This is a genomic window from Acidovorax sp. LjRoot38, assembly GCF_964252975.1.
GTDB classification, from domain to species: domain Bacteria; phylum Pseudomonadota; class Gammaproteobacteria; order Burkholderiales; family Burkholderiaceae_C; genus Acidovorax; species Acidovorax facilis.
In genome coordinates this window covers 394,751-449,759 of the sequence record NZ_CAXUPT020000005.1, presented here as the reverse complement: position 1 = coordinate 449,759, position 55,009 = coordinate 394,751, and the positions used below count along the sequence as shown (strand labels likewise).

General features: G+C 66.3%; 53 protein-coding genes (2 of these 53 cut by a window edge). 31 read left to right on the top strand and 22 right to left on the bottom strand.

The features are described 5' to 3' along the window. The 7 genes from ACSQ22_RS12145 to ACSQ22_RS12115 form a co-directional block, all read left to right on the top strand. Positions 1-279: the 3' portion of a ribonucleotide reductase subunit alpha gene (locus ACSQ22_RS12145; RefSeq protein ID WP_436130436.1), read on the top strand. It extends 135 nt beyond the left edge of the window; the window shows 279 of its 414 coding nt (coding positions 136-414); its start codon lies off the left edge, out of view; its stop codon occupies positions 277-279. Positions 280-364: 85 nt separating this feature from the next. Continuing rightward, positions 365-850: a hemerythrin domain-containing protein gene (locus ACSQ22_RS12140; protein WP_436130435.1), complete on the top strand. Its 486-nt coding sequence runs from the start codon at positions 365-367 to the stop codon at positions 848-850. Positions 851-909: 59 nt separating this feature from the next. Continuing rightward, on the top strand, positions 910-3,258 hold the full coding sequence (locus ACSQ22_RS12135; RefSeq protein ID WP_436130434.1) for an O-linked N-acetylglucosamine transferase family protein: 2,349 nt from the start codon (positions 910-912) through the stop codon (positions 3,256-3,258). Between the two features lie 70 nt (positions 3,259-3,328). Continuing rightward, positions 3,329-4,729 carry a UDP-glucose dehydrogenase family protein gene (locus tag ACSQ22_RS12130; RefSeq protein ID WP_436130433.1) on the top strand — a complete coding sequence of 467 codons (1,401 nt, stop codon included), beginning with the start codon at positions 3,329-3,331 and terminating at the stop codon, positions 4,727-4,729. Then, entirely contained in the window at positions 4,726-5,676 is a 951-nt protein-coding gene (locus ACSQ22_RS12125; RefSeq protein ID WP_436130432.1) for a UDP-glucuronic acid decarboxylase family protein, read from the top strand. Before ACSQ22_RS12130 ends, ACSQ22_RS12125 begins: the two co-directional genes overlap by 4 nt. A 132-nt stretch (positions 5,677-5,808) precedes the next feature. After that, positions 5,809-6,876 carry an AbrB family transcriptional regulator gene (locus ACSQ22_RS12120; RefSeq protein ID WP_431151644.1) on the top strand — a complete coding sequence of 356 codons (1,068 nt, stop codon included), beginning with the start codon at positions 5,809-5,811 and terminating at the stop codon, positions 6,874-6,876. Positions 6,877-7,053: 177 nt separating this feature from the next. Next, positions 7,054-9,405: a tetratricopeptide repeat protein gene (locus ACSQ22_RS12115; RefSeq protein ID WP_436130431.1), complete on the top strand. Its 2,352-nt coding sequence runs from the start codon at positions 7,054-7,056 to the stop codon at positions 9,403-9,405. 92 nt (positions 9,406-9,497) lie between these two features. Here the strand turns inward: ACSQ22_RS12115 and ACSQ22_RS12110 are convergent, their stop codons facing one another. The 3 genes from ACSQ22_RS12110 to ACSQ22_RS12100 form a co-directional block, all read right to left on the bottom strand. Next, entirely contained in the window at positions 9,498-9,797 is a 300-nt protein-coding gene (locus ACSQ22_RS12110; protein ID WP_055392879.1) for a BTH_I0359 family protein, read from the bottom strand. Between the two features lie 194 nt (positions 9,798-9,991). Further along, positions 9,992-11,158 (bottom strand): DUF3108 domain-containing protein, encoded by a 1,167-nt coding sequence (locus ACSQ22_RS12105; protein ID WP_436130430.1) that lies wholly within the window; start codon positions 11,156-11,158, stop codon positions 9,992-9,994. A 20-nt stretch (positions 11,159-11,178) separates the two neighbouring features. Continuing rightward, positions 11,179-11,961 carry an IclR family transcriptional regulator gene (locus tag ACSQ22_RS12100; protein WP_436130429.1) on the bottom strand — a complete coding sequence of 261 codons (783 nt, stop codon included), beginning with the start codon at positions 11,959-11,961 and terminating at the stop codon, positions 11,179-11,181. A 102-nt stretch (positions 11,962-12,063) separates the two neighbouring features. Here ACSQ22_RS12100 and ACSQ22_RS12095 point away from each other — a divergent pair, with 102 nt between their 5' ends. Beyond that, on the top strand, positions 12,064-13,074 hold the full coding sequence (locus ACSQ22_RS12095) for a fumarylacetoacetate hydrolase family protein (protein ID WP_436130428.1): 1,011 nt from the start codon (positions 12,064-12,066) through the stop codon (positions 13,072-13,074). Between the two features lie 96 nt (positions 13,075-13,170). Continuing rightward, the gene (locus tag ACSQ22_RS12090; protein WP_056745756.1) at positions 13,171-14,148 is read left to right on the top strand and encodes a Bug family tripartite tricarboxylate transporter substrate binding protein; all 978 of its coding nucleotides are present in this window, start codon (positions 13,171-13,173) and stop codon (positions 14,146-14,148) included. Between the two features lie 120 nt (positions 14,149-14,268). On the opposite strand, the gene ACSQ22_RS12085 is transcribed toward ACSQ22_RS12090, so the two are convergent. The 3 genes from ACSQ22_RS12085 to ACSQ22_RS12075 form a co-directional block, all read right to left on the bottom strand. Then, positions 14,269-14,682: a VOC family protein gene (locus ACSQ22_RS12085; RefSeq protein ID WP_436130427.1), complete on the bottom strand. Its 414-nt coding sequence runs from the start codon at positions 14,680-14,682 to the stop codon at positions 14,269-14,271. Between the two features lie 130 nt (positions 14,683-14,812). Beyond that, the gene (locus tag ACSQ22_RS12080; protein WP_436130426.1) at positions 14,813-15,835 is read right to left on the bottom strand and encodes a zinc-binding alcohol dehydrogenase family protein; all 1,023 of its coding nucleotides are present in this window, start codon (positions 15,833-15,835) and stop codon (positions 14,813-14,815) included. Between the two features lie 58 nt (positions 15,836-15,893). Further along, on the bottom strand, positions 15,894-17,033 hold the full coding sequence (locus tag ACSQ22_RS12075) for an alkene reductase (protein ID WP_436130425.1): 1,140 nt from the start codon (positions 17,031-17,033) through the stop codon (positions 15,894-15,896). Positions 17,034-17,165: 132 nt separating this feature from the next. Here ACSQ22_RS12075 and ACSQ22_RS12070 point away from each other — a divergent pair, with 132 nt between their 5' ends. From ACSQ22_RS12070 to ACSQ22_RS12050, 5 genes are all read left to right on the top strand, one after another. Beyond that, positions 17,166-18,089 (top strand): LysR family transcriptional regulator, encoded by a 924-nt coding sequence (locus tag ACSQ22_RS12070; protein ID WP_436130424.1) that lies wholly within the window; start codon positions 17,166-17,168, stop codon positions 18,087-18,089. A 194-nt stretch (positions 18,090-18,283) separates the two neighbouring features. After that, on the top strand, positions 18,284-19,009 hold the full coding sequence (locus ACSQ22_RS12065) for an alpha/beta fold hydrolase (RefSeq protein ID WP_436130423.1): 726 nt from the start codon (positions 18,284-18,286) through the stop codon (positions 19,007-19,009). 122 nt (positions 19,010-19,131) lie between these two features. Next, positions 19,132-20,295 carry an iron-containing alcohol dehydrogenase gene (locus ACSQ22_RS12060; protein ID WP_436130422.1) on the top strand — a complete coding sequence of 388 codons (1,164 nt, stop codon included), beginning with the start codon at positions 19,132-19,134 and terminating at the stop codon, positions 20,293-20,295. Positions 20,296-20,469: 174 nt separating this feature from the next. Further along, a complete protein-coding gene (locus ACSQ22_RS12055; protein ID WP_436130421.1) occupies positions 20,470-21,561 on the top strand; it encodes an alpha/beta hydrolase family protein in 1,092 nt (363 codons plus the stop codon). A 143-nt stretch (positions 21,562-21,704) separates the two neighbouring features. Next, on the top strand, positions 21,705-22,385 hold the full coding sequence (locus ACSQ22_RS12050) for a type 1 glutamine amidotransferase domain-containing protein (RefSeq protein WP_436130420.1): 681 nt from the start codon (positions 21,705-21,707) through the stop codon (positions 22,383-22,385). Positions 22,386-22,563: 178 nt separating this feature from the next. Here ACSQ22_RS12050 and ACSQ22_RS12045 read toward each other — a convergent pair whose 3' ends face one another. Further along, the gene (locus tag ACSQ22_RS12045; RefSeq protein ID WP_121422074.1) at positions 22,564-23,466 is read right to left on the bottom strand and encodes a LysR family transcriptional regulator; all 903 of its coding nucleotides are present in this window, start codon (positions 23,464-23,466) and stop codon (positions 22,564-22,566) included. A 180-nt stretch (positions 23,467-23,646) separates the two neighbouring features. Between ACSQ22_RS12045 and ACSQ22_RS12040 the strand changes: the two genes are divergently transcribed. The 5 genes from ACSQ22_RS12040 to ACSQ22_RS12020 all read left to right on the top strand — a co-directional run bounded on the left by ACSQ22_RS12040 (position 23,647) and on the right by ACSQ22_RS12020 (position 29,327). Then, positions 23,647-24,375 carry a pirin family protein gene (locus ACSQ22_RS12040; protein ID WP_436130419.1) on the top strand — a complete coding sequence of 243 codons (729 nt, stop codon included), beginning with the start codon at positions 23,647-23,649 and terminating at the stop codon, positions 24,373-24,375. Between the two features lie 132 nt (positions 24,376-24,507). Then, positions 24,508-25,200: a hydrolase gene (locus ACSQ22_RS12035; protein WP_436130418.1), complete on the top strand. Its 693-nt coding sequence runs from the start codon at positions 24,508-24,510 to the stop codon at positions 25,198-25,200. 161 nt (positions 25,201-25,361) lie between these two features. Next, positions 25,362-27,263 (top strand): amidohydrolase, encoded by a 1,902-nt coding sequence (locus ACSQ22_RS12030; protein WP_436130417.1) that lies wholly within the window; start codon positions 25,362-25,364, stop codon positions 27,261-27,263. Positions 27,264-27,277: 14 nt separating this feature from the next. Continuing rightward, on the top strand, positions 27,278-27,673 hold the full coding sequence (locus tag ACSQ22_RS12025) for a DoxX family protein (RefSeq protein ID WP_436130416.1): 396 nt from the start codon (positions 27,278-27,280) through the stop codon (positions 27,671-27,673). Then, on the top strand, positions 27,666-29,327 hold the full coding sequence (locus tag ACSQ22_RS12020; RefSeq protein WP_436130415.1) for an MFS transporter: 1,662 nt from the start codon (positions 27,666-27,668) through the stop codon (positions 29,325-29,327). Before ACSQ22_RS12025 ends, ACSQ22_RS12020 begins: the two co-directional genes overlap by 8 nt. 97 nt (positions 29,328-29,424) lie before the next feature. On the opposite strand, the gene ACSQ22_RS12015 is transcribed toward ACSQ22_RS12020, so the two are convergent. After that, on the bottom strand, positions 29,425-31,521 hold the full coding sequence (locus ACSQ22_RS12015) for a molybdopterin-containing oxidoreductase family protein (RefSeq protein WP_436130414.1): 2,097 nt from the start codon (positions 31,519-31,521) through the stop codon (positions 29,425-29,427). Between the two features lie 130 nt (positions 31,522-31,651). Here ACSQ22_RS12015 and ACSQ22_RS12010 point away from each other — a divergent pair, with 130 nt between their 5' ends. Beyond that, complete coding sequence (locus ACSQ22_RS12010) at positions 31,652-32,800, top strand: ABC transporter substrate-binding protein (RefSeq protein WP_218299015.1); 1,149 nt, start codon at positions 31,652-31,654, stop codon at positions 32,798-32,800. Positions 32,801-32,850: 50 nt separating this feature from the next. Here ACSQ22_RS12010 and argE read toward each other — a convergent pair whose 3' ends face one another. Then, positions 32,851-34,011: an acetylornithine deacetylase gene (gene argE / locus ACSQ22_RS12005; protein WP_436130413.1), complete on the bottom strand. Its 1,161-nt coding sequence runs from the start codon at positions 34,009-34,011 to the stop codon at positions 32,851-32,853. A 77-nt stretch (positions 34,012-34,088) separates the two neighbouring features. Here argE and ACSQ22_RS12000 point away from each other — a divergent pair, with 77 nt between their 5' ends. The 4 genes from ACSQ22_RS12000 to ACSQ22_RS11985 all read left to right on the top strand — a co-directional run bounded on the left by ACSQ22_RS12000 (position 34,089) and on the right by ACSQ22_RS11985 (position 39,548). Continuing rightward, positions 34,089-35,300, top strand: a complete 1,212-nt coding sequence (locus tag ACSQ22_RS12000) for a M20 aminoacylase family protein (RefSeq protein WP_218299013.1) — start codon at positions 34,089-34,091, stop codon at positions 35,298-35,300. An 86-nt stretch (positions 35,301-35,386) separates the two neighbouring features. Then, on the top strand, positions 35,387-36,484 hold the full coding sequence (locus ACSQ22_RS11995; protein WP_228897554.1) for a M14 family metallopeptidase: 1,098 nt from the start codon (positions 35,387-35,389) through the stop codon (positions 36,482-36,484). Positions 36,485-36,688: 204 nt separating this feature from the next. Further along, complete coding sequence (locus tag ACSQ22_RS11990) at positions 36,689-37,729, top strand: response regulator transcription factor (protein ID WP_436130412.1); 1,041 nt, start codon at positions 36,689-36,691, stop codon at positions 37,727-37,729. 172 nt (positions 37,730-37,901) lie between these two features. Beyond that, complete coding sequence (locus ACSQ22_RS11985; protein ID WP_436130411.1) at positions 37,902-39,548, top strand: tannase/feruloyl esterase family alpha/beta hydrolase; 1,647 nt, start codon at positions 37,902-37,904, stop codon at positions 39,546-39,548. Positions 39,549-39,620: 72 nt separating this feature from the next. Here ACSQ22_RS11985 and ACSQ22_RS11980 read toward each other — a convergent pair whose 3' ends face one another. After that, positions 39,621-40,088: a DUF1348 family protein gene (locus tag ACSQ22_RS11980; protein ID WP_436130410.1), complete on the bottom strand. Its 468-nt coding sequence runs from the start codon at positions 40,086-40,088 to the stop codon at positions 39,621-39,623. A gap of 100 nt (positions 40,089-40,188) precedes the next feature. On the opposite strand from ACSQ22_RS11980, the gene ACSQ22_RS11975 reads away from it, so the two are divergent. After that, positions 40,189-40,773 (top strand): TetR/AcrR family transcriptional regulator, encoded by a 585-nt coding sequence (locus ACSQ22_RS11975; protein ID WP_436130409.1) that lies wholly within the window; start codon positions 40,189-40,191, stop codon positions 40,771-40,773. Between the two features lie 27 nt (positions 40,774-40,800). Here ACSQ22_RS11975 and ACSQ22_RS11970 read toward each other — a convergent pair whose 3' ends face one another. Next, positions 40,801-41,181: a tautomerase family protein gene (locus ACSQ22_RS11970; protein WP_436130408.1), complete on the bottom strand. Its 381-nt coding sequence runs from the start codon at positions 41,179-41,181 to the stop codon at positions 40,801-40,803. A gap of 87 nt (positions 41,182-41,268) precedes the next feature. On the opposite strand from ACSQ22_RS11970, the gene ACSQ22_RS11965 reads away from it, so the two are divergent. Beyond that, positions 41,269-42,126 (top strand): LysR family transcriptional regulator, encoded by an 858-nt coding sequence (locus tag ACSQ22_RS11965; protein ID WP_436130407.1) that lies wholly within the window; start codon positions 41,269-41,271, stop codon positions 42,124-42,126. A 37-nt stretch (positions 42,127-42,163) separates the two neighbouring features. Here ACSQ22_RS11965 and ACSQ22_RS11960 read toward each other — a convergent pair whose 3' ends face one another. Continuing rightward, a complete protein-coding gene (locus ACSQ22_RS11960; protein WP_436130406.1) occupies positions 42,164-42,760 on the bottom strand; it encodes a DUF922 domain-containing Zn-dependent protease in 597 nt (198 codons plus the stop codon). Continuing rightward, positions 42,757-44,391, bottom strand: coding sequence for a wax ester/triacylglycerol synthase family O-acyltransferase (locus ACSQ22_RS11955; protein ID WP_436130405.1), 1,635 nt, complete (start codon positions 44,389-44,391; stop codon positions 42,757-42,759). Before ACSQ22_RS11955 ends, ACSQ22_RS11960 begins: the two co-directional genes overlap by 4 nt. 149 nt (positions 44,392-44,540) lie before the next feature. Here ACSQ22_RS11955 and ACSQ22_RS11950 point away from each other — a divergent pair, with 149 nt between their 5' ends. Continuing rightward, positions 44,541-44,795, top strand: coding sequence for an acyl-CoA-binding protein (locus ACSQ22_RS11950; RefSeq protein ID WP_055397012.1), 255 nt, complete (start codon positions 44,541-44,543; stop codon positions 44,793-44,795). 61 nt (positions 44,796-44,856) lie between these two features. Here ACSQ22_RS11950 and ACSQ22_RS11945 read toward each other — a convergent pair whose 3' ends face one another. Continuing rightward, positions 44,857-45,777: a hydroxymethylglutaryl-CoA lyase gene (locus tag ACSQ22_RS11945; RefSeq protein WP_218299004.1), complete on the bottom strand. Its 921-nt coding sequence runs from the start codon at positions 45,775-45,777 to the stop codon at positions 44,857-44,859. Between the two features lie 226 nt (positions 45,778-46,003). Here ACSQ22_RS11945 and ACSQ22_RS11940 point away from each other — a divergent pair, with 226 nt between their 5' ends. Beyond that, positions 46,004-47,065 carry an ornithine cyclodeaminase gene (locus tag ACSQ22_RS11940; RefSeq protein ID WP_436130404.1) on the top strand — a complete coding sequence of 354 codons (1,062 nt, stop codon included), beginning with the start codon at positions 46,004-46,006 and terminating at the stop codon, positions 47,063-47,065. Between the two features lie 21 nt (positions 47,066-47,086). Here ACSQ22_RS11940 and ACSQ22_RS11935 read toward each other — a convergent pair whose 3' ends face one another. From ACSQ22_RS11935 to ACSQ22_RS11925, 3 genes are read right to left on the bottom strand one after another with little or no spacing between them, the layout of a single operon-like run. Next, positions 47,087-47,791 (bottom strand): nitroreductase, encoded by a 705-nt coding sequence (locus ACSQ22_RS11935; RefSeq protein ID WP_436130403.1) that lies wholly within the window; start codon positions 47,789-47,791, stop codon positions 47,087-47,089. 17 nt (positions 47,792-47,808) lie between these two features. Beyond that, positions 47,809-48,216, bottom strand: coding sequence for a polyhydroxyalkanoic acid system family protein (locus ACSQ22_RS11930; RefSeq protein ID WP_431151679.1), 408 nt, complete (start codon positions 48,214-48,216; stop codon positions 47,809-47,811). Beyond that, positions 48,209-49,381, bottom strand: a complete 1,173-nt coding sequence (locus ACSQ22_RS11925) for an aminopeptidase (protein WP_436130402.1) — start codon at positions 49,379-49,381, stop codon at positions 48,209-48,211. The genes ACSQ22_RS11930 and ACSQ22_RS11925 overlap by 8 nt, the downstream gene beginning before the upstream one ends. Before the next feature lie 73 nt (positions 49,382-49,454). On the opposite strand from ACSQ22_RS11925, the gene ACSQ22_RS11920 reads away from it, so the two are divergent. Further along, on the top strand, positions 49,455-50,120 hold the full coding sequence (locus ACSQ22_RS11920; RefSeq protein WP_436130401.1) for a DNA-3-methyladenine glycosylase I: 666 nt from the start codon (positions 49,455-49,457) through the stop codon (positions 50,118-50,120). Between the two features lie 20 nt (positions 50,121-50,140). Here the strand turns inward: ACSQ22_RS11920 and ACSQ22_RS11915 are convergent, their stop codons facing one another. Genes ACSQ22_RS11915 through phnF form a run of 5 tightly spaced genes read right to left on the bottom strand, consistent with a single transcriptional unit; the run spans position 50,141 to position 53,907 of the window. Continuing rightward, positions 50,141-51,340, bottom strand: a complete 1,200-nt coding sequence (locus ACSQ22_RS11915; RefSeq protein ID WP_436130400.1) for an MFS transporter — start codon at positions 51,338-51,340, stop codon at positions 50,141-50,143. Between the two features lie 39 nt (positions 51,341-51,379). Continuing rightward, complete coding sequence (gene arsC, locus ACSQ22_RS11910) at positions 51,380-51,802, bottom strand: arsenate reductase (glutaredoxin) (RefSeq protein ID WP_056745693.1); 423 nt, start codon at positions 51,800-51,802, stop codon at positions 51,380-51,382. After that, positions 51,799-52,413 carry a phosphonate metabolism protein/1,5-bisphosphokinase (PRPP-forming) PhnN gene (gene phnN / locus ACSQ22_RS11905; protein WP_436130399.1) on the bottom strand — a complete coding sequence of 205 codons (615 nt, stop codon included), beginning with the start codon at positions 52,411-52,413 and terminating at the stop codon, positions 51,799-51,801. Before phnN ends, arsC begins: the two co-directional genes overlap by 4 nt. Further along, complete coding sequence (locus ACSQ22_RS11900) at positions 52,410-53,138, bottom strand: DUF1045 domain-containing protein (RefSeq protein WP_436130398.1); 729 nt, start codon at positions 53,136-53,138, stop codon at positions 52,410-52,412. Before ACSQ22_RS11900 ends, phnN begins: the two co-directional genes overlap by 4 nt. After that, positions 53,125-53,907: a phosphonate metabolism transcriptional regulator PhnF gene (phnF, locus tag ACSQ22_RS11895; protein ID WP_008903098.1), complete on the bottom strand. Its 783-nt coding sequence runs from the start codon at positions 53,905-53,907 to the stop codon at positions 53,125-53,127. Before phnF ends, ACSQ22_RS11900 begins: the two co-directional genes overlap by 14 nt. A gap of 75 nt (positions 53,908-53,982) precedes the next feature. Here phnF and phnG point away from each other — a divergent pair, with 75 nt between their 5' ends. Further along, positions 53,983-54,495 (top strand): phosphonate C-P lyase system protein PhnG, encoded by a 513-nt coding sequence (gene phnG, locus ACSQ22_RS11890; RefSeq protein WP_121422099.1) that lies wholly within the window; start codon positions 53,983-53,985, stop codon positions 54,493-54,495. After that, a protein-coding gene (gene phnH, locus ACSQ22_RS11885) for a phosphonate C-P lyase system protein PhnH (RefSeq protein WP_436130397.1) crosses the window boundary here: on the top strand, positions 54,492-55,009 show its 5' portion. Its footprint extends 124 nt past the window's final position; only the first 518 of its 642 coding nucleotides appear in the window; the start codon lies at positions 54,492-54,494; its stop codon lies beyond the right edge, outside the window. Before phnG ends, phnH begins: the two co-directional genes overlap by 4 nt.

Below are 55,009 nucleotides of genomic sequence, written 5' to 3'. Positions count from 1 at the left end.
GGGCAGGGCGGCGCGCTGGTGCCACTGATGTGCGTGGACAAGGCGCCACAGGAGCTGCCGTCGTTCGACGCGCTGGTCGGTGAGGCCAGCCAGTTCACGGCCCCTGGCCACGACTGGGCCATGGTGTTCGCAGCCGCCATGTCGGGCACCCTGAACAAGGCGCCCACGAGCGCCGATGCCGAGGCGCCTTTGCAGCGCATGGTGGATGCGATCAAGGGCGGTGCGCATGGTGCCTACATCCCCTTCGACCGCCAGGGCCAGCCCGTGCGCTTTGGGTGAGGCGAGGATGGCGTCCATTTCTGCACCTGCTCGCCACGTTCCTGGCTTCAGCGCACCTGCAGTCGGGTTCGAAGAGCCCTTCGCCATGCTGGAGGCCTGCCACGAGCGCGTGCAGCGCACGCTGACACTGCTGGACCGCCTGCGTGAACATGTCCGCCAGCAAGGTGCCGATGAGAGCGCGCGCCAGGCCGCGCGCGATGTGTTGCGCTACTTTGATGTCGCTGCGCCATTGCACCATGAGGATGAGGAGCTCCATGTCTTCCCGCTGTTGCTGGCCCAGGCTGCACCGGAGATGAGGACTCTGGTGCAGCGGCTGCAACAGGACCATGTCGACATGGTGGCTGACTGGGCGGCGGCGCGAGTTCCGCTACAAGCGTTGGCGCAGGCGGAAATCGAAGGCTTCTCGGAATCAGCAGAGGCGCTTTTTGATCGATTTGCGGCGCGCTATGCGAGCCATATCCACCACGAGGAGTGCCAGGCCTACCCCGCGGCGCTGCATCTTTTGGAGCCCGCTGTGCTGGGCAGGATGGGACAAGAAATGGCACACCGGCGGGGCGCGCCTGAGCGCTGAAAAGCTCCGCCAGTGCGCTCTGCGCGCCCAGAAAGAGGAGGCCACAGTACCCGCTTCCCATGGCGGGTTGCTTTGCGGTGGACTTGGCTGTTGTCCCTGGAGCCGCCCGGCTGGCGCTGGACGGCGGTTCGGTGCCGCGCAGGTGTTTACCATGGCGGGATGTCAATCTCTCATCTGTATCGGGAAGCATCTTGACCGACACAAAGAAACCCCATTTCGGCCAGTCCTTCAAACCTGGTGCCATACCAGCCAGCCAGCCCAGTTTTAAATTCGGAATCAACTATGGAACGGGCTTGGTTGCGGGCGTTAGATCTGTGGAGTCGCCCCTCCCCGATGATGCGACGGCGTGCAACACCCGGGGCAATGAATGGCTGATGGCCAACCGGCCCGCAGACGCTATTCGCGCCTACGACCGAGCCATCGCTCTCAAGCCCGACTACGTTGACCCCTACTTCAATCGTGGCAACGCGCTGCTACGCCTGCAGCGCAATCAGGACGCGCTGGCTTCGTTCGATCAGGCCATTGCACTCTCGCCTGGGTTGGGGCTCGCACATTACAACCGGGGAACGGTCCTGCAAACCTTGGATCGGTTGCCGGAGGCCATGGAAAGCTACCGCAAGGTGCTGGTGATAGATCCTGCGAATGTGCAGGCGCGTTTCAATCTGGGCTGCATTCACCTGCAGATGAAGCAGTTTGATGAAACCCTGGAGTGCATGGACCAGGTGATCGAACGCGCACCCGAGATACCGGAGCCGCACAACAACCGGGGCACGGCTTTGCTGAGGCTGGGCCGGTATGCAGAAGCGGTTGCTGCCTTCAGCCGGGCGCTGGAGATCAACCCGCAGTCCGCCGAGGCGTACAGCAACCGTGGCGAGGCGCAACTGCAACTGAGAAATCTGGAAAGCGCACTGGCGGACGTCAGCCGCGCGATCGAGCTTCGGCCCCAGCAGGGGGAGTCCAGATTCCTCATGGGTCGGCTTTTGCGGGAGATGAAGCGGTACGACGAGGCTTTGCAGCAGTTCTATCTGGCCCAGCGGCTGCCCGCTCCTTTGGCGATGCTGCAAAGCGAGATCGTTACCGCCAAGGTCCATGGCTGTATTTGGCAAAACCTGGAGGAAGAACTGCTTCAGCTCCAACAGGACATCCGGGCTAGGCAGCCTGTCCTTGAGCCATTCTCTGCCCTGTCCGTGTTCGACCAGCCTGCCCTCCACAAAGAGATTGCAAGCCGTCTTGTAGAACGCGATATGCCTGGCTCTGCAGCGTTGGGCGCGATTCCTGTTCGTGCGAGGGGCGAGAAGATTCGCATCGGTTACTACTCTGCAGATTTTCGCAATCACCCCTCGGCGTACTTGATTGCAGAGCTGATTGAAGTGCATGACCGCGAGCGATTTGAATTGTTCGCGTTTTCGGTCAGTCCCCAGGTGCACGACAGCATGCGCGAGCGACTGGTGGTGGCCTTTGACCATTTTCTGGATGTGCGTGAGCGTACCGATCTTGATATTGCACAGCTTTCACGAGAGCTTGGTATCGACATCGCTGTGGATCTGATGGGCTTTACGCAAGCGACGCGTTTGAGATGTTTTTCCTACCGGTGTGCACCCGTTCAGGTCAGCTACCTGGCGTACCCTGGCACCATCGGCGCCAGTTACATGGACTATGTGATCGCCGACAAGGTGGTGATTCCTCCCCATGCCCAGGCCGACTTCACTGAAAAAGTGGTCTATCTGCCGCACAGCTACCAGGTCAACGATTCCCAGCGGAAAGTAGCTGACCGGACATTTTCCCGCGACGAACTGGGTTTGCCCGCCACTGGCTTTGTGTTTTGCTGCTTCAACAACAACTTCAAGATCCTCCCACCCACGTTTGACGGCTGGATGCGCATCCTCCATGCCGTTGAAGGCAGCGTCTTGTGGCTGCTGGAAGACAACCCGATTGCGGCTCGGAATCTGCGCCGAGAGGCGCAGGCCCGGGGGATTTCTGCAGACCGCCTCGTGTTTGCCAGCCGCGTGCCCATGGACCAGCATCTCGCTCGCCAGCGGATGGCCGACCTCTTCCTTGATACGCTGCCCTACAACGCGCACACCACCGCGAGCGATGCCTTGTGGGTAGGGCTGCCGGTTCTGACGTGTTCAGGACAATCGTTTGCGAGCCGAGTGGCGGCGAGCCTGTTGCATGCCGTGGGGTTGCCCGAGCTTGTCACCCAGACGCAGTCTGCATTTGAGGCCCGAGCCATAGAGCTTGCCCGCGATGTGGTGCAACTCAGGAGCATTCGGGACAAGCTGGAGGAACAGGGGCCCCAGTCGCCCTTGTTCAATGCCCGGCTCTTTGCGCGGCATATCGAGTCGGCATACACCACAATGGTCGAACGCGCGCACCAGGGGCTGCCTCCCGATGTGATTGAGGTGTGAAACTTCACGGCGCCCTTCGCGTGGGCGCGAGCCCCATGCCTTGGATTTTTCAGTTTTTTTGCCCCCTTCCATGAATCTCACCTTGTTCGGAACCGGTTATGTGGGGCTCGTTACCGGCGTATGCCTTGCGGAGCTGGGCAATGATGTCCTGTGCATCGACACGGATGCCGAAAAAATTGCCACACTGCAGCGCGCAGAGATTCCAATCTACGAGCCAGGGCTGCAGGAGTTGATCGTCGGCAATGTCCGCGCCGGCAGGCTGGCGTTTTCCACCGACATGGCGCGCGGTGTTGCCCACGGTGACGTGCAGTTCATCGCGGTGGGCACGCCCTCTGCGGACGATGGCAGTGCGGACCTGAGTCATGTGTTCGAGGTGGCGGGTGCCATCGCGACCCACATGACCAGCTTCAAGGTGATCGTCAACAAATCTACCGTGCCTGTGGGCGCGGGCGAAGCGGTGCACAAGGCCGTCGCTACTGTGCTTGCCCAGCGCTGGCCCGGTGCCCATCCAGCACCTGGCTTTGCGGTGGTCTCGAACCCGGAGTTCCTCAAAGAGGGCAGTGCGATCAACGACTTCATGCGGCCTGACCGGATCATCGTTGGATTGGGTGAGTCGCCTGAAGAGCAGCGCGCTGGTGATCTCATGCGTGCGTTGTACCGCCCGTTCGGGCATGGCCATGATCGCGTTATCTGCATGGACCGCCGCAGCGCAGAGTTCACAAAGTACGCCGCCAACGCCATGCTCGCCACGCGCATCAGTTTCATGAATGAAATGGCCAATCTGGCAGATCGTCTGGGGGTGGATATCGAACCTGTGCGGGTGGGTATTGGCGCTGATCCGCGCATTGGTGACAGCTTTCTTTATCCTGGCGTTGGTTACGGTGGCAGTTGTTTTCCCAAGGACGTGACAGCGTTGCAGCGCATGGGCGATGACGTCGGGCTCCCGCTGCGGTTGTTGGCGGCGGTGGCGCAGGTCAATGAAGGACAGAAGCGGCAGCTGGTGGATAGGCTGGTGCAGCGGCTCGGCCCGGATTTTTCGGGCCAACGGTTTGCGTTGTGGGGGCTGGCCTTCAAACCCAATACCGACGACATGCGCGAGGCTCCCAGCAGGGTGCTGGTGCGTGAACTGCTGGAGCGCGGTGCGGTGCTGCAGGTGTTCGACCCGGTGGCCATGCAGGAAGCTCGCCGATGCCTGCAAGACGATTTGCAGGATCGGCCCGACCTGCTGGAGCGTATCCGTTATGCCCAAAGTCCTATGGATGCGGCGCGCGATGCCGACGCATTGTTGATCGTGACCGAATGGCAGGTGTTTCGCAGTCCCGACTTCGATGCCCTGCGGGCAGTCCTGCGGCAGCCGCTGGTCGTGGATGGGCGCAACCTCTACGAGCCTCGGTCCATGCGTGCTTTGGGGTTTGACTATCTGACGGTGGGGCGGAACGCGGCGGATGCACCTGGGGCCACCACACCATGAAGAAGGCTAAGTCAATCCTGGTGACCGGGGGCGCGGGCTTCCTCGGCTCTCATTTGTGCGAGCGTTTGTTGCAAGATGGTCATGGGGTGCTGTGCGTGGATGACTTTTCCACGGGCTCCGAAAAGAACATTGCCCACCTCCAGACTTCGCCGCGTTTTCGTTGGCTTCGGCACGATGTCACCCAGCCGCTGGCCGCTGAGGTGGACGAAATCTACAACCTCGCCTGCCCCGCATCGCCCGTGCACTACCAGGCCGACCCCGTGCGGACCCTGCGTACCAGCGTGATGGGGGCGCTGAACCTGCTGGAGCTGGCCCGCCAGTGCAGGGCCGTCATTCTTCAGGCTTCCACCAGCGAGGTGTATGGCGACCCCAGCGTGCACCCACAGCCGGAGTCCTACTGGGGCAACGTCAATCCCATTGGCGTGCGGGCCTGCTATGACGAGGGAAAGCGGTGTGCGGAGACCCTGTTTTTCGATTACCGGCGCCAGCATGGCGTGCGCACGAAGGTGGTGCGGCTGTTCAATACCTATGGCCCCCGCATGCGCCCGGACGATGGCAGGGTGGTCTCCAACTTCATCGTGCAGGCATTGTGCGGCGCAGACCTGACCGTATACGGCTCAGGGGACCAGACCCGCAGCTTCTGCTACGTGGACGACATGGTGGAAGCACTGGTGCGCATGATGGCAACGCCGGACGAAGTGGCGGGGCCTGTCAACTTGGGGAATCCTGGGGAATTCACCATCCTGGAACTCGCCCAGAAGGTCCTTGCTCACACGGGGGCCGCCGCCCGGATCACCCACCACCCACTGCCGGGAGATGACCCCCGGCAGCGGCAGCCCGACATCATGCTGGCGCACCAACTGCTGGGCGGCTGGGAGCCCCGTATGGATCTTGATGCTGGATTGCGCCAGACCATTGCTTACTTCAGAGGCGCTGGTGCCCCCTGAACCTGAAAGGCAAATGGGTGCGGCTTTTCACGTTGTCTCCCTTTCCCATTTGGACTGGTCGCCAGGTCGAAAGTGTCGGTATGGTGGCTGTAGGGTGTACTGGCCATCGACTGATGCCGTCTCACTTTCACCATGCCTGTGAATTCTCTCTTTCGCGTTCTTGCAACACTTGTTCTGGCCCTTGCCGCCGCAGTCGGCTGCGTGGCTCTGCACACGCCCTTGCCCTGGATGATCGGCCCGTTGCTGGCGACTTCCGTCGTGTCGATCGCTGGCGGCCCTACGCAGAGCTGGGGGCCACTGCGCAATGCCGGGCAGTGGACCATTGGCGCAGCGCTGGGCCTTTATTTCACACCCCAGGTGGCGGCGCTGATCAGCGGGCTGTGGTGGGCCATCGTGCTGGGCATCGTGTGGGCGCTTTTTCTCGGCTGGCTGTTCGGTGCCTGGCTGTACAGGCTGCATGCACCGCGCATGCACGGTGTGCCTGCACCCATGCTGCGCGCCACCAGTTACTTCGCCGGTGCAATTGGTGCTGCGTCCGAGATGACCTTGCTGTCCGAGCGCGAGAACGCACGCACCGACTTGGTTGCAGCGAGCCACAGCCTGCGCTTGCTGATCGTCACCGTGACGATTCCCTTTGCCTTGCAGTGGAGCGGTCTGCATGGCCTGGACATTCTGCCGCCCACCGTGCGGGCGGTGGACTGGCCCGGCTTGGCGCTGATGGCGCTGCTGACGGGTGCTGGTGCCCTGGTGATGGACCGGCTGGGCCGTGCCAACCCCTGGTTCATGGGCGCCATGCTCGTGTCCATGGCGCTCACGATGGCGGGCATCAGCCTGTCCGCCGTGCCGGCGGCCATGGTGAACGCAGCGCAACTGGTGATCGGTGTGAGTCTCGGAGTGCGCTTTCGGGCTGATTTCCTGCGCACGGCTCCCCGCTGGCTCGTATCCGTAGCCGCCGGTACGCTGGTGTTGATGGGGGCGTGCACGTTGTTCGCGGGCCTGCTGGCCTGGGCCACGGGGTTGCCCTGGGTCACCTTGCTGCTGGGTACTTCGCCGGGCGGTATCACGGAGATGGCGATTACCGCCAAGGTGCTGCAATTGGGCGTGCCCGTGGTCACAGCGTTTCAGGTATGCCGGTTGATGGCGGTGCTGATGCTGGTAGGCCCGCTGTACCGGCGCATCTATCCGGCAGCGGCGATCTGACCGAGGGGGCGCTCGCGTCACAATCTCCCTTTTATTGGCGCTGGAGGGTTGTCCTGGTGACGGCCGTTCCGCGTTTCTATCCGCTGCACACCCTGGATCATGAGCATTCACTACAACTTCGGAATACGCCCTCCCCAAGTGACAAAAGCCCAACTGGCTGCGTGGTTGGACCAGGCCATGCGAGCACACCGGGAGGGCGCTATTGCGCAGGCCAACCAGCTCTACAACACCATTTTGAAGAATGACCCCAAAAACGTTGGCGCCCTGCACATGCAAGGCGTTTTGGCGTACCAGGCGGGTCACTTGCAAATTGCGGTGGACCTGATCGGCCAGGCCATCAAGCTGGCTCCGGACGATGCTGCGCCCCACATCAATCGTGGGCTGGCTTTGAGCGCTTTGAAGCGCCATGACGAAGCACTGGCGCATTTTGAGCGTGCCACCAGCCTGCGCCCAGATTTCGCAGAAGCCTACGTCAACCAGGGGATCACGCTCAAGGAGTTGTCGCGGCCCGAAGACGCCATTGCAAGCTACGACCGGGCCATCGCCCTTCAGCCCAGACTGGCTGCCGCCCATAACAACAAGGGTAATGCCCTGCGCCAGATGGAGCGGCTGGACGAGGCGCTGAAATGTTATGAACAGGCCTTTGCCCTGGACGGCCAGGACGTGGACGCGTGCCAGAACATGGGCATGCTGCACGCCGATGCCGGCCGTTCGGACGAGGCCCTGAAATGTTTCGATCAGGTTATTGCACTGAGGCCTCAGCACGCCGAAGCCCATAACGGCAAGGGGGCGATCCTGGCGCAAAAGGAGCAGTGGACGCAGGCCATTGCGCACTTCGAGGCCGCCATTCAGGGCAATGACAAACTGGTTCAAGCCCACAAGAACCTGGGGATCGCGCAGCGCAGCCTTTTCCAACTGTCCAATGCGGTACAGGCTTTTCAGAAGGCTGCCCAACTGAGCCCACTCGACGTGGAGATCCTGGCGTTTCTAGCCCTTTCGTTGCTGGAGGCGGGGCGGTATGCAGAAGCACTTGCCGTCTACGACCAAGCGATTCGGCTGGCGCCTGAAAGGCCAGACCTGTACTACAACCGCGCCAATTTGCACATCCGGTTCAACCGGCATCAGGACGCCGTGGCCGACTACACGCAGGTGTATCGCCTCAAGCCAGATGCGAAGTATCTGCTCGGGTATCTTGCGAGCTGCAGGCTCAAGACCGGCGATTGGGGGCACTTGGCAGACGACATGGCGCAATGTGAGCGGAGCATCCGGGCCGGTGAGCTGGGTGTGAAACCCTTCATCGCGCTTTCGTTGTTCGACTCGCCCGAGTTGCACAAGCAGGCGGCACAAGCTTCCGTACAGCAGGATTTTCCTGAATCCACCGTCCTGGGGCCCATCCTTGCGCGTGCTGGCGCAGGCAAGATCCGGGTCGGTTACTACTCTGCGGATTTCCACGGCCACGCCACTTCGTATCTGATAGCGCAGCTTTTCGAAGTCCATGACCGTGAACGCTTCGAGTGGTTTGCGTTTTCGTTCGGACCTCCCGCGACGGATGCCATGCGCGCGCGTCTGGTTGCAGGTTTCGACCATTTCATTGACGTGCGCGAGCGCAGCGAGATCGATATCGCCCGCTTGTCGCGGGAGCTGGGCATCGACATCGCCATTGACCTGATGGGTTTCACCACGGGCTGCCGCTTTGGCATTTTTGCCCACCGCTGCGCCCCCATCCAGGCCGGTTATCTGGGCTACCCGGGGACGACCGGGGCAGACTATATGGACTACGTGATTGCCGACAAGGTGGTTGTGCCCCCCGACGCGCGGCGCCATTTCACCGAAAAACTCGTCTACCTGCCGCACAGCTACCAGGTCAACGACTCGCAGCGCGCGATCAGTGACCGGATGTTTACCAGGGAAGATGCGCGGCTGCCTGCCACGGGGAGCGTGTTCTGCTGTTTCAACAACAACCAGAAGATCCTCCCGCAGGTATTCGACAGCTGGATGCGCATTCTGCAAGGGGTGCCTGACAGCGTTCTGTGGCTTCTGGCAGACAACCCTGCTGTGGAGGACAGCCTGCGGCGTGAGGCGCAGGCGCGCGGCGTGGCGGCCGAGAGGCTGGTGTTTGCACAGCGCCTGCCTCTGGGCGAGCATCTGGCGCGCCACCGGTTGGCCGACCTGTTTCTGGATACCTTGCCCTACAACGCTCACACCACGGCCAGCGATGCGTTGTGGGCGGGTCTGCCGGTGCTCACGCGGCTGGGAGAATCGTTTGCGGCGCGAGTGGCGGCCAGCCTGCTACATGCTGTGGGCCTGCCGGAGCTTGTGACCCACAGCGCTGCCGAATACGAAGCCCTGGCGATCTCGCTCGCCCAGGACCCTGCGCGCCTGAAGGCGCTGCGCGACAAACTCCAAGCGGAAAAAGCCCAGTCCCCCTTGTTCAACACCCACCAGTTTGCGCGTGATATCGAGGCTGCCTATCTGGCGATGCATGATCGGCACCTGCAGGGGCTGCCGCCCGAGGTGATTGAGGTGTGACAACTGGGGGCGCTGCCCCAGTCTGCCGAGAATGGAGGAGACCGATCTGGGCCTCCTGGGCCATCCAGGGATGGCTGCTGTGGAGGATGCGGTCAGTGCACCACGACCGGGTTCTGTGCCAGGCCCGCATAGCGGTCCAGCGCGTCTTCCACTTCTTCCTGTGTGGGGGTGTCGCGCTGCCAGGCCAGGATCTGCTCCTGGAACATCTCGGCCCAGGAACCGTCCAGGTACACCTCTTTGCCGGAGCGCTTGTCCACGATTTCAAAGCCGTGGCGCGCGAGCTGGGGAACGGCGGGGGCGGTGTCGTTGAGCACCTGGGCGCTCTTTTTCTCCACGGCGTCGGGCAGCATGTGGACCACCACGAAAGATTCTGAGTCGTAGAGCATGTGCATCGTGTTCCCCTTGTCGATATAGATGTCAGATGACAGCGGGTGCGCAGAGTTCAAGTGGCACAGGCAAAGCCCGTGGCTTTTGTTCCCTTGCCGATGCAGTATTTCATGAAAACCCGGTGCTTCCGGTTTCGCGGGTCTATTTTGGTGGGATGGCGCTCCTGCGCAACACTTTTTAACAAGACCCCTCCAGACCATCAAGGCGGGCCGCTGCGGCTCAGTTGCAGGTCGGCGAAGTCGCCGTTGGCTTGGGTCAGCTTGATGCGTACTGGCAGATAACCCAGTGCGGGGGCCACCCACAGTTCGGCCTTCTGGTCGTAGTCCTTGCGGGGCAGGCGCTGCAACTTGAGGGTGGGCGTGGCGCCTGCGGGCAGGTCCAGTGTTTCTGCACCCTCGATGGTGAAGGTCCAGCGGTCGGCGCTGCGCGCGCTCACCGTGGTGAGCGTGATCTGGGTGCCGGTCACAAACCGGGCGGGATCGGCGGCGAGCAGGGCACCGAGTTGGATGAACACACTCAGCCGGTCCTGCACCCCCGGGCCCACGGTGGCGTCCGGCGTGTTGGCGCTGAAGGTGACCCGGCTCTTGGTGTAGTCGAAGTGCGCTGCCTGCTCGCTGCGCGACCGGTCCGAGAACCGCTCCGGCAGCAGCCCCTGGGCCGTGATCGCACCCACACTGCGCTGCGCCCGGGTGCCAACCAAAAACGCGCTGATCTCCTGCCGCGCCTCGTAGCGGCTGCCATCGTGCTGCCACAGCAGCTCGGCGCGGGCGCTGTAGGCAAATTTCTTGGCCTGCCCACTCACGTCAAACGCCAGCCGTGTAGGCGGGGGCAGGCGCACAGGCGGTGGTGCCGTGTTGGGCGTGTGGTCCGTGCCAGCCCCGGGCGGGGCGATGTCCACGCCTGTTGTGGCTTCAGAGGGGAGAGGCGCTGATGATGCCTGGGCTGGTGCCGATGCAGGGGAGGCTGCCGTTGTGGGGAGCGTTTCCTCCACAACGGTCGAGACAGCTTCGGCGGGGGCGGCCAGCGCGACGTCTGCACCCGCCTCGGTGCTGGGGGCCGTGGCCTCGGTGGAGGGGGATGCAGGGGGTGGCGCCAGGGCGGCCGGGGGCTGGGGTGTTGCCCGTGCCTGTGGTTTGGGGCGCGCGGGCGGCTTGGGCGCGACCGCAGGTTTCGCCGCAATTGGGGCAACGGCTGCCACAGCTGCCACAGCGGCAGCGGGTGGCGGGGGGGCCGCAATGCTGCGCGTGCTGAACACTTTGCCGACAGGCGACCGGGGGCTGTCCCAAGCCAGCGGCACGCCGCTCAGCACCAGCCAGTGCAGGGCCAGCACCAGGACTGTGATGAGAAACAGCGCGCGCCGTGGCATCTACCTGCGTGCCGGGGCCGTCAGGCGCTGCCCGCGCCCAGATCACTGGAGAGCTGGGCCGCAGCCGCGCGCAGCGGCGCGTCGATGGCGCCGCCCCACTCGGGGTCGAAGGTGGCAATCGAGCCCAGCGTGGTGATGCCCAACTCCAGGTGGCCGTCCGCGTCAAACACGGGTGCGCAGAACGCCACGATGCCGGGCAGCAAGGTATCTACCACCCGCGCGGCACCGCGTTCGCGTACCTCGGCGAGCAGGGTATTGACCTCGGTCATGGTCGAGGGCAGGTCGGTGCGGCGCATCTTCACGGCGCGGGCCAGCTCCTCCTTGAGCAGCGGCGCCACCACATCAGGCGCCATGTGCGCCGCAAAGCAGCGGCCGGTGGCCGACGACAACAGCGGCATCACGTCACCCAGGCGCAGGTTGGCAGTGACAGCCTGGGGCGATTCCTCCCAGTGCACGATGGTGGGGCCGTGGTTGCCCCACACCGCCAGCGCCAGCGTGTGACCGATGGTTTCCATCAACGCGGGCATGCGTTCGCGGGCCAGGCGCACGCCATCGAGCCGTGTGAGCGAGGCCAGCCCCAGCTTGAGTGCGGCCGGGCCCAGGTCATAGCGCGCGGTGCGGGGGTCTTGCGTGACCAGGCCCAGGCGCTGAAAGCTCACCAGATAACGGTGCGCCTTGGCCGCGCTCATGCCCGCCGAGGCGGCCACATCCTTGAGCATCAGCGGTCCGCGCGAGCGTGTCAGCCCCTCCAGCAGGGCAAAACCCACCTCGACCGATTGAATTCCTGCACGTTCTTTGTCCATGTGCACTAAAATTTGCGAGTTTTGTTTAGTTAAATCAATTTACCCAAGCGTAATTCGTGTTGGGTGAAACCTTCAACCCCTTGAGACAAAGGTCCTGCCACCATGAAACTCGCTACCTACAAAGACGGCTCGCGCGACGGCCAACTGGTTGTCGTCTCCCGCGACCTTGGAACGGCCCATTATGCGACCGGCATTGCCGGCAAGATGCAGCAGGTGCTGGACGACTGGGGCTTCATCTCGCCCCAGCTGCAGGACCTGTACGACCAGCTCAACAGCGGCCGCGCGCGCCACGCCTTTCCGTTTGACCCCGCCCAGTGCATGGCCCCGTTGCCCCGCGCGTACCAGTGGGCGGACGGCTCGGCCTACATCAACCACGTTGAACTGGTGCGAAAAGCGCGCAACTCCGAAGTGCCCGAAAGCTTCTACACCGACCCCCTGATGTACCAGGGCGGCAGCGACGACTTCATCGGCCCCTGCGACGATGTCGTGGTGCCCAGCGAAGCCATGGGCATCGACTTCGAGGCCGAGATCGCCGTCATCACTGGCGACGTGAAGATGGGCACCAACGCCGACCAGGCGCTGGACGGCATCCGCCTGGTGATGATTGCCAACGACGTGAGCCTGCGCAACCTGATCCCGGCCGAGCTGGCCAAGGGTTTCGGTTTCTTCCAGAGCAAGCCCGCCACCGCTTTCGGCCCCGTCGCCGTCACACTGGACGAGCTGGGCGACGCCTGGGACCACGGCCGCGTCAACCTCACCGTGCAGTCCACCTGGAACGGCCGCAAGGTCGGCATGTGCGACGCGGGTCCTGAAATGACCTTCCACTTCGGCCAGCTCATTGCCCACATCGCCAAGACGCGCAACGTGCGCGCCGGCTCCATCGTGGGCAGCGGCACCGTGAGCAACAAGGGCGTGGAGCAGAACGGCCGCATGGAATGGCCCAAGGGCTACAGCTGCATCGCCGAAAAGCGCTGCATCGAAACCATCCAGGACGGCAAGCCCAGTACCGACTTCATGAAGTTTGGCGACACCATCCGCATCGAGGTGAAAGGCAAGGACGGCGCCAGCATTTTTGGCGCCATCGACCAGACCATTGCCTCACCGGCCGCCTGAGGCCCGGCAGAGCAAAATCTGAATAAAAACGGCTGCATGCGCTAGAGGAACATGCGCTTGCAGCTATCAAATTCATAGTATCAAGGAGACAACCCCATGCAACGCCGTACCCTCTTGTCCGCCCTGGCCGCCGCAGGCGCTACTACCGCCGCGCCCTGGGCCGCCGCCCAGTCCGCCTGGCCCGACCAGCCCCTGCGCTGGGTGGTGCCGTACCCCGCCGGTGGCGGCACCGACGTGCTGGCCCGCACCGTGGCCGAGGCCATGCGCCAGACGCTGGGCCAGCAGATCGTGGTGGACAACCGCCCTGGCGCCTCCACCAACATCGGCGGCCAGATGGTGGCCACGGCCAAGCCCGACGGCAACACCTTCATGTCGGCCGACAACGCCATCCTGGCTTACAACGAACACCTGTTCACCAAGCTGCCGTTCAACCCTGAAAAGGACTTCACCTACGTGGGCGGCATCAGCCGCTTTCCGCTGGCGCTGGTGGTGCACCCGGCGTTTGAAGCCAAGACGGTGAAGGAATTCCTCGCCTACGCGCGCGCCAACCCCGGCAAGCTCAACTACGCATCGCCCGGCAATGGTTCGCCACACCACTTGGCGATGGAGATGTTCAAGAACCGCACCAAGACCTTCCTCACCCACATTCCCTACCGCGGCGCCGCGCCCGCGCTGCAGGACGTGATGGGCGGCCAGGTGCCCTGCATGTTCCTGGACCTGGCCGCTGGCCTGCCCGTCATCACCTCGGGCAAGGTGCGTGCGCTGGCCATTGGCTCGGCCAAGCGCGTGGCCGCGCTGCCCGACGTGCCCACGCTGGCCGAGGCGGGCGTGCCCAACACCGAAGTGTTTGCGTTCCAGGGCATCCTGGCGCCCGCCGGTCTGCCCGCTGCGATCACGGCGCGCCTGAACGGCGACCTGAACAAGGCCCTGCTCAACCCCGCCGTGGTCAAGCGCATGGCCGACTTCGGCATGGAAGCCCTGCCCGGCACGCCGGAGCAGTTCCGCGCCATGGCACGCTCCGAGTCCAAGCGCTGGGGCGAGATCATCAAAGCGGCAGGCGTGAAACTCGACTGACCCCCCTGAGCGGCTGCGCCGCTTCCCCCCAGGGGGACGCACCCGGTGGCCTGGCAAAGCCAGTTCCACGGGTGCACTCGCTTGGCGACGCGCCCTCTGCGGAGGGTGCAGCGGTGTTTCTTACTCCGGCAGGTGGCACACCGCCTCGATGTTGTTGCCCTCGGGGTCGATGACAAATGCGCCGTAATAGTGGGGGTGGTAGTCGGGCCGCAGGCCCGGGGCGCCGTTGTCTTGGCCCCCGGCTTCGATGGCGGCGCGGTAGAAGGCATCGACCTGGGCCCGCGTGGTGGCCCGCCACGCCAGGTGGCAACCCGTGGTGGCGGGCGGGCCGCCGTAGGGCGAGGGGCCATCGATGAACCACACATCCGCCTTCTTGCCGTCGGGCTCGGACGGCGCCGGGTAGGAAAAGCCCAGCATGTTCGAGCCGTAGTTGCCCTCAAAACACAGGCTGTAGCCCAAAGGCGCAAGGGCGGCGGTGTAGAACGCCTTGGTGCGTGCGATGTCGGTGACGCGGAAGGTCATGTGGTCCAGCATGGGAGGTCTCCTCGGGTTGTGGTTGCCCTGATTTATACCTGAAAGACTGTTTATAAATACAGTATTTTTCAGTCCGACACACAATCTGCCGCGCGGGTGGTGCTACGCCCCCTGCATGGCCCGCAGTTCTTCAGGCCCACCCCTCCAGCACCAGCTTGCCCCGCGCCTTGCCGCTCTCGATCAGCGCATGCGCGCGTTTCAAATTCTCGGCATTGATGGTGCCAAAGCGCTGGTCCAGCGTGGTGCGAATCAGCCCCGCATCCACCAACTGAGCCACCTCGGTCAGCAGGCGGTGCTGGCCGATCATGTCGGCGGTGCCGAACAGTGCGCGGGTGAACATCAGCTCCCAGTGCAGCGACACCGACTTGCGTTTGAACTTCGTCACGTCGAGCGACACCGGGTCGTCGATCAGCGCGAACTGGCCTTGGGGCGCAATGGCCTCGACGATCTGATCGAAGTGTGCGTCGGTCTGCGTGAGGCTCACGACGATGTCCACCGTGGGGTGGCCGATGCGGGCCAGCTCTTGAGTGAGCGGCTGGCTGTGGTCGATGACGTGGTGGGCGCCCAGGTCGCGCACCCACTGCTGCGTTTCGGGGCGCGATGCGGTGCCGATGATCGTGAGGCTGGTGAGCCGCGCCGCCAGCTGCGTGAGGATGGAGCCCACGCCGCCGCTCGCGCCAATGACGAGCAGGGTCTTGTGGGTGGGCTGCTTGCCAGGGGCCACACCCAGGCGGTCAAACAGCAGCTCCCACGCGGTGATGGTGGTCAGCGGCAGCGCGGCGGCTTCGGCAAAGTCCAGCGATTGGGGGGCATGGCCCACGATGCGTTCATCCACCAGGTGCAGTTCGCTGTTGGTGCCCTGGCGTGCGATGGAGCCCGCGTACCAGACGCGGTCGCCGGGCTGGAACAGTGTCACCTCCGGGCCCACGGCGCGGACGATGCCGCTGGCGTCCCAGCCCAGCACCTTGTAGTCGGGCCCGTCGCCGCTGCGTGAGCTGCTTTTGCGCACTTTCGTGTCCACGGGGTTGACCGAAACGGCGTGCACTTCCACCAGCAGATCGCGGCCCGTGGCCACCGGGTCGGGCAGGGTGATGTCGAGCAGCGACTCGGGGTGGTCGATGGGGTGGGCGGTTTGGTAGCCGATGGCTTTCATGGCGGGTCCTTGTGTGTCGGTGGATTGGTGATCGGGAAAAAGTGCGATGGCGGAGGGGCTACGCCAGAGCGGCGGTTGCCGCATCCTCAGCGGCTGCGCGGGCAGGGGCGTAGTCGCTGTAGCCCTGCTCGGCGCCGCCGAACAAGGTCGCAGGGTCAAATGCGGCCAGGGGCAGCCCGGCGGCGTAGCGCGCCGGCAGGTCGGGGTTGGCAATGAAGGGGCGGCCAAAGGCCACGAGGTCTGCCATGCCGGATGACAGGATCTGCTGCGCGCGCTCGGGCGTGTATTTGCCCGCCACGATCACGCGGCCGCTGTAGGCATTGCGCAAGGCCTGGCGGAAGTCATCGGGGATGCTGGGGGCATCGTCCCAGTCGGCCTCAGCCAGGTGGATGTAGGCCAGGCCCAGCGTGTCCAGCTGGCGCGCAAGGTGCAGCATGGTCGGAATGATCTCGGGGCAGTTCATGTTGCGCTGGGTGATGAACGGGGCCAGGCGCATGCCGGTGCGCTCGGCGCCCGCCTCACTGGCCACGGCGGCGGCCACTTCGCGGGCGAAGCGGGTGCGGTTGTCCATGGTGCCGCCGTAGGCATCTGTGCGATGGTTGGACGTGGTGCGCAGGAACTGGTCGATGAGGTAACCGTTGGCCCCGTGGATTTCCACCCCGTCAAAGCCTGCCCGCATGGCGTTGGCAGCGGCGCGCCGAAAGTCGTCGATCACACCCGCGATCTCCGCGGTGCCCAGCGCCCGCGGCACCGGGCAATCGACCATACGGCCCACGCCGTCGTCGCCCACCACCCAGACTTTGGCCTCGGGCGACAAGGCGGACGGCGCCACGGGCAGGCCATCGGCGTGAAAGCTGGGGTGCGACATGCGGCCCACGTGCCACAACTGCAGCACCATGCGGCCGCCAGCGGTGTGCACGGCATCCGTCACCCGGCGCCAGCCTTGCACCTGGGCTTCGGTGTAGATGCCTGGCGTAAAGCTGTAGCCCTGGCCCTGGCGCGAAATCTGGGTGGCCTCGCTCACGATGAGCCCGGCGCTGGCCCGCTGGGCATAGTAGGTGGCCATCATCGCGTTGGGCACGTCACCGGGCTGGGTGCTGCGAGCCCGGGTCATGGGCGCCATCACCATGCGGTTGGGCAAGGTGAGGGGGCCAAGCGCCAAAGGGGCAAAAAGGGGAGCTGTGGCAGGGCGGGTCATGGTCAAAGCTTGTGGAGTGGGCTGGACAGGCTTGTATGGTCGCTTTGTCTTGTTTATTTTTTAATAGGCTGCCTATTGAATGAATATTCAAAGAAAATTTGAAGATGGCCAGCTCAACGCCACGACCAAGACATGAAAAGCCTGCAAGACCTTGACATCTTTGTGCGCACTGTGGACAGCGGCAGCCTGTCGGCCACGGCCCGGGCGCTGGACCTGACCCCGGCAGCGGCCAGCGCGGCACTCAAGCGGCTGGAGGCCGAGCTGGGCGTGCTGCTGTTCGTGCGCTCCACGCGCAGCCTGCGGCTCACGCCCGAGGGCTCGCTGTTTCTGGAGCACTGCCGCCCCGCGCTGGCTGCGCTGCAGCAGGTGCAGGGGCAGCTGGCCAGCGGCAGGGCGGGTGCGCTGAGTGGCACGCTGCAGCTGGCGGCGCCGTCGGACCTGGGGCGCAATGTGCTGCTGCCCTGGCTGGATGCGTTCCAGACCCAGCACCCCGGCATCACCGTGCGTTTGCAACTGTCGGACCGCATGGCCAACGTGTACAGCGAGCCGGTGGACGCCGCCTTTCGCTATGGCAAGCCCCAGGATTCGGGCCTGGTGGCGCTGCCGCTGGCGGCCGAGCACCGGCGCGTGCTGTGTGCGGCGCCGGCCTACCTGGCGGCCCACGGCGCGCCCCCCACCCCGCATGCGCTGGTGGACCATGACTGCCTGTGCTTCATGCTGGGCGAGGATGTGCACGACCGCTGGCGGTTCTGGGATGCGGCGGGCCAGGAGGCGCAGGTGCGCGTGCGCAGCCACAACGTGGCCAATGACGGCGATGCCGTGCGCCGCTGGGCCGTGCTGGGCCGGGGCATTGCCTACAAGTCGTACTTTGACGTGGCGCACGACCTGGCCGCCGGCCGTCTGGTGCCACTGTGCACCGACTGGACCACGGAGGCGGTCCCGCTGTTTCTGGTGGCCCCCAGCCGCAGGCAGCTCACGCCGCTGGTGCGCGCGCTGCGTGACTTCATGGCCACGCGGCTGCAGGCGCAGCAGCCGCAGCAAGAGGTCGCCTTCTGATCTTGGTGGGTCGCGGGAGAGGGAGGAGAGGGAGGGGGCGTGCCGCCGGCCGCCAATCGGTGGTCCGGATTCAGCGAGTGCCTGGGGCGGGGCGGTTTTACGCTCCGGTCGGAGTGGGGCGCCAAGCCATCGCTCGCCCGCCTGGCGGCGCAACTGGCGCCCAGCATTTCTCCCCAAGACCCAAAGGCATCTTCATGAATATCGTTCTTTTGCACGGCAGCTGGCATGGCGCCTGGTGCTGGCACAAAGTGGTCCCGCTGCTGCAGGCCCGGGGGCACCAGGTGCATGTGCCTAACCTGCCCGCCCATGGCCGCCACTGGCGGGTGGCGCGGGGGCGCACCACGCTCTCGGCCATGGCGGCGCATGTGTGCCGGGTGCTCGATGCGCTGGATGGCCCGGCGCTCATCGTGGCGCACAGCCGGGGCGGCATTGTGGCGTCCACAGTGGCCGAGTTGCGGCACCACAAGCTGGTGGGTGTGACCTACCTGGCCGCCTACATGCTGCGCCATGGCGAGCGGGTGACGGACTTCTTCCGCCAGGACAAGACCTCGCTGGTGGCGCGCCACATCCATGTCAGCCGCAGCACCTTGACCGACCAGCTGGCGCCCGAGGCCTACCGCCCCGCGCTGTACGCCGATTGCTCGGATGCCGACGTGGCGCTGGCCCAGGCGCTGCTCACGCCCGAGCCCTCGCTGCCCGCACTCACCCGGCTTGCGCTGACGGCGCCGCGCTACGGCAGCGTGCCCCGGCACTACATCGAGCTGACGCAGGACCGGGCCGTGACCATCGAGCTGCAGCGCAAGATGATCGCGGCCTCGCCTTGCGCCACGGTGTCATCCATCGAGGCGAGCCACTCTGCGTATTTCTCGCAACCCCAGCGGCTGGCGGACACCGTGCACCAGATTGCCGGTTTTCGCTGACGGGCCCGGGATGAGCGCGGCGGCCGCAGGGCTATCGCCCACGCGACGCCGCCGGGGCGCGGGTGCGCCGCACAATGCGACCCCCAACGGCGCATGCGCCGGCCTCGCCCAGAAAGACCCCCATGCTGAATTTCGACTTCCACAACCCCACCCACATCGCCTTCGGCCAGGGCCGCATTGCCGACCTGGCCAAGCTCGTGCCCGCTGCCGCCAAGGTGCTGATCCTGGCGGGCGGTGCCAGCGCCGAAAAGACCGGCACCCTGGCCGAGGTGCGCGCCGCGCTGGGCGAGCGCCAGCACGCCACCTTCAGCGGCATCGAACCCAACCCGAGCTACGAGACCTCCATGAAGGCCGTGGCGCAGATCCGCGAAGGCGGGTTTGACTTCTTGCTGGCCGTGGGTGGCGGTTCGGTGATCGACGCCACCAAGTTCATCGCGGCCGCTGTCCGTTTTGAAGGCGATGACCCCTGGGCCATCCTCGAAAAGCACGGCCGCAACATCAAGGGCGCCATGCCGTTTGGTTCCGTGCTCACGCTGCCCGCCACGGGCTCGGAGATGAACAACGGCGGCGTCATCACCCACCGCGCCAAGGGCGCCAAGCTGTCGTTTGGCAGCGTGCACACCTACCCGGTGTTCTCGGTGCTCGACCCCACCAAGACCTACACCCTGCCACCCCAGCAACTGGCCAATGGCGTGGTGGATGCGTTTGTGCACACGGTCGAGCAGTACCTGACCTACCCGGTCAACGCACCCGTGCAGGACCGGTTTGCAGAAAGCATCCTGCAGACGCTGATCGAGATCGGCCCGCGCCTGCTGACCGCCCCCGAGCCTGTGTACGACGACCGCGCCAACCTGATGTGGGCCGCCACCATGGCGCTCAACGGCCTGATCGGTGCGGGCGTGCCGCAGGACTGGGCCACGCACATGATCGGCCACGAGCTGACGGCGCTGCACGGCATCGACCACGCGCGCACCCTGGCCATCGTGCTGCCCGCGCTGCTGAACGAGCGCCGGGTGGCCAAGCGCGCCAAGCTGCTGCAGTACGGCGAGCGCGTGTGGGGCATCACCACCGGCAGCGAGGACGAACGAATCACCGCCGCCATCGAGCGCACGCGCGATTTCTTTGAAAGCATGGGCATCGCCACGCGCCTGTCGGGCTACGGCCTGGGCGCCGACATCGTGGGCGCCGTGGTGGCGCAGCTCGAAGCGCATGGCATGGTGACCCTGGGCGAGCAGCGCGAGATCACCCCGGCTGTGAGCCGCCGCATCCTCGAAGCTGCGCTGTAAATGCTAGTGGGCGGGGAGGGAGGGGGTCTCGGCCCTCTCTCCTGCTCGCCCCGCCTGCGCTGCATTTCGCGCCGCGCAGCAGCGTTTCGTCGCAGGGCGCTGGAGCCCGCCGGTTGTGCCACCTACAGTGCCGTCAAGCCACCTCTCTGGGTGGCATCTGACGAAAGGCGCACCGTGACCCTCATCCTCATCCTGGCCCTCCGCTCCGCGTGGCGCAACGCCCGTGCCCCGCTGCTGGCAGCTTTTGTGGCAATGCTGGCCTGGGCCACACCGGCATCGGCCCAGTACGCCGGTCTGCGCACCCTGGTGGTACCGGGCGCAGAGCCCGTGACCGTGGCGCTGTTCTACCCCACCCCGGTGGTGGCGCGCACCCAGCCCATGGGGCCCTGGCGGCCCGTGGTCACGCCGGGCGCCCCGGTGGCAACCGCGCCCCTCAAGGGCCTGATCCTCATCTCGCACGGCACGGGCGGCCATGAACTGGGCCACCACAACCTGGCCACGCGCCTGGCGGCCGACGGCTATCTGGTGGCAGCGCTGCGCCATCCGGGCGACAACTGGGAAGACCGGTCGATGATCACCTCGGGCCGCTATTTCAGCGAGCGCCCCCGCCAGGTAAGCCGCGTGCTGGACGCACTGCTGGCCAGCCCCGAATGGGGCCCCCGCATTCCGGCCGGGCGCATTGGCGCCGTGGGCCATTCGGCAGGCGGCTACACCGTGCTGGCCCTGGCCGGTGCGCAGGCCGAACCGGCCCGTGCGGCGCAGCACTGCCGCAGCGTGTCGGACGACCCCGGCTTTTGTAGCCTGGGCAAGCTGCCCGCCCGTGGCCAGACCACCCAGACTACCAAGGAGGCCCCTGCGGCCGCCACCGCGGTATCCACACAGGCCGGCGCCCCCGCGCTCGATGGTCCGCTGGTCTCGGTGGCAGACCCCCGCATCCGCGCCGTGGTGGCCATGGCGCCCATGGGGGTGGTGTTCACGCCCCACAGCCTGAAGGCTATCAGCGTACCCGTGCGGCTGATGTTGGCCGAGCGCGATGTCGTGCTTGTGGGCCTCTACCACGGCGGCTATGTGGCGGCGAATTTGCCGTCTGCACAGGCCAACACCGTGCCGGGTGCAGGCCACTTCGCCTTCATGGCCCAGTCTGTCTGGCCGCTGGCGTCCGAGGCGGGAGACGCCGCCGCCAACCCCGAAGGCTTTGACCGCGTGGCGTACCACGCCGCGCTGGAGAACGAGGTGGCGGAGTTCCTGGCCAGGCAGCTGCGCTGAGATGCTGGGGGGCTTACAGCGCGGTAGTACCGTCCTGTAAGCCAATGCCGCAAACCTGCCTGCATCGCGGGACAACGGGCCCTATGGCTGGTACGGTGGTGGTTTGCTTTTTCCGATCAATCCCCACAACGAAAGCGACCTCCATGGCACACATCCTCATGGTTCTGACGTCCCACGACCAACTGGGCGACACCGGCAAAAAGACGGGCTTCTGGCTGGAAGAGTTTGCGGCACCGTACTACGTGTTCAAGGATGCAGGCGTGCAGATCACGCTCGCATCGCCTCACGGTGGCCAGCCGCCCCTGGACCCCAAAAGCGACGACGAAAACGCCCAGACCGATGCCACGCGCCGCTTCAAGGCCGATGCTTCAGCGAAGCAGCAGCTGGCCAGCACCGTGCTCCTGTCCAGCGTGAAGGCCGAGGACTTTGACGCCGTGTTCTACCCCGGCGGCCACGGCCCCCTGTGGGACCTGGCCGAAGACGCGCAGTCCATTGCCCTCATCGAAAAGACCTTTGCGGCCGGCAAGCCGCTGGCGCTGGTGTGCCACGCACCCGGCGTGTTGCGCCACACCAAGGCGCCCGACGGGTCGCCCCTGGTGAAGGGCAAGAAGGTCACGGGTTTCACCAACACCGAAGAAGACGCTGTGCAGCTGACCCAGATCGTGCCCTTCCTGGTGGAAGACATGCTCAAGGCCAACGGTGGTGTGTATTCCAAAGGCCCTGACTGGGCACCCTATGTGCTGACCGATGGCACGCTGATCACAGGGCAGAACCCGGCATCGTCCGAGCAGGGCGCCCATGCCTTGCTCAAGCAATTGGGTTGATGAGGAAAAGGGGCTTCGGCCCCATATTTGCGCCGGGTGGACGCACCGGGTTATCCGTGTTCCACATTGGAAGCAAAAAGGGCAGCCAGCGCTTTATCCATCAGCGCAAGCAGCTATCCAATTGAAAGTGATCGTGTGGTGATGCCTGTCGCCAGCCCACGCAACGCTCTCGCTTCATTCAATACGGCAGGATGCCTGGCAACAGCGGGCGGTCCAGCCGGTGGCGCCACCACTTGAGTGCCTCGCCCATGTGCTCGGGTCGCCAGGCCAGCCAGAAGGTTTCGTCCGGGCGGGGCTCCTCCACCTGCAACTCCACCAGAATGCCGGTCTCCAGCTCCACGCGCACACAGGCGCGGGGCACAAAACCGTGGCCCAGACCTGCGGCCTGGCAAGCGATCTTGGCCTGCATCGATGGCACGGTGATACGGCGCTGGCCTGACAGTAACCCCACCGTGCGGTCGTTCAGCGAGCGCGCCCCGTCGCCCACCACCACGGCCGTGTGTTCCAGCAAGTCGCTGCGCGTGAGCGGCCGCTGCAGCTTGGCCAGCGGGTGTGTGGCCGTCACGCAAAAAGCGAAGGCCAGGCTGCCCACGGCCACCGCCTTGTAGCCACCCCCCGCTGGGCCTTCGCCTGCGGCCACGACGATGTCTGCGCGCCCTTCGCGCAGCGCCTCCCAGGTGCCTGTCAAGGCTTCGCTGCTGATGCGCAGTCGGGTGCCGCAGTGCAGGTCTTCAAACGCGCAGATGTCCTGGTTGAACGCGTGCGTGGGGATGAGCGAGTCGTGCATCAGCCGCAGCTCGGACTCGAAGCCCGTGGCGATCTGCCGCATCCGCGATTCGAGCTGCTGCGCGGCGGCCAGCAGCCAGCGCCCCTCCTTGAGCATCTCTTGGCCGGCAGGGGTGAGCGTGACGCGCGGGCCGTTGCGGGTGAACAGGGCCAGGCCCAGCTGGTCTTCCAGCTTGCTCACGGCGTACGAGATGGTGGACGGCACCTTGTGCAGCCGCTCGGAGGCACCTGCAAACGAGCCGTGGCGGGCAATGGCGTCGATGGTTTCAATGGCTTCCAGCGTGAGTTTCAACATGGCCCAATTCCTTGATCTGCATCATCGAAATTATCGATGATGAGTTGGAAAACCTTTCAGCATACGCCCCGGAACGGCGCGAGATACTTTCTTCACCGCAGCACTGAAGCCTTGATGAATAGGGCGGTGAGGCAAAAACCTCCCAGTGTGAATCACATCGACGAAGAAAGGACCTGCACCATGCTCGACATCCGCAAAGCCCAACACCGCGGCAACGCCAACCACGGCTGGCTCCATTCGCGCCACACCTTCTCGTTCGGCCACTACCACGACGCCAACCAGCAAGGCTTCTCCGACCTGCTGGTCATCAACGACGACCGCGTGGCCCCGGGCAAGGGCTTTGGCACCCACCCGCACCGCGACATGGAAATCTTCTCGTACGTGCTGGAAGGCGCGCTGGAGCACAAGGACTCCATGGGCACGGGCTCGGTCATCCGCCCCGGTGACGTGCAGATGATGAGCGCCGGCACCGGCGTGCGCCACAGCGAGTTCAACCACTCAGGCGTTGAGCCCGTGCATTTCCTGCAGATCTGGATCGTGCCCGGTGCCCGCGGCGCCGCACCCCGCTACCAGCAGGTGCATTTCAGCGAGGCCGACAAGCGCGGCCGCCTGCGCCAGATCATCTCGCCCGAGGGGGCCGACGGATCGCTGGCCGTGCACCAGGACGCCCGGGTGTACGCCGGCTTGTTCGACGGCAGCGAAGAGGCGGCCGATCTGGACGTGGGCCCGGGCCGCAACGTGTATGTCCACGTGGCCCGCGGCAGCCTGGACGTGAACGGCGAGCGTCTGTCCGAAGGCGACGGCGCCCGCATCCGCGACGCTGGGGCCCTGCGCTTTGCCAACGGCGAAGGCGCCGAGGTGCTGGTGTTCGACCTGCGGCCCAACGAGCTGCCCACGATGCCGCACTGAGCGAATGGAGGGCCCTGAGGAGTGGGTGGGTGGGCGATGCCGCCCATCACCTGCGCTCCGGCCCGCCGCATTGCCTTGTCTATTTTTTGTTTTTCTCGACGTCCTTCATCTTCAATTTCCAGGCAGTTCACCATGACCAACGCCAACACGACCGCCGCAGCCAACGCCACCGCCCGCCCCGTCGCCTACGCCAAGCCCGGCGCCACGCTGCTCAACGCCGGCGACCACACCCTGGTCATGATCGACTTCCAGTCGCAGATGGCCTTTGCCACGCACTCCATCGATGCGATCACGCTGCGCTCCAACGCCGGCCTGGTGGCCAGCGCGGCCGCCGGGTTTGGCGTGGACACCATCCTCACCACCGTGGCTGAGAAGAGCTTCAGCGGCCCCATGTTCGAGGAAGTGACCGCACCGTTCCCCGGCCAGGCGCTGCTGGACCGCACCTCCATGAACACCTGGGAAGACGAGGCCGTGATCGCACGGGTCAACGCCATCGGCAAGCCGCGCATCGTGCTGGCCGGCCTGTGGACCAGCGTGTGCATCGTGGGCCCGGCACTGTCGGCGCTGGACCAGGGCTTCGAGGTGTATGTGATCGCCGACGCCAGCGGCGACATCTCGGCCGAAGCCCACAACCGCGCCATGGAGCGCATGGTGCAGGCCGGCGCGCGGCCCATCACGGCCCTGCAGTACCTGCTGGAGCTGCAGCGCGACTGGGCGCGGGGCGAGACGTACGACATGACGACGGGCATCGCCAAGAAGTTCGGCGGCGGCTATGGCCTGGGCATCACCTATGCCAAAAGCATGTTCAACGCCCAAGAAGCCTAAAAAATGGGTGCATTGGCCTACTGCGCGACCCGATCCCGCACCTGCGGTTCTCGCCGTACGCTTGTACGGCTGCTGTCCTCGATGCAGGCTAGGGCCGCTCGCTACGGCCAATGCACCCTTTTTGCGCTCTGCCATTGCTGAATTTTCGAAGCCCGAAGACCATGACACAACCTGCCATCACCCCCGACCTCATCCTGCGCAACGGCCGCTTCACCACGCTGGACCGCGCCCATCCCACGGCCAGTGCGGTCGCCATTGCGCAAGGGCGCTTCACCAAAGTCGGCGACGACCGCGAGGTGATGGCCCTGGCCGGTGCGGGCACGCGGGTCATCGACCTGGGTGGGCGCAGCGTGCTGCCGGGGCTCATCGACAACCACCTGCACATCATCCGCGGCGGCCTCAACTTCAACATGGAACTGCGGTGGGACGGGGTGCGCAGCCTGGCCGACGCCATGGCCATGCTCAAAGCGCAGGTGGCGGTGACGCCCGCGCCGCAGTGGGTGCGCGTGGTGGGCGGTTTCACCGAACACCAGTTTGCGGAAAAGCGCCTGCCCACGCTGGCCGAGCTGAACGCGGTGGCGCCGGACACACCCGTGTTCATCCTGCATTTGTACGATCGCGCGCTGCTCAACGGCGCCGCGCTGCGCGCCGTGGGCTATGGCAAGGACACGCCCGCGCCGCCCGGTGGAGAGATCGTGAGCGACAGCGCGGGCAACCCCACGGGCCTGCTGCTGGCCAAGCCCAATGCGGCCATCCTGTATGCCACGCTGGCCAAGGGCCCCAAGCTGCCGCACGACTACCAGGTCAACTCCACGCGCCACTTCATGCGCGAGCTCAACCGCCTGGGCGTGACCGGCGCCATCGACGCAGGCGGCGGCATGCAGAACTACCCGGATGACTACGACGTGATCCAGGAACTGGCCGATGCCGACCAGCTCACCATTCGCCTGGCCTACAACCTGTTTACACAAAAGCCCCAGCACGAGAAGGAAGACTTCCTGAACTGGACGGCCACCTCGCAGTACAAGCAGGGCACGGACTACTTTCGCCACAACGGCGCGGGCGAGATGCTGGTGTTCTCCGCCGCCGACTTCGAGGACTTCCGCCAGCCCCAGCCCGAGCTCACGCCCGGCATGGAAGGCGAGCTGGAAGAGGTGGTGCGCATCCTGGCGCAGAACCGCTGGCCCTGGCGCATGCACGCCACCTACGACGAGACCATCGAGCGCGCGCTCAATGTGTTCGAAAAGGTCAACCAGGACACGCCGCTGGCCGGCCTGAACTGGTTCTTCGACCACGCCGAGACCATCTCGGAAAAGTCCATCGACCGCATCGCCGCCCTGGGCGGCGGCGTGGCCGTGCAGCACCGCATGGCCTACCAGGGCGAGTACTTCGTGGAGCGCTACGGCGCCGCGGCGGCCGAGGCCACGCCCCCGGTCAAGCGCATGCTGGAGAAGGGCGTCAATGTGTCCGCCGGCACCGACGCCACCCGCGTGGCCAGCTACAACCCCTGGGTGTCGCTGTCCTGGCTCGTCACCGGTAAGACGGTGGGCGGCCTGCAGCTCATGCCGCAGCGCAACTGCCTCACGCGCGACCAGGCCCTGCGCATGTGGACCGAGAACGTCACCTGGTTCAGCAACGAGCAGGGCAAGAAGGGCCGCATCGAGGCGGGCCAGCTGGCCGACCTCGTCGTGCCCGATCGCGACTTCTTTGCCTGCCCCGAGTCCGATATCGCCGACACCACGGCCCTGCTCACCGTGGTGGGCGGCAAGGTGGTCTATTGCGTGGGCGACTTCGCGCGCTTCGACGACGCGGCCCCGCCGCCCGCCATGCCCGACTGGTCGCCCGTGCGCACCTTCGGCGGCTACGGCGCCTGGGGCGCTCAGGGAGGGCCAGACGGCGCGCCGCTGCAGGCCGTGCTGCGCAACGCGGCGGCGAACTGCGGCTGTGCGAGCAACTGCAACCTGCACGGCCACGCCCATGCCACGGCCTGGAGCAGCAAGCTCCCCGTGTCCGACCTGCAGGGCTTTTGGGGTGCGCTCGGCTGCGCCTGCTGGGCGGTGTGACGGTGCAGAACGCATTGCAAACCGCCGCCACCGCGCCCTGGGTGCAGACGCTGGCGCTGCTGTGCCTGTGCGCCGCCTACCTGCAGGGCGGCATCGGCAAGGCCCGCGACTTTGCGGGTGCCGTGGCCGAGGTGCGCTCGCTCGGCCTGGCGCCCGCGGCGCCCATCGCCGCCGCCACGCTGGTGCTGCAGCTCTCGGCCTCGGCGCTCATCCTGTCGGGCTGGTACCGCTGGCTGGGGGCGCTCGCCCTGGCAGGCTTCACGGCGCTGGCCGCCTTGCTGGCAGACCGCTTCTGGGCCGCGCCGCCCGCCGAGCGGCAGCGCAGTGCCAACGCATTTTTTGAACACTGGGGCCTGGTGGGCGGCATGCTGCTCGTCGCCTGGCACGACCTCGGAGGCCGCCATGTCTGATCACCGCCCAACCAAACCCGACACCACCACCGCACCGGGCAGCTTTGCGCCGCTGGCCATCCCCGTCTTTGCGGTGCTGTGGACCGCCACCGTGCTGGGCAACATCGGCAGCTTCATGCGCGACGTGGCCAGCGCCTGGATGGTGACCGAACTTTCGTCCAGCCCCACCGCGGTCGCCCTGATCCAGACCGCCGCCACCCTGCCGGTCTTTCTGCTCGCCATCCCTGCGGGCGTGCTGTCGGACATCTTGGACCGCCGCCGCTTCCTCATCGGGGTGCAGGTGCTGCTGGCGGCCGTCAGCGGAACGCTTCTCATCCTGGCCAACACCCACACGCTGACGGTGGAGTGGCTGGTGGCCCTGACCTTTGTGGGCGGTATCGGTGCCGCGCTCATGGGGCCCACCTGGCAGTCCATCGTGCCCGAGCTGGTGCCGCGCAGCGAGCTCAGGAGCGCCGTGGCGCTCAACTCGCTTGGCATCAACATCGCACGCGCCATCGGCCCGGCGGCGGGCGGCCTGCTGCTGGCCAGCTTCGGCGCGGCCATGGCCTACGGCCTGGACGTGCTGAGCTATGTGTTCGTGATCGCCGCGCTGCTGTGGTGGAAGCGCCCCAAGGCCGAGGCCTCAGGCCTGAACGAGCAGTTCTTCGGCGCCTTCCGCGCCGGCGTGCGCTACGCCCGCGCCAGCCGCGAGCTGCATGTGGTGCTGCTGCGCGCAGCCGTGTTCTTCCTGTTCGCCAGCTCCGTCTGGGCGCTGCTGCCGCTGGTGGCGCGCCGCATGCTGGGCGGCTCGGCAGGCTTTTACGGCGTGATGCTGGGCGCCGTGGGCGCGGGCGCCATCCTGGGCGCCGTGCTGCTGCCGCGCCTGCGCCAGCGGCTCAACACCGACGGCCTGGTGCTGCTGGCCTCGCTGCTGACCGCGGCCGTCATGGGCGTGCTGACCGTGGCCCCGCCCCAGTGGGCCGCCGTGGCGCTGATGCTGGTGCTGGGCCTGGGCTGGATCATCGCGCTGACCACCCTCAACGGCGTGGCCCAGGCCGTGCTGCCCAACTGGGTGCGCGGCCGGGGCCTGGCCATCTACCTCATGGTCTTCAACGGTGCGATGGCAGCCGGCAGCCTGGGCTGGGGCCTCATCGCAGGGCAGGCCGGCTTGCCGGTTACGCTGCTGATGGGCGCGGCCGGCCTGGTCGTGGCGTCGCTCATCTTTCACCGCGTGAAGCTGCCCACCGGCGAGGCCGACCTGCAGCCCTCGAACCACTGGCCCGAGCCCCTGCTGGCGGAGCCCGTGGCGCACGACCGGGGCCCGGTGATGGTGCAGATCGAATACCGCATCGCCAAGCCCGACCTGCCCGCCTTCCTGCAGGCCATGCAGCACCTGTCTGCCGAGCGCCGCCGCGACGGCGCCTACGCCTGGGGCGTGGCCGAACACACGGGCGAGCCGGGCCGGGTCATCGAATGGTTCCTCGTCGAATCGTGGGCCGAGCATCTGCGCCAACACCACCGCGTGTCCAAGGCCGATGCCGACCTGCAAGCGGAGGCGCTGCGTTTCCATGTCGGTCCGAAGCGGCCCGTGGTGCACCACTTTCTGGCACTGACGGCTGGCGGATCGGATGGGCAGGGCGCAGCCCCTTCAACCACGGCCTTGCACACGCATTGACGAAGAATGTGATTGAAAATGGCCTCTAGCGCTTATTGGATAAGCGCTGGCAGCTATCAAATTGATATTGCGTCTGGTTAGCAGGTGACGCCCGCGATCAGGCGGATGCCAACGCCAGGGTGTCCGCCGAACTGGCCTCCACCTCCACCAGGCAGTCATAAAACGTCGGCGCGCGGCCCAAGTCCGTGAGGGCCTGGCTGGTGACCTCGTTCACGTTGGTACCGTTCAGCCCCAACTTGCGCCACCAGATGCCCAGGCCATTCACAACCCCGGGCCGTGCGCGGCGCGACACGGTGGCGTGGCACAGGTAGCTGCCCCGGTCGTTGAACACGCGCACCACGGCGTCGTTGGCAATGCCGCGTGCTTCGGCATCGTCGGGGTGGATCTCCAGCACCGGGCGGCCCTCGATGTTGCGCAGGCTCTGCACGTTCACGAAGGTGGAGTTCAAGAAGTTGCGCGCGGGCGGCGAGATCATGGCCAGCGGGTAGCGGGCGTCCGTGCCCTGCAGTTCGTAGTTGGGCAGGTGGTCGGGCAGGCCGTCCAGGCCCTGGGCGGCCAGGCGGGCGCTGTAGAACTCGCACTTTCCAGAGGGTGATGGGAAGTTGCCTTCGGCGAACGGCGCATCGGGCAGCGCCAGCGTGGCAAAGCCTTGGCTTTCGAGCAGTGCGTAGTCCACTGCGTCGCCAAACGCCTGGCGGCACAGGGCCTCGTCGCTCTCGGCAAAACAGGGCTCGGCAAAGCCCATGCGCGCTGCCAGGTCGCGGAAGATCTGTGCGTTGCTGCGCGCCTGGCCCTGCGGCGCGATGGCGGGGCGGTTGAGCAGCACGTCGGTGTGGCCGTAGCTCAGGTGCACGTCCCAATGCTCCAGCTGCGTGGTCGCGGGCAGGATGTAGTCGGCGTAGTCGGCCGTGTCGGTCTGGAAGTGCTCCAGCACCACCGTGAACAGGTCTTCGCGTGCAAAGCCTTGCACTACCTTGCCCGAGTCGGGGGCCACGGCCACGGGATTGCTGTTGTAGACCACGACGGCCTCCACCTTCGGGCCGAACGCGGGCGAGGCCTCGCGCAGCAGGTCGTCGCCAATGGTGGACATGTTGATGGTGCGCGGTGTCTGGGCGGGCATCAGGTCGGGTCGCTGCAGCACGGCGCGCTGCGCGGGGAACTGGCCCGAGCTGGACAGCAGCACGCCGCCCGCGCGGTGGCGCCAGGCGCCCGTGAGCGCAGGCAGGCAGGCCACGGCGCGCACCGCATTGCCGCCGCCACGCACACGCTGCATGCCGTAGTTCAGGCGGATGGCGGCGGGCTTCGTCGTACCGTAGTCCTTGGCCAGCTGGCGGATCTGCTCCACCGGAATGCCGCACACCTCGGCCGCGCGTTCGGGCGGCCACTGCAGTGCGCGCTCGCGCAGCTGGTCCCAGCCCAGCGTGTGGCGGGCGATGTAGTTGTGGTCCAGCCAGTCGTTCGCGATCAGCTCGTGCATCAGCGCCAGTGCCAGCGCGGCGTCGGTGCCGGGGCGCAGGGCAATGTGCTCGTGGCATTTGTCGGCCGTCTCGCTCTTGCGGGGGTCAATGCACACCAGCTTGGCGCCATTGCGCTTGGCCTGCTGGGCATAGCGCCAGAAGTGCAGGTTGCTGCCGATGGAGTTGCTGCCCCAGATGATGATGAGCTGCGATTCGGCAAAAAACTCCACCTTCATGCCCACCTTGCCGCCCAGGGTCTGCACCAGAGCCTCGGCCCCGGCCGATGCGCAGATGGTGCGGTCCAGCTGCGAGGCGCCCAGCTTGTGGAAAAAGCGTCGGTCCATGCTCTCGCCCTGCACCATGCCCATGGTGCCCGCGTAGCTGTAGGGCAGGATGGCTTCGGGCGCGCGCGCGGCGATAGCCTGCAGGCGCTGGGCGATGTCGCTCAAGGCTTCGTCCCAGGTCACGGGCACGAACTGGCCGGCCCCCTTGGCGCCCGCGCGTTTGAGCGGCGTGAGCACGCGCTCGGGATGGTAGCTGCGCTCGGTGTACTTGCTCACCTTGGCGCACAGCACGCCGTCGGTGTGCGGGTGAGCGGGGTTGCCCTGTACGCGGGTGGCCACGCCGTTCTCTATGGTCGTCAACAGGGCGCAGGTGTCCGGGCAGTCGTGGGGGCAGGTGCCGCGCACCTGAGTCGGTACAGATAGAGGGGGATTTGCAGCAGAAGACGTGGGCATTTGGTAGGTTGATCGTTAAACTGGCAATCAGGGTTGGAACGGTTGTGCATATCTAGCCACCCTTCCAAGGAGGCTGCCTACCGGCAGCGCAGAGGGATCGCCCTCGATTCACAAGAGCAGAGATTTCACCATGAACCAACCGGTATTGGGTCGTAGACAGTTTTCCGTGGGCCTGGGCGCTGCAGCGCTGGGGGGCTTCCAGCTGGCACACGCGCAAAGTGAAGGCCGGATTGTGCTGGGCCAGTCTGCTGCCTTCACGGGCCCCGCCGCGCAGCTGGGCGTGCAGTTCAACCTGGGTGCCAAGCTCTTTTTCGACCAGCTCAATGCGCAGGGTGGCGTGGGCAAGCGCACGGTGGAAATCCGCACAATGGACGATGGCTACGAGCCCGACCGCTGCGCCGAGAACACCCGCAAGCTCATTGCCGAAGACGTGTTCGCCCTGTTTGGTTACATCGGCACGCCCACCAGCCTGGCGGCGATGCCCATCTTCACCAAGGAAAAAGTGCCATTCTTTGGCCCCTTCACGGGGGCCGAGGCGCTGCGCCAGCCGTTCAATCGGCTGATCTTCCATGTGCGTGCCTCGTACTATGACGAAACCGCACTCATCGTGCGCCAGCTCACCAACCTCGGCCTCAAGAAGATTGCGGTGTTCTACCAGAACGACGCCTACGGCAAGGCCGGGCTCGATGGCGTGACGAAGGCGCTGACCGAACTCAAGCTCTCGCCTGTGGCCACTGCCACGGTGGAGCGCAATTCGACCGACGTGAAAGCGGCTGTGGACAAGCTGGTGCCGGCCAAGCCGGATGCCGTGGTGCAGATCACTGCCTATGCCTCGGCCGCATCCTTCGTGCGCGCAGCGCGCAAGGCGGGCTTTGGCGGCACGTTCTACAACGTATCTTTCGTGGGCACGCAGGCGCTGGCCGACGAGCTGGGCAAGGATGGCGCCGGTGTGGTGGTGTCGCAGGTCGTACCTTCGCCCTATCAGCCGTCGCGCCAGATTACCCGCGAGTTTCTGGAAGCCATCAAGAAGGGCGGCGACAAGGTGCAGGCCAACTACTCCAGCATGGAGGGTTTTCTGGCCGCCCGCATCTTCACTGAAGGCCTGCGCCAGGCCCAGGGCAGCGGAAGGCCCACCCGCGAGAGCCTGATCACCGGCATTGAGTCGCTGGGCAGCCAGGTGATTTCGGGCTTTCCGGTCACCTACAGCGCTACGAGCCATGCGGCATCGAAGTTTGTCGAGATGTCCATGCTGACGGGCGACGGCCGCGTGAGGACCTGACTGCAGCGCCGCAGGCCTCGGCGGAGGGCTCTGCGGCATCTGCAAGGCGATCAGCCCAGTGTGCGTGTGCGCACCAGTCCTTGCATGAAGGCCTCGCAGCGCGCCAGCTGCTCCAGGCTCACGTATTCGTCGGGCTGGTGGGCCTGCTGGATGCTGCCGGGGCCACACACCACGGTGGAGATGCCCGCGTTCTTGAACAGGCCCGCTTCGGTGCCAAAGGCCACCAGCGTGGTGTTCTTTTCGCCGCTCAGCTCCTGCGCCAGGCGCGTGACTGGGTCGTCCTTGCTGCCCAGAAAACTCGGAATCTCGCAGATGGTCTCGAATTCAAAGCCTGCTGCGGGCGCCACCTTCTTCATCGCAGGCTCCAGCGACTTGGCATAGGCCACCACCTCGGACTGCATCTGCGCCGCATTGGCCGTGGGCAGGTCGCGAAACTCGTAGCGGAACTCGGCGTCGCGCGGCACCACGTTGTCGGCAATGCCGCCGTGGAACTGGCCCACGCTGGTGGTCGAAAACGGCACGTCGAAGCCCTCAAAGCGGGGCTCATTCTTTTCAAAGTCTTCCGCCATGTCACGCACCCGGCCCACCACGCGGGCGGCCATCTCGATGGCGTTGACCGAATGCGGCGTGAGGGACGAATGCGCCTCCTTGCCGCGCACGCAGCACTTGTAGCGGTACACGCCCTTGTGTGCGATGGCGGGCACCATGCTGGTGGGCTCGCCCACGATGCAGGCCAGGGGCTTGATGTTGGCATCGCGCAGGTCGGCGATGAGCTCTTTTACGCCAAAGCAGCCGATCTCTTCCTCATAACTGAAGGCCAGGTGGATGGCGAAGGGCGCGTCGCTGTTCAGGAATTGCTCGGCGTGCGAGACCGCAATGCCAATGAAGGCCTTCATGTCGGCACTGCCGCGCCCGTACAGATTGCCGTCCTTGACCAGAGCGCTCAGTGGGTCCATGGTCCAGTCCTGCCCGTCCCACGGCACCGTGTCGGTGTGGCCCGAGAGGATCACGCCAGCGGGTTTGCCCTCGCCCAGCGTGGCGAACAGGTTGGCCTTGGTCTTGTCGTCGTTGTAGGTCAATCGGCTTTTCACGCCCAGCTTGGCCAGGTGGTCGCGGATGAAATGGATCAGCTCCAGGTTGGAGTGGTGGCTGACGGTGTTCATGCGCACCAGGGTTTGCGCGAGTTCGAGGGCGTGGGGGGAGAGTGTCATGTTGCAGTGCAAATAAACCCGGGGTGGCGCAAGGGACGGCCAGCGGGCTAGACTGTGAGATCGTAAGGACACATATCATGAACGTTATTGACTCCATCGTCACCCAGGCGGCCAGTATTGCAGCGGTGCGCCGGGACATTCACGCCCACCCCGAGCTGTGCTTTGAAGAGGTGCGCACCGCCGACGTGGTGGCCCAAAAGCTCACCGAATGGGGCATTCCCATCCACCGGGGGCTGGGCAAGACGGGCGTGGTGGGCATCGTCAAGGGGCGCGACGGTGGCGCCAGTGGCCGGGCGATTGGCCTGCGCGCCGACATGGACGCCCTGCCCATGCAGGAGTTCAACACCTTCGCCCACGCCAGCAAACACCAGGGCAAGATGCACGCCTGCGGCCACGACGGCCACGTGGCCATGCTGCTGGCGGCGGCCCAGCACTTTGCCAAGCACCGCAACTTTGACGGCACTGTGTACCTGATCTTCCAGCCCGCCGAAGAAGGCGGCGGCGGCGCCCGCGTGATGATCGAAGACGGCCTGTTCGAGCAGTTCCCCATGGAGGCCGTGTACGGCATGCACAACTGGCCCGGCATGCCGGTGGGCACTTTTGCCGTCAGCCCCGGCCCGGTCATGGCATCGACCAGCGAATTCAAGATCACCCTGCGCGGCAAAGGCGGCCATGCGGCCCTGCCGCACACAGGCATCGACCCGGTGCCGATCGCCTGCGGCATGGTACAGACCTTCCAGACCATCATCAGCCGCAACAAGAAGCCGGTGGACGCGGGCGTGATCTCGGTCACCATGATCCATGCGGGCGAGGCCACCAATGTGGTGCCCGACAGCGTCGAACTGCAGGGCACGGTGCGCACCTTCACCGTGGAAGTGCTGGACCTGATCGAAAAGCGCATGCGCCAGATTGCCGAGCACACCTGCGCCGCACACGACGCCACCTGCGAGTTCGAGTTTGTGCGCAACTACCCGCCCACCATCAACTCGCCCGCCGAGGCCGAATTTGCCCGCAAGGTGATGGCGGGCATCGTGGGGGAGGAGCGTGTGCTGCCCCAGGAGCCCACCATGGGCGCCGAAGACTTCGCCTACATGCTGCAGGCCAAGCCCGGTGCGTACTGCTTTATCGCCAACGGCGACGGCGCGCACCGCGAGATGGGCCACGGCGGCGGGCCTTGCATGCTGCACAACCCGAGCTATGACTTCAACGACGACCTGATCCCGCTGGGCGCCACCTACTGGGTCAAGCTGGCCGAGGAGTGGCTGGCCCAGCCCGCTGACGCCGCCTGACGAACAGATCCGAGCCATGCCCGCCCTGGCGCCCATCGCGCGCGCCGGGGTGTTTTGTTTCCACCCCCGTCTGAAAGTCCCTGTCCATGATCGGTCTCGTTGACGCGTTTTCGCCCAGTTACGCAAAGGCGCGCACAAAGTTTCTGGAGGCGGCCGCCACCGCAGGCCTGCCCATCGAGTCACATGCCCACCCCCTGAAGGGCCGCGATGGTGAAGACCTGGCCATGGACGTGGTGCGCGACGGCCCGGCCGATGCCAAGAAGCTGCTCATCGTGAGCAGTGCCTGCCATGGCGTCGAAGGCTATTGCGGCAGCGGCGTGCAGGTGTTTGCACTGCACGACGCCGAGTGGCGTGCGAAGGCGCGCGACGCCGGTGTGGCCACGCTCTATATCCATGCGCTCAACCCGTATGGCTTTTCGCACGTGCGCCGCTTCACCCACGAAAACGTGGACCTGAACCGCAACTTCCAGAACTTTTCAAGGCCCTTGCCCGTGAACACTGCCTACCGAGAGGTGCAGCCCCTGCTGCTGCCCGAGCAGTGGCCACCTGGCCCCGACAACGTGGCCGCCGTGGAGCAGTACATCGCCACCAAGGGCGAAGCGGCATGGCAGGCCGCCATCTCGCAAGGCCAGCATGAGTTTCCGCAAGGGGTCTTCTTTGGCGGCACCGAGCCCACGTGGAGCAACCGCACGCTGCGCCAGGTGCTGCGCCAGCACGGCGCGGGTGCGTCGCACATTGCCTGGATCGACCTGCACACCGGCCTGGGCCCCAGCGGCCATGGCGAGCGCATCTATGCAGGCAATGACGACGATGTGGCCGTGGCCCGCGCGCGCGCCTGGTGGGACGGCGGCGGCGCCACGCCGGTCACGTCCATTTATGACGGCTCGTCCACCTCGGCCTTCCTCACCGGCCTGATGTGGACCTCGATCTACGACGAATGCCCGCATGCCGAGTACACCGGCATCGCCATGGAGTACGGCACGGTGCCCGTGCTCGATGTGATGAACGCCATCCGTGCCGAGCAGTGGCTCAACCTGCACCCCGACACGCCCGCCGACAAGGCTGCCCAGATCAAGGCACAAATGCTGGCGGCCTTCTACACCGACACCGATGCCTGGAAGGGGCAGATCATCAGCCAGGCGCGGCAGTCGATGTTCCAGGCGGTGGAGGGGCTGGTTTCTTGAATACTTGGTGAAAAATGCACCTGGCGCTTATCCAGCAAGCGCAAGTAGCTATAAAAAATATAGTATTTCAGGTCCATGGGGCCTGGTTCTTACGAGGGAGCCGCTGGCGCATGGCGGCTACCATCGTTCCCAAAAACCAGGAGACCCCATGGCGCCACGCCCCCGCACACCCCCCATCCCGCACGCAGCAGAACACGCTGGCCCATGAGGCCGCCCAGCGTGGCACACGTGGCAGCGCAAGCGCAGCAAGCAGATCCCCTGCGCGCGCTCAGCCGCAGCCTGCTCCAGCTGGCTGAACAGGCCCAGCACGCACCGCCGCAGGACCTGCTGCACCAGGCGCTGCAGACGCTGCGCGGGCTGGTGCCTTTTGATTCGGCGTGGTGGGGCGAGGTGTCGGCAGGCGAGTCTGGCGCAGGGGGCGGCGCGCAGGAGGTGCAGGCCGCGCCGCGCAACTGGCTGCACGGCAGCATCGGCCTGGCCCGGGGTTTTGCCGACGAGTGGAACGCCTTGTCCGCTGCGGACGATTTTGCGAAGCATTCCATGCGACACTTGGGCGAGGTGATCCGCGAGCGCGACCTGGTCGGCGCGCCACCCGAAGACCCGCAAGTGATGGCCTTCGCAGAGCGGCATGGCCTGTACCACTGCATGGCCCTCACGGCCGAACTGCCGCACAGCGGGCTGCTGTTTTTTGTCTCGGTCTACCGGACGCCCACACGCAGCGAATTCACCGACGCCGAAACCGTGCTGTTTGGCGAGTTTGTGCTGCACCTGCTGCAGCACTGGCACCACCGGCTGCAGCGGTTGCAAAGCGATTCGCCCCGCCGGCCCTGGGACAGCTTTGCGCTGGCACAGCCCACGGGCGAGCTGCTGTTTGCAGGTCTGCGCATCAGCCAGGCCCTGCGTGCGGCCCACCCGGAATGGGCGGGCACCCACCTGCCCCCGGCCGTGGTGCAGGCGCTGCCCGGCGCTCCTTGCAACCTGGTGCTGGGCAAGGCCTGCCGCCTGCGGCTGGAGCCCTGCGGCCCGCTGGTGGCGCTGAGCATCGCATCGCGCCAGCACAAGCAGGCGCTGGCCCCGCGCGAGCTGAGCGTGGCCATGCTGTACGCCCAGGGGCAGTCGCACAAGGACATTGCCGCCACGCTGGGCCTCACGCCCGCCACGGTGCGAACTTACCTGCGCACTGCCTACGCAGCGCTGGGTGTGCGCAACAAGCTGGAACTGGTGGCGGCGCTGCGCAACGCGTAGGGCGGTGGCCCGCCGCTGTGCGGGCTCGGTAGTTTCCCGCTCCCTCTGCATTTGCAGAGGCCGCAGCGGCAGCTTATTTTCCTATCGTCCGCACCGGAGTCCCAGAGACTGCGGTGGCGCTGCCGCCGCAAGCTGGGCTCCTGAGAACAACACACCACAGGAGACTTTCCGCATGTTCCCGAACCCCACCCGCGCCGCCGTGGCGCACCCCCGTCGCACAGCACTCGCGGCGCTCGAAGGCCGATGGCCCGCGCGCGCCCTGGGCGGCCTGGGCGCCGCAGCCACCCTGGCGCTGACGGCCTGCGGCGGTGGCAGCGATGCCCCTGCGCCCCTGGCCAGCAAGCCCTTGGCAGAAGCTTGCGCTGCCTACACGTCAACCACCTTGCCCCATGGCGCCAAGCTCACGCGCACCGAGCTGCGCAAGGCCGAGGGCACGTTGCCCGACGTGTGCATCGTGCGCGGGCAGATCGTGTCCTCGCCCGACTCCACCATCAACTGGGCGGTGGAACTGCCCACGCTGGCGCAATGGAACAGCAAGACGCTGACCATCGGCGGTGGCGGCTTCGACGGGTTTATCCCCACGGACGACCCGTGGTACCAGCAGCTGGTGGGCCCATCGGCCAATCCGTATGTGAAGATCAGCTCCGACTCCGGCCACCAGATCCAGGGTTTTGCCTGGGGCAAGAGCGATGTGGCGCTGCGCAACCATGCGTTCGACGCCAACCATTTTGTGCTGGAGGTGGGCACCGCCATCGCCACCGAGTTCTACGGCAAGCGCCCTGTGCGGCGCTACCACATGGGCCATTCCAACGGCGGGCGCTCAGGTCTGATCTCCACGCAGAAGTACCCCAAGGACTACGACGGCGTGGTGGCCATGGAGCCCGCCATCGCCCAGCAGGCGCACCAGGTCAACCTCGGCCCCACGGTGTTGCGCCACATCTTCAAGAGCCGCGAGAACTGGATGAGCCCCGCCAAGATCGCGCTCTACGCCAAGGCCGAGACGGCCGCGTGCGACGGGCTGGACGGTCTGAAGGACGGCATCATCGGCAACGTCGAGGCCTGCAACTACGTGCCCACCGAGCTGCTGTGCCAGGGCGCGGACAGCGACAGCTGCCTCACGGCCGGTCAGATCGAATCCATCCGCCTCATCTACAGCGACCACAAGACGCCCGTGACCCTGTCGCGCGGCGCAGTGGGCTACCCACGCTTTGGCCGGGGCGGCGCGTCCACGTCCGATTGGCAGTCGTACATGTTCGGCACCAGCTTCGATGCCCCCGATTCGTTCAACCACATGGCCGTGACGGCGGCTGCGCGCCTGGTGGAGGGCAACCCCAACGCCAACATCCTGAGCCACGACCCCACGCAGTACCAGGCGCAGTACAGCCGCCTGGCCGAGATGATCGACGGCACCGACCCGGACATTGCTGCCTTTGCCGACAACGGCGGCAAGCTGCTGATCTGGTACGGCGCGGGCGACACCTGCGTGTCGATGTACCGCACGGTGGAGTACCTCGACACGGTGAAGCAGCGCCTGGGCGCCAGCAAGGTGCAGAGCTTTGCGCGCATGGTCACCTCGCCCTCCAACGGGCACGACCTGGACGGCGCGGGCACCGAGCCCCGCTCCATCGACCTGCTGGCCGCCATGGACGCCTGGGTGGAAAAAGGCACGGCGCCCGACAAACTGGTGGCCACCAAGTTCGCACCCGGCACCACCACGCCAGTGGCCCAGCGCCCGGTGTGCGAGTACCCCAAGTTCCCGCGCTACAACGGCACGGGTGACCCGGCCAAGGCTGAGAGCTTCACCTGCTCTGCGACCTGAGCGCGGTGGGTGGTGCAAAGGCGCGCCCCACCGGGGGGCGCCCTTTGGCCGCTGCATGGGGCCTTGGCGGTTTCACAGCCCCAGGTCGCTCAACCCCGGATGGTCGTCCGGCCGGCGCCCCAGTGGCCACAAGAACAGCCGGTCCGCCGCGTTGATGGGCCGGTCGTTGATGCTCGCGTGGCGCACGGCCATCAGGCCCGCATCGTTGAACTCCCAGTTTTCGTTGCCATAGCTGCGGTACCACTGGCCTGCGTCGTCATGCCATTCGTAGGCGAAGCGCACGGCGATGCGGTGGCCGCTGAACGCCCAGAGCTCTTTGATGAGGCGGTAGTCCAGCTCGCGCGCCCACTTGCGCTCCAGCAGCTGCCGGGCGGCCTCGCGGCCCACGGGAAACTCAGCCCGGTTGCGCCAGCGGGTGTCCTCGGTGTAAGCCAGGGCCACACGCGCCGGGTCGCGCGAGTTCCAGCCGTCTTCGGCCAAGCGCACTTTCTGGATGGCGGTTTGCAGGGAGAAGGGGGGGGAAGGCGGACGGGTTTCCATGGGCAGCACCTTGGGGTTTGTGGGTCAAGAGGAATTGGTAGACAAGTCTGTCTACATCGCATCATAGCGAAATGTAGACAGACTTGTCTACAATGCCCACATGTTTCCCCTGCCGCCTTCTGACTGGAAAGACCTGCCTGCCCGCGACCGCCTGCTGCAGACTGCGCACGCGCTGTTTTACCGCGACGGTATCCGTGCCACGGGCATCGACCGAGTGATCGCCGAGTCGGGCGTCACCAAGGTCACGTTCTACCGGCATTTCCCCAGCAAAAACGATCTCATCTGCGCCTACCTTGACTACCGCCATGCAGGCTGGATCGCATGGTTTGCTGCGGCCCTGGAGCGCCATGGAGGTGCAAAGCGTGGTGGTGCGTCTGGCCTGAATGCGCTGGTGGCCACGCTGGCCGAATGGTTTGGCCGCGATGACTTCCGGGGCTGCGCCTTCATCAACAGCGTGGGCGAGCTGGGCAGCACGGTGCCGGAGGTGATGGAGATTGCACAGCGCCACAAGCATGAGATGACGGACCTTTTGGCCACCCTGCTGCCGCCTGGCGCACAGCGGGCGCGCGACGCGCAGGCCGTGACGCTGGTGGTGGAGGGCGCCATCGTGCGTGTGCAAATGGGCGAGCCAGTCAAGGCGGTGCTGGGCAGCGTGGAGCGCCTGCTGGCGGGCCTGGCCGCATAGCCTGCCTGCCCGGAGCTGCGCATCACCTCATGCGTACTGCGCCAGGCCGTGGCCGAAGGACCAGTTCTCCTTGTCCACCTCGACGATGTTGATGAACACGTCCTCGGGCCGGAGGCCCGGGCTCTCGCCCAGCAGCTGCGCGATGCGCGCAAACAGCGCCTTCTTCTGCTCCAGGCCGCGCGTGTTGTTGGCGGTGATCTGGATGAACACCACGTCGTCGCTGCGGGCCACGCCCAGGTACGTGGGGCTGTAGCGGAAGTTGGCGGCGTCGTGCTCGGTGATGGTCATGAACTGGTCGTCCTCGGGCACGTTGAAGGTCTCGCGCAAGGCGCGGTACAGCGTGTCAAAGATCGCCTGCCGGTAGGCCGCAGGCTTGCCGCCGCGCATGGCAATGTGGATGAGGGGCATCGCAAGATCCTTTCTGAACAAGATGCTGGCGAAATCCTATCCATATGAATATGCTATGGATATCTATTTCAGAAATATCAAATTCAAATGGTTGAGCGATCCCTGGATCTGGATGCCGTCGAAGCCTTTGTGCGCATTGCCGAGCTGGGCAGCTTCACGCGCGCAGCTGAGGCCATGGGCACGGCGCAGGCCGCGATGAGCCTGAAGCTCAAGCGGCTGGAGGACCGGCTGGGCTGCCGCCTCATCGAGCGCACGCCGCGCCACGTGCAGTTGTCGGCCCGGGGCGCGGCATTTCTGGAGCATGCGCGTGAACTGCTGGTCGCGCACGACCGGGCGCTGGCCACGTTCGCTCAGGCCCGCCAGCGCCTGACCATCGGCATCAGCGACCATGTGGCCGGGCCGGAGCTGCCCGCGCTGATCGCCCGCATGAACCAGCAAGACCCACAGCTGCTCATCGAGATCCGCATCGGCTCGTCGGGCGACCTGCTGCAAAGCTACGACCGGCGTGAGCTGGATGCCGTGCTGGCCCGCATGCACGTGGGCCGCAGCGATGGCGAGCTGCTGGCCGAGGAGCCCTTCGGGTGGTTCGCCGCCCCCGGCTGGCAGCACCGTGCGGGCGAGCCCTTGCCCCTGGCCACGCTGGCCGAGCCCTGCGGTGTGCGGGCGATGGCGGGGCAGGCGCTGGACACTGCGGGCATCGCCTGGGCCGAGGTGTTTGTGGGTGGAGGCGTTGCGGCCGTGGCGGCGGCCGTGATGGCCGGGCTGGGCGTGGCGGCACTGGCGCCGCGCATGCTGCCGCTGGGGGCGGTGGATGTGGGTGCCCGCCTGGGGCTGCCTGAGCTGCCGCGTCTGCCGGTGTTGCTGCACACACGCAACCAGGAAGGTCGCCCGCGCGATGCGCTGGCAGCGTTGTCGGCGGCCTTTCGCAGCGCGGTGCGGGGATAGCGCACACGCCTGTACGCTTGTTGATGGACCCGGCCTTTCACTCCAGCCTGGCGCCTTGCGATGCGCCGTGCCGCGTGCCGCGGTCGTACTGTTTTTCGCGCTCCGCGTGTTCGCGCAGCAGGCGGTGGCCCAGCGTGTTGGCCCGGCGCTCCAGCGCCGCGCAGTCGGGGGCAGCAGGCAGTGCGGCAATGCCCTCGTCAATGGCCTGCGCCGCATCGCGCCCGAACTGGACATGGCCCTGTTCGTGGCGGGACAAGGCGCTCAGGTACCGGTCGAAAACCGCCTGCTGGGCGGGCGTGCCACTGCGCAATTCGGGCAATTGCACCTGAGTGCGCAGTCGGGTGGTGACCTCGGTGATGGTGCAGCGGCCCGATGCCTCGCGCCACCAGCGAAAGGTCCAGCGCACGTTCCAGCGGGTGTAGCCGTGAAAGCGCTGGCCATCGACGGTGATGGGAGTGGCAGCGTTCAGCGCTTTCCGCAGGGTCTCGCCGGGCTGGGCGCGCACGGGGTAGGGCTGCTGGATATGTTCTTCCGTGACGGCGGCATGGGCGGCGCCCGCGCAGACCAGGGCCACCAGCACCCCGGCAAGGTCCACCAAGCGCGCCCTCAGCACCACCGAGACTCCCCGGTTCACTCGCCCCAGGGCAGCATCAGCGTGAGCAGCGACAGCTGGTCAAACTCGGGCGCAAACGCGTCGATGATCTGCTGTGGCTCGGGGCAGAGCGTGGTGTCGGTGATCACGCCAAACTGCACACCGCCACCGTAGCTCAGGATGGAGACACCGAGGCCGATGTCGCCCGACTGCGGCACCCAGAACATGCACTGGGTGACGCGTGAGCCGCACAGTGTCAGCTGCTCCTTGGGCCCGGGCACGTTGGTCATCACCGCCGTGGTCTTGCGGCCGAACAGATTGAGCAGCGCGTCCTGCGCGGGCTTGATCATCAGGCCCGCCACGGCCAGCATCGCAAAGGCCAGGATGGGCTGGGTGCTGCCCTTGAGCGCGTTCATGCGCTTGCGCACCTCGTACACGCGCTCGACGGGGTTGGCCACGCCAATCGGCAGCACCAGCGGCACCAGCCCAAAGCGGTTGCCCAGCTTCCACGCCTCTTCCATGGGGCGCAGGTTGACCGGGATCATGGCGCGGATCTCCTGCCCCGTGGGGTCGTCGCCCTGGCTGCGCAGGTAGCCGCCGATGGCGCCCGCCACGCACGACAGCAGCACATCGTTGATGGAGCAGTTGAGCGCCTTGCCGATGGCCTTGACCTCTTCCAGCGGGATGGGCTGGCACCAGGCCACACGTTTGGCGCTGCCAGGCTGGCCCTTCAGGCGCGTGGGTGAGTCGTCGGGCATCAGCGCCAGGGCAGCGGCATCGCTCACCAGCTGGTAGGCCACGCGTGCCATGTCCATGGTGCCAGCCAGCCCATGGTGCATGGTCTTCTCGGGGTCGCTCAGCATCTTGAACGACTTGGCTGCGCCGTCACCGGCCAGATCCAGCGCCTTCACCGTCATGTCGGTAAAGGGCTTGATGAGCGCGTCCGCAATCCAGTCCTCGGCCGTGGCGGCCTGCTCGCGCTCCTTGCGGGTGCGCTTGGGCGGTTCGGAGCCGCCGTCCACGATGGACATGGTCACCGAGATCAGCGCAATGCCGTCCGCAATGCAGTGGTGGATGCGCACGATGAGCGCGCTGCCGGGCTGGCCGTCGTCACCCACAAAATCTTCGATCAGGTGCATTTGCCACAGCGGCCGCCGGGTATCGAGCGGCTGCATGGCGAGTTCACCCACACGGTCTTGCAGGGCGCGCTGCATGCTGTGGCCTTGTCGGTGGGGCAGCTTCTCGCGCAGCACATGCGCGGCGATGTCGAAGTTGCGGTCCTCCACCCAGGTGGCGCCCGCCGCGTCTTCCACCACGCGCTGGCGAAAGCGCGGGTACTGCAGCAGGCGCTGCTGCACGCGATCGCGAAGGGCGTCCCAGGTGATGCCGGGCGACAAGGTCCATACCCCGTTGATCATCATCAGGTTGCTGTGCGAATCCATGCGCAGCCAGGCGGTGTCTACCTTGGTCATGCGTTCGCCCGACAGGCCCAGCATGCCAGTGGCTGCGCGGCGCACGTTCTTCTGTACCACGGTGGCAGCTTTTCGGGCGGCTGGGGGCAGTGCCTGTGCTGCCTTGCGCGCCACCTCGGGGGCCTGGTTGCGCATCGTGCGCAGGGGGCTGGAGCCTTTGCCCGGAGTGGCTTTGCTGGGGGCTGGAATGCGGGTCACCATCGGATGTACACCTGTTGTTTGATTTTTGGGGACTTGCCTCTATGGATTGAGCGGTCCCAGACTGTGCTCAGCCCGTAAGATACAACGCAGCAAACCCTTGCCGACACCGTTCTTTCCCTCCCCCCAAAGATCTCAAGGAGCACACCGACATGGCCGACCTCAACGCCACCTTCGAAGCCGCCGTGGCCAATTCCAAGAACCTGAGTGAGCGTCCCGACAACGCCACGCTGCTCAAGATCTACGCGCTGTACAAGCAAGCCACCGCCGGCGACAACACCGAGAAGAAGCCCAGCTTCTCCGACATGGTGGGCCGTGCCAAGTGGGACGCCTGGGAAAAGCTCAAGGGCACGGGTGCCGACGAGGCCAAGCAACAGTATGTGGACCTGATCACCTCGCTGAGCTGATACGGCGGTACCCAAAGCAAAAGGCGACTTCGGTCGCCTTTTGCTTTGGGGGCAAAGGTGCCTAACGCCGGACCCACCCCTTGGGCAGTCCCGCTTCCGGCGTCATGCCGTAGACCGGCTCTCCCGGCAGCCCCGCCTGCAGCGGCGCGCGTGCGGCCATCAGGCGCTCCAGGTCTACCCCCGTGGCAATGCCCATGGCTTCGAACATGAACACCAGGTCTTCCGTCACCACGTTGCCCGACGCGCCTGGCGCATAGGGGCAGCCGCCCAGGCCGCCCAGCGACGCATCAAAGGTTCGCACCCCCACGTCGTAGGCCGCCAGGCAATTGGCCAGGCCCAGGCCGCGGGTGTTGTGCATGTGGGCCGCCCCGGCCTTGGCGCCCAGCTCGGCGCGCAGGCGCATGAAGAGGCGGCGCACCTGAGCCGGGTTGGCCATGCCGGTGGTGTCCGACAGGCCCACCTCGTCGGCCCCGGCCTCAGCGCACAGGCTCGCGAGCCAGATCACGTCGTCCTCGGGCACCTCGCCCTGCAGGGTGCAACCAAAGGCGGTGGACAACCCCACCTCCACCAGCATGCCGGGGGCCTGCGCGTCGCGCAGGTGGGCCACGGCGCGTACTTCCTCGACCATGGCCTCGCGCGTCTTGCGCACATTGGCCAGCGAATGGGCGGCGCTGGCCGACACCGGCAGCGTGACCTTGTGCACACCTGCCGCGAGGGCCGCCTCGGCGCCGCGCAGGTTGGGGGCCAGCGCCATCACAGTGATGCCAGGGTGGGTCAGCGCGTGGCGCACCACCTCGGCCACATCGGCCATCTGGGGCAGCAGGCGGGCAGGCACGAACGAGCCCACTTCAATCTCGCGCAGCCCGGCGGCCACCAGGGCGTCGATCCAGCGCAGCTTGTCGGCCGTGGGCATGGTGGCTTTGACGGACTGCAGGCCATCGCGCGGGCCGACTTCGCTGATGAGGACTTGGGGTTGCGTCATGGTGCGGAATGTTGTCGGACGTGCGTGGAATGTGCCGGATGCGGGAGGATAGCGCCCCCATGCCCCCATGCCCCCATGCCCCCATGGCGCGGGGCCGACGATTGTGCAAAGTGGCAATTTGTTCTGCCATACCGGCAAACCACTCCACAACATGCGGCAGTTTGGGCAATTCCCATTGCTGCGTTGCTCCGGGACACTGCTTGTATCCCACCCGGAGACAAGCACCATGCCTTCCAAGAACCACTTTTCCACCCTCTACCTCAGTGCGCCCGATGTCATCGAGTTGGTGCAGCGCAAAGGCGTCGAGGCTTGCCTGCGCGGCATGGCCGACTATCTGCATGCCGACTACTTGCGCTGGAACGCCTTCGACAAATCGGCGCGTGTGGCCAGCCACTCGCGCGATGGCGTGATCGAACTCATGCCGATTGCCGACAACCAGACCTATGCGTTCAAGTACGTCAACGGCCATCCCAAGAACACGCGCTGGGGCTTGCCGACCGTGATGGCGTTTGGCGTGCTGGCCGATGTAGCCACCGGCGCGCCGCTGCTGCTGAGTGAACTCACCCTCACCACCGCCCTGCGCACCGCCGCCATGTCGGCCGTGGCCGCCCGGGCCCTGGCGCGGCCTGGCAGCCGCACCATGGCGCTGATCGGTAACGGCGCCCAAAGCGAGTTCCAGGCACTGGCCTTCCACCACCTGCTGGGCGTCACCACGCTGCGGCTGTTTGATACGGACCCGGCCGCCACCGCCAAGCTGCAGGCCAACCTGCAAGGCACGGGCCTGCGTACCGTGGCCTGCAGCAGCACGGCCGAGGCCGTGCGTGGTGCCAACGTTGTGACCACGGTCACGGCCGACAAGTCCAATGCCACCATTCTCACGCCCGACATGCTGGTGCCCGGCATGCACATCAACGCTGTGGGCGGCGACTGCCCTGGCAAGACCGAACTGCACGCCGACGTGCTGCGCCAGGCCCAGGTGTTTGTGGAATACACCCCGCAGACACGCATCGAAGGCGACATCCAGCAGTTGCCTGCCGACTGTGTGGTGACCGAGCTGTGGGAAGTGCTGGCAGGTCAGCACACCGGCCGGGCCAGCGATGCGGCGGTGACGGTGTTCGACTCCGTGGGTTTTGCGCTGGAGGACTTTTCTGCACTGCGGTTCTTGCGCGATGCAGCCACCGAGCTGGGCGTGGGCCAGCCCATTGAACTCATCCCCCAGCTGTCAGACCCCAAGAACCTGTTTGGGCTGTTGCGCACGCACAACCCCCTGCTGCGCGCTGTGGCCTGACGCCCGTCCGGTCACGCACTCTCAGTCTCGCCACACCACACTGCTGGCCGGATCGGCGCGAGTGGTGCGGAAATGGTTGGCCGCGTGAGCAGGGTCTGCCATGCCCAACGAGATGCCGCAGACGATGCTGCGGTCCTCGCCAATGCCCAGCACCTCGCGCAGCACGCCGGGGTAGGACGCGAGCGCGGCCTGTGCAATGGAGCCCACGCCCAGGCTGTGCGCGGCCAGCATGAAGTTGTTCACATACGCGCCACAATCCACCGCACCATAGACGCCCAGTGCCTCGTCGCTGGTGACGATGGCCACATGCGGCGCGCCAAACATCGTGAAGTTCTGCGCCGACTGTTGCGCGGAGGCTTCGCGGTCGCCCTTGGCAATGCCCAGGGCTTCGTACAGGCCCCAGCCACATTCGCGCCGCCGCTCCTGGTACACGCCCCGGTATTCGCGCGGCCAGGGCAGGTCGGGCGCAGGGGCTGCGTTGGCCATGTTCGATTGCAGCGCGACGCGCAGGCGCTCCAGCGTGGCGCCACTGGCGATGGTGAGCTGCCAGGGCTGCGCGTTGCACCACGATGCCGTGCGCTGCGCGGTGACCAGGATGGCTTCGATGGTGGCGCGCGGTAGGGGTTCGGGCAGAAACGCGCGGCAGCTGTAGCGGGTGTGGAGCAGCGTGGAGAGGGTGTCGAATGCCGTGCTGTGGGTGGCAGAGTCCGTGGCGGTGGATGTCATGGTGATGGCATCGGTAGCTATGCCTTCTTGGCTTTGGCGGCAGGTTTGGCCGCTGCCTTGGTACCCTGCTTGTCTGCCCCTGCCTCGGCTGCGTGCTTCTTCTTGTCGACAGCGGGCTTCTTGGCGCCGGGGTGGGGCGCATTGAGCAGGGCATCCAGTTGTTCGCCAATTTCGGCCTCGATGCGGTCCTTGAACGCGCCGAACAAAAAGCCCAGCTGCGCCTTCATCTCGAACTGGTGCGCATCCACCAGCAGCGTGCCCTTGACGCCCGAGCGGGTGAATGTCAGCAGGTCTTCCGTCTCGCCCTCTTCGTAGGTGCACTCCATGTCGAATTTTTCTTCTGCCTTTTCGGCCCAGGAGAAGGCGACCTTGCGGGCCTCCTTGAAGCCCAGGTGGTGGTCGCGGTGGATATGGATGTCAGGCACCGGGTGTCTCCTTGAGGTGTTGGGTATCAGATAGAAGGGCGCGCAGTGCCTCGTGCCGTTGTGGCTGGGGCTGTTGCGTCAGTTGCCGTACGGCATCATAAAACCGGGGCCAGTCGCGGCCCTCGCGTTCGAACAGGGCTTCGAACGCGGGCACCAGTTCATCGTAGGCAGCCTGGGCGGCAAAGCTGGCGTTGTTGGCCTTGGCCACCCAGCGGTCGTAGCCCGCCACCTGGGCGGTGGTGGCTTGGGGTGCCCCCCCGCTGGATGTGTCCAGCCATTGCGTGCGCAGGGCTGCATAACCGGTGCGAAAAGCCTCCATTGCTTCATTTTTCATAGCTGCTAGCGCTTTATCATCCAGCGCTAGAGCCTCTTTTTGTTCATAAATGGCTGCCAGCCGAGCGCGCGTGGCACGGGTCAGCGCGCGGAAGGCGCTGCGCCGTGCCTCGCTGGTGGCAAAGGCCTTGCGGGCTTCCGGGGTGGACTGGGTTGCCAGCCACTGTGCAACGCCGATGCGCTCCACCGCCGTGGCAAAGGACTCGTTGAACAAGGTGTCGTTCTTGGCATAGACCACCTGGTGCGCCAGCTCGTGGAACAGCAGGCGCACAAAGTCGGCCTCGGGCCAGGCGACAAAGGTGGAGAGCAACGGGTCGCCGCCCGCCCAGTTCATATAGCCCAACGTGGAATACGCGGGCACGCCATACACCTCCACTTCCAGCCCCTGGGCGGCCAGCTCCGCTGCCTCGGCTTGCGCGGCAGCCTCGGTGAAGTAGCCCCGGTAGCCAATGCAACCCGTCACAGGGAAGCACCAGGTGTGCAGCGTAAGGGAGTACGGCGGCGCGGCCACCACGTTCCAGACTGCGGCGGGGCGTTTGAGGTCCGCATAGCGGCGGTAGCTGGCGTTGTCAGGCAGGCCCAGCTCGGCCACGGCAAAGGCGCGGGCGCGCTGCGCCAGTTGCAGCCGCTCGCGCAGGGCGGGGGGGATGTCGGTGCGGGCGATCCAGCGGTCGATGGGTTCGGCCGCCTGCATGATCTGCATGTGCCCCTGCACCGACTGCCAGTAGTAGCCCAGCATGCTGGTGGGGCCGGTGGTGCTGGCGCAGCCCGCCAAGGCAAGGCTGATCATGAGGGGAGATACGGCTCGCAGATGGGGGAGAAGCTGGCGCATGCGGGCAGTTTATGGCCAGATCGCGCGGGGCGTTTGAAGGGGTGTCAGCAGTGTGGCCGGTGCAGTTTCTAGAATGCAGCGCATGACCGCTGAATCCGCCCCTGACCTGCCTGCCGGCCTGTTTGCCGACGAGGCCGATTGCCCACGCTGCATCTGGTGCCAGGCCACGCCTTTCTATCGCGATTACCACGACCACGAGTGGGGTTTCCCTGTGGCGGACGACCGGCGGCTGTTCGAGAAGATCTGCCTGGAGGGTTTTCAGTCAGGCCTGAGCTGGCTCACCATCCTGAACAAGCGCGAGGGTTTTCGCGCCGCGTTCGCGAACTTCGATGCCGAGCAGGTTGCGGCCTTCGGCCCCGCCGAGATCGAGCGCCTGGTGCAGGACGCGGCCATCGTGCGCCACCGGGGCAAGATCGAGTCCACCATCAACAACGCGCGCCGCGCGCTGGAGCTCAAGCGCGAGTTCGGCTCGCTGGCGCACTACGCCTGGCGCTACGAGCCTGCCGCTGCCGACCGGCCCGAGCGGCTCACGCGCGAAGTGGCGCGCACCCTGTCCACTTCGCCCGCATCCATTGCCATGTCCAAGGACCTGAAAAAGCGCGGCTGGAGCTTTGTGGGACCCACCACGGTGTACGCCTTCATGCAGGCGATGGGTCTGGTCAACGACCACTTGGAAGGCTGCCACTCGCGCCCCGCAGCGCTCGCGGCGCGGAAGGCGTTTGAGGTGCCGCGCGGCTGACCGATGGATTGATAGCTCGTTCAGGCCCGCGCCACGGGCCGCAGCAGCCACAGCGCTCCTAACGCGGCCAGGCCCAGCAGTGTGGTGAGCCACAGGGCCGCTGCCCCGGCGCGGTCCAGCAGCATGCCAAACAGCACCGGCGCAAATGCCTGCGCCACCCGGGCGGGCACCATCATCAGGCCCTGGCGGGCGCCGTAGCCTGCTGGCCCAAACAGCACCAGTGGCAGCGTGCCCTTGGCAATGGTCAGTATCCCGTTGCCTGCCCCGTGCAGCACGGTGAACACCGCTGCCGCAGGCCCGCCCAGCACCATCAGCAGGCCCGCGCCCACGGGGTGTGCGGCGGCAGCCAGCTGGGCCGACAGAAGCGGGTGCAGGCGGCGCAGAAAACCAAACTCCAGCAGGCGTGCCGCCACCTGTGCAGGGCCCACCAGCGCCGCCAGGGCCACTGCCGCCTGCAGCGACGTACCGCTGGCCTGCAGCAGGCGCGGCAGGTGGGCCGCCATGGCGGTGCTGGTGAACCAGGTGACCGCAAACACAAAGGACAGCAGCACGGTGGTGCGCAGCGGGTGTGCTGGGGTGGGCGGTGCGGATACGGCCGGTTCCGTGGTGGGCGCTGCGATGGCGTCCGTGGATGGTTCGGTGGCCTTTTCGACGGCGTCGGCGCGCGGCAGCCAGCCATTGAGCGGCACGCCCACCAGCAAGTGCAATGCGGCCCAGCTCGCGCACGCTCCGCGCCAACCCCACTGCGTCTCCATCCAGGCCGACAGCGGCCAGCCCACGGTGCTGGCAAACCCCGCGATCAGCGTGATGCCGGTGATGGCGCTGCGCGCGCCTTGGCCGTACAGCCGCACCAGCGTGGCAAACGCCGCCTCGTACAGGCCCGACCCCATCGCCACGCCCATCAGCACCCAGGCGGCAAACAGGCCCACGGGGCCTTGCGCCAGGGCCATGCCCGCCAGCGCAGCTGCAAACAACAGGTTGGTGCCCACCAGCACCGGGCGGCCGCCATGGCGGTCGATGGTTCGGCCCGCGAAAGGCCCGAGCAGCGCCGACACGATGAGCGCCACGGAAAACGCGGCGAACACCGTGGGAGTGGCCACGCCCAGGTCGCGCGCCATGGGCGCGGCCAGCATGGCAGGCAGGTAGTAGGACGAGGCCCAGGCCAGCGTCTGGGCCGTGCCCAGGCGCGCCACGGTCCAGCGGTGTGACGCGGCGCTCATGCCGCGCGGTGGGCCATGGCGGGGGCGCGCGAGGTTGCCTCAGACACGCTGGCCCTGCGCATTGATGACGACTTCGCCATCCTCCTTGGTGAAGGCACCTTGCTGCGGCGCGGGCAGGATGTCCAGCACCTTCTCGGACGGGCGGCACAACCGCGTGCCCAGGGGCGTGACCACGATGGGGCGGTTGATGAGGATGGGGTGCTGCAGCATCGCGTCGATGAGCTGTGCGTCGGTCACGCTCGGTGCGTCCAGTTGCAGCTCGGTGAAGATCGCTTCCTTGGTGCGCACGGCGTTGATCACCGGCTCGCCCGTGGCAGCAATCAGCGCCACCAGCGTGGCACGGTCGGGCGGGGTCTTGAGGTATTCGATGACCTCGGGCTCCACGCCGCTGTTGCGGATCATGGCGAGGGTGTTGCGGGACGTGCCGCACTTGGGGTTGTGATAGATCGTGATGGTGGTCATGGCGTGCTGGAAGGTATGGAAACAATGGGCGAAAGTTTGCCACTGCGCTGGGGCCAGCCCGGTAAATTTTCCAACGCGTTCAGCAGCCGCTGGCCCGCATCGCCCAGCGCTCCGTCGTTGTGCACCTCCAGGCTGGCCGCGCCCGGCGGCGGGCTGTAGGCCAGCGCACGCTGGACCCGGGCCTCCACCTCTTCGCGCGTCTCGCGGCCCCGCGCCAGCAGACGTTCGCGCAGCACCTGCGGGCTGGCAGTGATGTGCACAGCCACCAGGTCCGGGAACCGCGCCAGGGCCTCGGGCAAGTAGGCGCGCGAGCCATTGAGCAGCACCCAGTGGCCCTGCGCCAGCGGCGCCAGTTGCGCATGCCGCACGCCGTAGCCGAGGCCGTTGGCTTCCCAGTGCAGAGCTAAGGCCAGTTCGTGGCGCAAAGCAACAAACATTTCGGGCGACACACTTTCATGGGCTTCGCCGCCCGGCATGGCGGAGCGGCTGATGGTGCGCTGCGCCCAGTGCACGGGGCACGGGGTGGGCAGGTGTGCCCGCAACCAGTCCAGCAAGCTGTCCTTGCCCGCACCCGAGGGGCCCATGCAGTAGATCAGGCGGCCTGGTGTCATGCGCCCATCTCCAGGTGGTCCAGCAGCACAAAGTCGGCGCCGGGCGTGGGCTCTGCGAACAGGGCCAGGCTGTTGAATTTGAGGGTTGGCAGGTCCGAGAAGAACTCTTGCGCGGCATCCAGCACCAGGGCTTGTGTCTGTGCGTCCACCTGCGCCAGGCTGCCGGTGAGCGACATGTGAAAGCGGAACTCGTCCAGCACAAAGGGGTAGCCCCATTGCTGCAGCAGCGCGTCCTGCCGGGCAGTGAGCCCCGCCGAGCGGCGCCGGGCGAGGTCGGCGTCGGACAAGGGTGCGGCCAGGGGCTGCAGCGCCGTCACGCAGGTGGCGGCGGTCTCCTGGATCTGCGCATTGGCGGGGTGCAACGCCGGGGGCACCAGCGCCAGAAAGTCGTCGATGCGTTGCACCTGCAGGGGCGGCAGCACAAAGGGTTGCAGCCCGCGCGCCACGGACTGCACGGCCTGGTGCAGCGTGATCCAGTCGGTGCCGGGCGCCATTGCAAACGGCGCCTTGAGCGTGGCGTGCCAGCCGTAGCGGCGGGGCGCTGCGGTCAGGCGGTGCAGGTCGTCCGCCGCCACGCCGTCGATGGCGAGCTGCTGCAGCGGCTGCAGCAGCGCAGCGCAGCGCCCCAGCCAGTGGCTGCCGGCCAGCCAGCCCAGGCTGCCCGGGTTGGGTGCGAAATAGACCGCATAGCGGTGGTGGGTGGGTGGCATGTCAGGCGTGTTCATCGTGGTCAATGGTCAGTTTCACGCGGTCGCCCGCAAACCAGGCGCGGGCCCATTCGATGGGCGTGCCCGCCAGGTCCACGTTCAGGCTCTCTACCTGCAGCACGGGGCGTGAGGTGGGCTGGCGCAACTGGGCGGCTACTTCGGCGCTGGGCAGCTCGGCGGTGATGCGGCTTTCGCGGCGCGTGTAGTCGGCCACGCCGTGGGCGGTGAAGCCGGCGGTGATGGAGCCCGTTTCGCGCACCACGGCCGCCAGGTTTTCAAATCGGGGCAGGGGAAAGTAGCGCTCGCTGATGTGCAGGGGCTGGCCTTCGGCGTCGCCCCGCACGCGCAGCGCCAGCAGCGGGCTGCGCGCTGGCACCTGCAGCGCCTTGGCCAGCGCCGCCGTGGCGCGCGTGGTCTGGGCCTGCAGCACCACCAGGCTGCCGCGCAGACCGGCCTGTGCCAGGCCCTGCTGGTGGCGCGTGCGCTTCCCTAGCACCAGGTCCACCGCAAAGTCTTCCACATAGGTGCCGCTGCCCTGCGTGATGCGCACCAGCCCCTGGCTGCACAGGCTGGCGAGCGAACGGCGGATGGTGTGGCGGTTCACGCCGAACTGCTCGGCCAGCGCGTGTTCCGAGGGCAGTCGCTGGCCGGGCGGATAGACGCCGCTGCCGATGGCCTCGGCCAACTCGGCGGCAATGCGCGTCCAGAAGCTGTCGCGCGCAGGGCGCAATGGTGGTGCTTGCGGGACCTGCAACGGGGTCGTGAGAGAGGTGGTGCTGGCTGTCATGAAACCTACATGCGCGCTCTTTAAGCTGGCGCCAGTTGTTCAATTTGTCTATACAACTTTCAGGGTACCACTTCCATGTTTCAAGCCTTTGACAACCCGGGGCCGGGCCGCCCCCTGGGCCGCGCGCAGTGGATGGCGCTGCTGGCCCGGGCGCCGCTGGGGCTGCTCGAATCTGCGTTGCACGAGCACGCCACGCGCCCCGCGCGCTGGCTGCGTGCACCAGAGACCGGCCTGATGATGGTGCAGGGCCGCGCCGGTGGCACGGGCGAGCGCTTCAACCTGGGCGAGGTCACCGTCACCCGCTGCGCGCTGCGCGTCGCCGACGCATCGGACGCCGCCGAGGCCACTGTGGGCGTGGCCTACGTGCTGGGCCGGTCGCACCGCCAGGTGCAGCTGGCGGCCTTGGCCGATGCGCTGCTGCAAGACCCTGTTCAGCAACCGGTGCTGGACGCACAACTGCTCGAACCCATCCGCAACCACCTGCGCAATACGCAGGCCGAGCGCCAGGCGCGGGCTGCCAGCACCAAGGTGGACTTCTTTACCGTGGCGCGCGAGAGCGGTGCCGACAACGACGAGGACACCGAATGAGCACGACCCCTTTGGCATCACTGGGTGCCGGATTTTCGAATGAAGCCTTTGGCAGCCAGGCCGTGTTCCGCGCCGTGCTGCAGGCGCTGTCGCTCCCAGGCCGCACTGTGGCGGTAGAGCACGACGCGCAGACCCCGGCTGTGGGGCATGCCGCATCGGCTGCCGTGCTGCTGGCGCTGCTCGACAGCGACTGCACCTTGTGGCTCTCGCCCCGCCTGGCGGCCAGCGATGCGGGGGCGTGGCTGCGCTTTCACACGGGCTGCACCTTGGTGGCCGACGCTGCGCTGGCCCGATTTGTGTGGGTGGCGCAGGGCGACGCCCTGCCTGCGCTGCACTGCCTGGCCCAGGGCAGTGACATCTACCCCGACCAGTCGGCGACCTGCGTGGTGGACGTGGCACGTACCGCTGCAACCACGGTAGACGCCCCTGGGGCATGGCAGTTGCGCGGACCAGGCATTCAGGGCGTGGCCGCTTTGCAGGTGGACGACTTGCCCGACGACTTCGAGACCCAGTG

Excerpts from the sequence above, each read along its gene's own strand:
- ACSQ22_RS12140 (WP_436130435.1), top strand. The coding sequence starts at position 365 with ATGCTGGAGGCCTGCCACGAGCGCGTGCAGCGCACGCTGACACTGCTG.
- ACSQ22_RS12135 (WP_436130434.1), top strand. The coding sequence starts at position 910 with ATGGCGGGTTGCTTTGCGGTGGACTTGGCTGTTGTCCCTGGAGCCGCC.
- ACSQ22_RS12130 (WP_436130433.1), top strand. The coding sequence starts at position 3,329 with ATGAATCTCACCTTGTTCGGAACCGGTTATGTGGGGCTCGTTACCGGC.
- ACSQ22_RS12125 (WP_436130432.1), top strand. The coding sequence starts at position 4,726 with ATGAAGAAGGCTAAGTCAATCCTGGTGACCGGGGGCGCGGGCTTCCTC.
- ACSQ22_RS12120 (WP_431151644.1), top strand. The coding sequence starts at position 5,809 with ATGCCTGTGAATTCTCTCTTTCGCGTTCTTGCAACACTTGTTCTGGCC.
- ACSQ22_RS12115 (WP_436130431.1), top strand. The coding sequence starts at position 7,054 with ATGCGAGCACACCGGGAGGGCGCTATTGCGCAGGCCAACCAGCTCTAC.
- ACSQ22_RS12110 (WP_055392879.1), bottom strand. The coding sequence starts at position 9,797 with ATGCACATGCTCTACGACTCAGAATCTTTCGTGGTGGTCCACATGCTG.
- ACSQ22_RS12105 (WP_436130430.1), bottom strand. The coding sequence starts at position 11,158 with ATGCCACGGCGCGCGCTGTTTCTCATCACAGTCCTGGTGCTGGCCCTG.
- ACSQ22_RS12100 (WP_436130429.1), bottom strand. The coding sequence starts at position 11,961 with ATGGACAAAGAACGTGCAGGAATTCAATCGGTCGAGGTGGGTTTTGCC.
- ACSQ22_RS12095 (WP_436130428.1), top strand. The coding sequence starts at position 12,064 with ATGAAACTCGCTACCTACAAAGACGGCTCGCGCGACGGCCAACTGGTT.
- ACSQ22_RS12090 (WP_056745756.1), top strand. The coding sequence starts at position 13,171 with ATGCAACGCCGTACCCTCTTGTCCGCCCTGGCCGCCGCAGGCGCTACT.
- ACSQ22_RS12085 (WP_436130427.1), bottom strand. The coding sequence starts at position 14,682 with ATGCTGGACCACATGACCTTCCGCGTCACCGACATCGCACGCACCAAG.
- ACSQ22_RS12080 (WP_436130426.1), bottom strand. The coding sequence starts at position 15,835 with ATGAAAGCCATCGGCTACCAAACCGCCCACCCCATCGACCACCCCGAG.
- ACSQ22_RS12075 (WP_436130425.1), bottom strand. The coding sequence starts at position 17,033 with ATGACCCGCCCTGCCACAGCTCCCCTTTTTGCCCCTTTGGCGCTTGGC.
- ACSQ22_RS12070 (WP_436130424.1), top strand. The coding sequence starts at position 17,166 with ATGAAAAGCCTGCAAGACCTTGACATCTTTGTGCGCACTGTGGACAGC.
- ACSQ22_RS12065 (WP_436130423.1), top strand. The coding sequence starts at position 18,284 with ATGAATATCGTTCTTTTGCACGGCAGCTGGCATGGCGCCTGGTGCTGG.
- ACSQ22_RS12060 (WP_436130422.1), top strand. The coding sequence starts at position 19,132 with ATGCTGAATTTCGACTTCCACAACCCCACCCACATCGCCTTCGGCCAG.
- ACSQ22_RS12050 (WP_436130420.1), top strand. The coding sequence starts at position 21,705 with ATGGCACACATCCTCATGGTTCTGACGTCCCACGACCAACTGGGCGAC.
- ACSQ22_RS12045 (WP_121422074.1), bottom strand. The coding sequence starts at position 23,466 with ATGTTGAAACTCACGCTGGAAGCCATTGAAACCATCGACGCCATTGCC.
- ACSQ22_RS12040 (WP_436130419.1), top strand. The coding sequence starts at position 23,647 with ATGCTCGACATCCGCAAAGCCCAACACCGCGGCAACGCCAACCACGGC.
- ACSQ22_RS12035 (WP_436130418.1), top strand. The coding sequence starts at position 24,508 with ATGACCAACGCCAACACGACCGCCGCAGCCAACGCCACCGCCCGCCCC.
- ACSQ22_RS12030 (WP_436130417.1), top strand. The coding sequence starts at position 25,362 with ATGACACAACCTGCCATCACCCCCGACCTCATCCTGCGCAACGGCCGC.
- ACSQ22_RS12020 (WP_436130415.1), top strand. The coding sequence starts at position 27,666 with ATGTCTGATCACCGCCCAACCAAACCCGACACCACCACCGCACCGGGC.
- ACSQ22_RS12015 (WP_436130414.1), bottom strand. The coding sequence starts at position 31,521 with ATGCCCACGTCTTCTGCTGCAAATCCCCCTCTATCTGTACCGACTCAG.
- ACSQ22_RS12010 (WP_218299015.1), top strand. The coding sequence starts at position 31,652 with ATGAACCAACCGGTATTGGGTCGTAGACAGTTTTCCGTGGGCCTGGGC.
- argE (WP_436130413.1), bottom strand. The coding sequence starts at position 34,011 with ATGACACTCTCCCCCCACGCCCTCGAACTCGCGCAAACCCTGGTGCGC.
- ACSQ22_RS12000 (WP_218299013.1), top strand. The coding sequence starts at position 34,089 with ATGAACGTTATTGACTCCATCGTCACCCAGGCGGCCAGTATTGCAGCG.
- ACSQ22_RS11995 (WP_228897554.1), top strand. The coding sequence starts at position 35,387 with ATGATCGGTCTCGTTGACGCGTTTTCGCCCAGTTACGCAAAGGCGCGC.
- ACSQ22_RS11990 (WP_436130412.1), top strand. The coding sequence starts at position 36,689 with ATGAGGCCGCCCAGCGTGGCACACGTGGCAGCGCAAGCGCAGCAAGCA.
- ACSQ22_RS11985 (WP_436130411.1), top strand. The coding sequence starts at position 37,902 with ATGTTCCCGAACCCCACCCGCGCCGCCGTGGCGCACCCCCGTCGCACA.
- ACSQ22_RS11980 (WP_436130410.1), bottom strand. The coding sequence starts at position 40,088 with ATGGAAACCCGTCCGCCTTCCCCCCCCTTCTCCCTGCAAACCGCCATC.
- ACSQ22_RS11975 (WP_436130409.1), top strand. The coding sequence starts at position 40,189 with ATGTTTCCCCTGCCGCCTTCTGACTGGAAAGACCTGCCTGCCCGCGAC.
- ACSQ22_RS11970 (WP_436130408.1), bottom strand. The coding sequence starts at position 41,181 with ATGCCCCTCATCCACATTGCCATGCGCGGCGGCAAGCCTGCGGCCTAC.
- ACSQ22_RS11965 (WP_436130407.1), top strand. The coding sequence starts at position 41,269 with ATGGTTGAGCGATCCCTGGATCTGGATGCCGTCGAAGCCTTTGTGCGC.
- ACSQ22_RS11955 (WP_436130405.1), bottom strand. The coding sequence starts at position 44,391 with ATGGTGACCCGCATTCCAGCCCCCAGCAAAGCCACTCCGGGCAAAGGC.
- ACSQ22_RS11950 (WP_055397012.1), top strand. The coding sequence starts at position 44,541 with ATGGCCGACCTCAACGCCACCTTCGAAGCCGCCGTGGCCAATTCCAAG.
- ACSQ22_RS11945 (WP_218299004.1), bottom strand. The coding sequence starts at position 45,777 with ATGACGCAACCCCAAGTCCTCATCAGCGAAGTCGGCCCGCGCGATGGC.
- ACSQ22_RS11940 (WP_436130404.1), top strand. The coding sequence starts at position 46,004 with ATGCCTTCCAAGAACCACTTTTCCACCCTCTACCTCAGTGCGCCCGAT.
- ACSQ22_RS11935 (WP_436130403.1), bottom strand. The coding sequence starts at position 47,791 with ATGACATCCACCGCCACGGACTCTGCCACCCACAGCACGGCATTCGAC.
- ACSQ22_RS11925 (WP_436130402.1), bottom strand. The coding sequence starts at position 49,381 with ATGCGCCAGCTTCTCCCCCATCTGCGAGCCGTATCTCCCCTCATGATC.
- ACSQ22_RS11920 (WP_436130401.1), top strand. The coding sequence starts at position 49,455 with ATGCAGCGCATGACCGCTGAATCCGCCCCTGACCTGCCTGCCGGCCTG.
- ACSQ22_RS11915 (WP_436130400.1), bottom strand. The coding sequence starts at position 51,340 with ATGAGCGCCGCGTCACACCGCTGGACCGTGGCGCGCCTGGGCACGGCC.
- arsC (WP_056745693.1), bottom strand. The coding sequence starts at position 51,802 with ATGACCACCATCACGATCTATCACAACCCCAAGTGCGGCACGTCCCGC.
- phnN (WP_436130399.1), bottom strand. The coding sequence starts at position 52,413 with ATGACACCAGGCCGCCTGATCTACTGCATGGGCCCCTCGGGTGCGGGC.
- ACSQ22_RS11900 (WP_436130398.1), bottom strand. The coding sequence starts at position 53,138 with ATGAACACGCCTGACATGCCACCCACCCACCACCGCTATGCGGTCTAT.
- phnF (WP_008903098.1), bottom strand. The coding sequence starts at position 53,907 with ATGACAGCCAGCACCACCTCTCTCACGACCCCGTTGCAGGTCCCGCAA.
- phnG (WP_121422099.1), top strand. The coding sequence starts at position 53,983 with ATGTTTCAAGCCTTTGACAACCCGGGGCCGGGCCGCCCCCTGGGCCGC.